Origin of the sequence: Phycicoccus sp. Root563 (assembly GCF_001427915.1) — a bacterium.
GTDB lineage: Bacteria > Actinomycetota > Actinomycetes > Actinomycetales > Dermatophilaceae > Pedococcus.
This window is the reverse complement of sequence record NZ_LMGM01000001.1, coordinates 57,679-115,349: the sequence shown is the minus strand read 5'-3', so window position 1 is coordinate 115,349 and position 57,671 is coordinate 57,679. Positions and strand designations below refer to the sequence as shown.

51 protein-coding genes, 1 tRNA gene and 1 riboswitch (1 of these 53 running past the window's edge) are annotated in these 57,671 nt (G+C 72.3%); of the genes, 10 read left to right on the top strand and 42 right to left on the bottom strand.

Annotation, left to right across the window (positions count from 1 at the left end; genetic code table 11):
* Nucleotides 1–2,778: the 5' portion of an alpha-(1->3)-arabinofuranosyltransferase family protein gene (locus ASD62_RS00530; protein WP_056914290.1), read on the bottom strand. 1,347 nt of this gene lie to the left of the window's left edge; 2,778 of the gene's 4,125 nt are visible here — the first part of the coding sequence; the start codon lies at nucleotides 2,776–2,778; its stop codon lies beyond the left edge, outside the window.
* Complete coding sequence (locus tag ASD62_RS00525) at nucleotides 2,775–3,545, bottom strand: class I SAM-dependent methyltransferase (protein WP_235530592.1); 771 nt, start codon at nucleotides 3,543–3,545, stop codon at nucleotides 2,775–2,777. The genes ASD62_RS00530 and ASD62_RS00525 overlap by 4 nt, the downstream gene beginning before the upstream one ends.
* 76 nt (nucleotides 3,546–3,621) lie before the next feature.
* Here ASD62_RS00525 and ASD62_RS00520 point away from each other — a divergent pair, with 76 nt between their 5' ends.
* Nucleotides 3,622–4,773, top strand: coding sequence for a glycosyltransferase family 4 protein (locus ASD62_RS00520; protein ID WP_056914289.1), 1,152 nt, complete (start codon nucleotides 3,622–3,624; stop codon nucleotides 4,771–4,773).
* Here the strand turns inward: ASD62_RS00520 and ASD62_RS00515 are convergent, their stop codons facing one another.
* From ASD62_RS00515 to polA, 3 genes are all read right to left on the bottom strand, one after another.
* Nucleotides 4,774–4,977: a hypothetical protein gene (locus ASD62_RS00515; protein ID WP_056914288.1), complete on the bottom strand. Its 204-nt coding sequence runs from the start codon at nucleotides 4,975–4,977 to the stop codon at nucleotides 4,774–4,776.
* A gap of 81 nt (nucleotides 4,978–5,058) precedes the next feature.
* Nucleotides 5,059–6,657, bottom strand: coding sequence for a hypothetical protein (locus tag ASD62_RS00510; protein WP_200956827.1), 1,599 nt, complete (start codon nucleotides 6,655–6,657; stop codon nucleotides 5,059–5,061).
* An 85-nt stretch (nucleotides 6,658–6,742) separates the two neighbouring features.
* On the bottom strand, nucleotides 6,743–9,415 hold the full coding sequence (polA, locus tag ASD62_RS00505; RefSeq protein ID WP_056914286.1) for a DNA polymerase I: 2,673 nt from the start codon (nucleotides 9,413–9,415) through the stop codon (nucleotides 6,743–6,745).
* Nucleotides 9,416–9,434: 19 nt separating this feature from the next.
* On the opposite strand from polA, the gene ASD62_RS00500 reads away from it, so the two are divergent.
* The 3 genes from ASD62_RS00500 to ASD62_RS00490 all read left to right on the top strand — a co-directional run bounded on the left by ASD62_RS00500 (nucleotide 9,435) and on the right by ASD62_RS00490 (nucleotide 13,200).
* Entirely contained in the window at nucleotides 9,435–9,878 is a 444-nt protein-coding gene (locus ASD62_RS00500) for a PaaI family thioesterase (protein ID WP_056914285.1), read from the top strand.
* A 156-nt stretch (nucleotides 9,879–10,034) separates the two neighbouring features.
* Nucleotides 10,035–11,837, top strand: coding sequence for a DUF1800 domain-containing protein (locus ASD62_RS00495; RefSeq protein WP_056914284.1), 1,803 nt, complete (start codon nucleotides 10,035–10,037; stop codon nucleotides 11,835–11,837).
* A gap of 7 nt (nucleotides 11,838–11,844) precedes the next feature.
* Nucleotides 11,845–13,200 (top strand): DUF1501 domain-containing protein, encoded by a 1,356-nt coding sequence (locus ASD62_RS00490; RefSeq protein WP_082553083.1) that lies wholly within the window; start codon nucleotides 11,845–11,847, stop codon nucleotides 13,198–13,200.
* 5 nt (nucleotides 13,201–13,205) lie between these two features.
* Here ASD62_RS00490 and ASD62_RS00485 read toward each other — a convergent pair whose 3' ends face one another.
* The 23 genes from ASD62_RS00485 to ASD62_RS00375 form a co-directional block, all read right to left on the bottom strand.
* Complete coding sequence (locus ASD62_RS00485) at nucleotides 13,206–13,787, bottom strand: GNAT family N-acetyltransferase (protein WP_056914283.1); 582 nt, start codon at nucleotides 13,785–13,787, stop codon at nucleotides 13,206–13,208.
* A gap of 226 nt (nucleotides 13,788–14,013) precedes the next feature.
* The gene (locus tag ASD62_RS00480) at nucleotides 14,014–14,544 is read right to left on the bottom strand and encodes a GNAT family N-acetyltransferase (protein ID WP_056914282.1); all 531 of its coding nucleotides are present in this window, start codon (nucleotides 14,542–14,544) and stop codon (nucleotides 14,014–14,016) included.
* Between the two features lie 3 nt (nucleotides 14,545–14,547).
* A complete protein-coding gene (locus ASD62_RS00475) occupies nucleotides 14,548–15,159 on the bottom strand; it encodes an ANTAR domain-containing response regulator (protein WP_056914281.1) in 612 nt (203 codons plus the stop codon).
* Nucleotides 15,160–15,262: 103 nt separating this feature from the next.
* Nucleotides 15,263–15,348 (bottom strand) — tRNA-Leu (locus tag ASD62_RS00470).
* Nucleotides 15,349–15,438: 90 nt separating this feature from the next.
* A complete protein-coding gene (gene pyk / locus ASD62_RS00465) occupies nucleotides 15,439–16,890 on the bottom strand; it encodes a pyruvate kinase (RefSeq protein WP_056914280.1) in 1,452 nt (483 codons plus the stop codon).
* Between the two features lie 145 nt (nucleotides 16,891–17,035).
* Nucleotides 17,036–18,490 carry a glutamate synthase subunit beta gene (locus ASD62_RS00460; RefSeq protein ID WP_056914279.1) on the bottom strand — a complete coding sequence of 485 codons (1,455 nt, stop codon included), beginning with the start codon at nucleotides 18,488–18,490 and terminating at the stop codon, nucleotides 17,036–17,038.
* A complete protein-coding gene (gene gltB, locus ASD62_RS00455; protein ID WP_056914278.1) occupies nucleotides 18,483–23,027 on the bottom strand; it encodes a glutamate synthase large subunit in 4,545 nt (1,514 codons plus the stop codon). Before gltB ends, ASD62_RS00460 begins: the two co-directional genes overlap by 8 nt.
* A 149-nt stretch (nucleotides 23,028–23,176) precedes the next feature.
* Nucleotides 23,177–24,070 carry a prolipoprotein diacylglyceryl transferase gene (gene lgt / locus ASD62_RS00450; RefSeq protein ID WP_082553080.1) on the bottom strand — a complete coding sequence of 298 codons (894 nt, stop codon included), beginning with the start codon at nucleotides 24,068–24,070 and terminating at the stop codon, nucleotides 23,177–23,179.
* Nucleotides 24,067–24,825, bottom strand: a complete 759-nt coding sequence (locus tag ASD62_RS00445; RefSeq protein ID WP_056914277.1) for a thioredoxin domain-containing protein — start codon at nucleotides 24,823–24,825, stop codon at nucleotides 24,067–24,069. The genes lgt and ASD62_RS00445 overlap by 4 nt, the downstream gene beginning before the upstream one ends.
* Nucleotides 24,822–25,373, bottom strand: coding sequence for a DoxX family protein (locus ASD62_RS00440; RefSeq protein ID WP_235529145.1), 552 nt, complete (start codon nucleotides 25,371–25,373; stop codon nucleotides 24,822–24,824). The genes ASD62_RS00445 and ASD62_RS00440 overlap by 4 nt, the downstream gene beginning before the upstream one ends.
* On the bottom strand, nucleotides 25,354–26,178 hold the full coding sequence (gene trpA, locus ASD62_RS00435; protein WP_056914275.1) for a tryptophan synthase subunit alpha: 825 nt from the start codon (nucleotides 26,176–26,178) through the stop codon (nucleotides 25,354–25,356). The genes ASD62_RS00440 and trpA overlap by 20 nt, the downstream gene beginning before the upstream one ends.
* Nucleotides 26,175–27,473 (bottom strand): tryptophan synthase subunit beta, encoded by a 1,299-nt coding sequence (trpB, locus tag ASD62_RS00430; protein ID WP_082553079.1) that lies wholly within the window; start codon nucleotides 27,471–27,473, stop codon nucleotides 26,175–26,177. Before trpB ends, trpA begins: the two co-directional genes overlap by 4 nt.
* Nucleotides 27,470–28,261 carry an indole-3-glycerol phosphate synthase TrpC gene (trpC, locus tag ASD62_RS00425; protein ID WP_056914274.1) on the bottom strand — a complete coding sequence of 264 codons (792 nt, stop codon included), beginning with the start codon at nucleotides 28,259–28,261 and terminating at the stop codon, nucleotides 27,470–27,472. Before trpC ends, trpB begins: the two co-directional genes overlap by 4 nt.
* 37 nt (nucleotides 28,262–28,298) lie before the next feature.
* Nucleotides 28,299–28,715, bottom strand: coding sequence for a DUF2752 domain-containing protein (locus ASD62_RS00420; RefSeq protein WP_056914273.1), 417 nt, complete (start codon nucleotides 28,713–28,715; stop codon nucleotides 28,299–28,301).
* A 3-nt stretch (nucleotides 28,716–28,718) separates the two neighbouring features.
* Entirely contained in the window at nucleotides 28,719–28,970 is a 252-nt protein-coding gene (locus ASD62_RS00415) for an HGxxPAAW family protein (protein WP_056914272.1), read from the bottom strand.
* Between the two features lie 49 nt (nucleotides 28,971–29,019).
* Nucleotides 29,020–29,619: a Trp biosynthesis-associated membrane protein gene (locus ASD62_RS00410; protein WP_056914271.1), complete on the bottom strand. Its 600-nt coding sequence runs from the start codon at nucleotides 29,617–29,619 to the stop codon at nucleotides 29,020–29,022.
* Nucleotides 29,616–31,202, bottom strand: coding sequence for an anthranilate synthase component I (locus ASD62_RS00405; RefSeq protein WP_056914270.1), 1,587 nt, complete (start codon nucleotides 31,200–31,202; stop codon nucleotides 29,616–29,618). The genes ASD62_RS00410 and ASD62_RS00405 overlap by 4 nt, the downstream gene beginning before the upstream one ends.
* Nucleotides 31,195–31,563, bottom strand: a complete 369-nt coding sequence (gene hisI / locus ASD62_RS00400; protein ID WP_056914269.1) for a phosphoribosyl-AMP cyclohydrolase — start codon at nucleotides 31,561–31,563, stop codon at nucleotides 31,195–31,197. Before hisI ends, ASD62_RS00405 begins: the two co-directional genes overlap by 8 nt.
* Nucleotides 31,564–31,605: 42 nt before the next feature.
* A complete protein-coding gene (gene egtC / locus ASD62_RS00395) occupies nucleotides 31,606–32,298 on the bottom strand; it encodes an ergothioneine biosynthesis protein EgtC (RefSeq protein ID WP_056914268.1) in 693 nt (230 codons plus the stop codon).
* Nucleotides 32,298–33,611: an ergothioneine biosynthesis protein EgtB gene (egtB, locus tag ASD62_RS00390; RefSeq protein WP_235530591.1), complete on the bottom strand. Its 1,314-nt coding sequence runs from the start codon at nucleotides 33,609–33,611 to the stop codon at nucleotides 32,298–32,300. Before egtB ends, egtC begins: the two co-directional genes overlap by 1 nt.
* Nucleotides 33,604–34,878 (bottom strand): glutamate-cysteine ligase family protein, encoded by a 1,275-nt coding sequence (locus tag ASD62_RS00385; protein WP_082580484.1) that lies wholly within the window; start codon nucleotides 34,876–34,878, stop codon nucleotides 33,604–33,606. The genes egtB and ASD62_RS00385 overlap by 8 nt, the downstream gene beginning before the upstream one ends.
* Nucleotides 34,879–35,081: 203 nt before the next feature.
* Nucleotides 35,082–36,863 (bottom strand): ABC transporter ATP-binding protein, encoded by a 1,782-nt coding sequence (locus ASD62_RS00380; protein ID WP_056914266.1) that lies wholly within the window; start codon nucleotides 36,861–36,863, stop codon nucleotides 35,082–35,084.
* Nucleotides 36,860–38,728 carry an ABC transporter ATP-binding protein gene (locus ASD62_RS00375; RefSeq protein ID WP_056914265.1) on the bottom strand — a complete coding sequence of 623 codons (1,869 nt, stop codon included), beginning with the start codon at nucleotides 38,726–38,728 and terminating at the stop codon, nucleotides 36,860–36,862. Before ASD62_RS00375 ends, ASD62_RS00380 begins: the two co-directional genes overlap by 4 nt.
* Before the next feature lie 95 nt (nucleotides 38,729–38,823).
* Here ASD62_RS00375 and ASD62_RS00370 point away from each other — a divergent pair, with 95 nt between their 5' ends.
* Both ASD62_RS00370 and ASD62_RS00365 read left to right on the top strand, forming a co-directional pair.
* Nucleotides 38,824–39,468 (top strand): TIGR03085 family metal-binding protein, encoded by a 645-nt coding sequence (locus ASD62_RS00370; protein ID WP_056914264.1) that lies wholly within the window; start codon nucleotides 38,824–38,826, stop codon nucleotides 39,466–39,468.
* Between the two features lie 36 nt (nucleotides 39,469–39,504).
* Nucleotides 39,505–39,813 carry a DUF1905 domain-containing protein gene (locus tag ASD62_RS00365; RefSeq protein WP_056914263.1) on the top strand — a complete coding sequence of 103 codons (309 nt, stop codon included), beginning with the start codon at nucleotides 39,505–39,507 and terminating at the stop codon, nucleotides 39,811–39,813.
* 93 nt (nucleotides 39,814–39,906) lie between these two features.
* Here ASD62_RS00365 and hisF read toward each other — a convergent pair whose 3' ends face one another.
* Nucleotides 39,907–40,680 (bottom strand): imidazole glycerol phosphate synthase subunit HisF, encoded by a 774-nt coding sequence (gene hisF, locus ASD62_RS00360; protein WP_056914262.1) that lies wholly within the window; start codon nucleotides 40,678–40,680, stop codon nucleotides 39,907–39,909.
* Nucleotides 40,681–40,711: 31 nt separating this feature from the next.
* On the opposite strand from hisF, the gene ASD62_RS00355 reads away from it, so the two are divergent.
* The 3 genes from ASD62_RS00355 to ASD62_RS00345 are packed head-to-tail and all read left to right on the top strand — an operon-like array spanning nucleotide 40,712 to nucleotide 43,762.
* Nucleotides 40,712–41,353 carry an AAA family ATPase gene (locus ASD62_RS00355; RefSeq protein ID WP_235530590.1) on the top strand — a complete coding sequence of 214 codons (642 nt, stop codon included), beginning with the start codon at nucleotides 40,712–40,714 and terminating at the stop codon, nucleotides 41,351–41,353.
* Between the two features lie 5 nt (nucleotides 41,354–41,358).
* Nucleotides 41,359–42,543 carry an aromatic acid exporter family protein gene (locus ASD62_RS00350; protein ID WP_235529142.1) on the top strand — a complete coding sequence of 395 codons (1,185 nt, stop codon included), beginning with the start codon at nucleotides 41,359–41,361 and terminating at the stop codon, nucleotides 42,541–42,543.
* A 25-nt stretch (nucleotides 42,544–42,568) separates the two neighbouring features.
* A complete protein-coding gene (locus tag ASD62_RS00345; protein ID WP_235529141.1) occupies nucleotides 42,569–43,762 on the top strand; it encodes an MFS transporter in 1,194 nt (397 codons plus the stop codon).
* 212 nt (nucleotides 43,763–43,974) lie between these two features.
* On the opposite strand, the gene ASD62_RS00340 is transcribed toward ASD62_RS00345, so the two are convergent.
* The 13 genes from ASD62_RS00340 to def all read right to left on the bottom strand — a co-directional run bounded on the left by ASD62_RS00340 (nucleotide 43,975) and on the right by def (nucleotide 56,494).
* Complete coding sequence (locus tag ASD62_RS00340; protein ID WP_056914260.1) at nucleotides 43,975–44,469, bottom strand: PH domain-containing protein; 495 nt, start codon at nucleotides 44,467–44,469, stop codon at nucleotides 43,975–43,977.
* Nucleotides 44,466–45,311, bottom strand: a complete 846-nt coding sequence (gene hisG / locus ASD62_RS00335) for an ATP phosphoribosyltransferase (RefSeq protein ID WP_056914259.1) — start codon at nucleotides 45,309–45,311, stop codon at nucleotides 44,466–44,468. The genes ASD62_RS00340 and hisG overlap by 4 nt, the downstream gene beginning before the upstream one ends.
* A gap of 11 nt (nucleotides 45,312–45,322) precedes the next feature.
* A complete protein-coding gene (locus ASD62_RS00330; RefSeq protein WP_056914258.1) occupies nucleotides 45,323–45,586 on the bottom strand; it encodes a phosphoribosyl-ATP diphosphatase in 264 nt (87 codons plus the stop codon).
* Between the two features lie 82 nt (nucleotides 45,587–45,668).
* Complete coding sequence (locus ASD62_RS00325) at nucleotides 45,669–48,182, bottom strand: bifunctional FO biosynthesis protein CofGH (protein ID WP_056917044.1); 2,514 nt, start codon at nucleotides 48,180–48,182, stop codon at nucleotides 45,669–45,671.
* A 118-nt stretch (nucleotides 48,183–48,300) separates the two neighbouring features.
* Entirely contained in the window at nucleotides 48,301–48,771 is a 471-nt protein-coding gene (gene ribH, locus ASD62_RS00320) for a 6,7-dimethyl-8-ribityllumazine synthase (protein WP_056914257.1), read from the bottom strand.
* A complete protein-coding gene (locus ASD62_RS00315; RefSeq protein WP_056914256.1) occupies nucleotides 48,768–49,994 on the bottom strand; it encodes a bifunctional 3,4-dihydroxy-2-butanone-4-phosphate synthase/GTP cyclohydrolase II in 1,227 nt (408 codons plus the stop codon). The genes ribH and ASD62_RS00315 overlap by 4 nt, the downstream gene beginning before the upstream one ends.
* A complete protein-coding gene (gene pnuC / locus ASD62_RS00310) occupies nucleotides 49,991–50,701 on the bottom strand; it encodes a nicotinamide riboside transporter PnuC (protein WP_056914255.1) in 711 nt (236 codons plus the stop codon). Before pnuC ends, ASD62_RS00315 begins: the two co-directional genes overlap by 4 nt.
* Nucleotides 50,698–51,339 (bottom strand): riboflavin synthase, encoded by a 642-nt coding sequence (locus ASD62_RS00305; protein ID WP_056914254.1) that lies wholly within the window; start codon nucleotides 51,337–51,339, stop codon nucleotides 50,698–50,700. Before ASD62_RS00305 ends, pnuC begins: the two co-directional genes overlap by 4 nt.
* Nucleotides 51,339–52,388, bottom strand: a complete 1,050-nt coding sequence (gene ribD, locus ASD62_RS00300) for a bifunctional diaminohydroxyphosphoribosylaminopyrimidine deaminase/5-amino-6-(5-phosphoribosylamino)uracil reductase RibD (protein WP_056914253.1) — start codon at nucleotides 52,386–52,388, stop codon at nucleotides 51,339–51,341. Before ribD ends, ASD62_RS00305 begins: the two co-directional genes overlap by 1 nt.
* Nucleotides 52,389–52,509: 121 nt before the next feature.
* A riboswitch (FMN riboswitch) is annotated at nucleotides 52,510–52,640 on the bottom strand.
* 83 nt (nucleotides 52,641–52,723) lie between these two features.
* Complete coding sequence (rpe, locus tag ASD62_RS00295) at nucleotides 52,724–53,380, bottom strand: ribulose-phosphate 3-epimerase (RefSeq protein ID WP_056914252.1); 657 nt, start codon at nucleotides 53,378–53,380, stop codon at nucleotides 52,724–52,726.
* A gap of 74 nt (nucleotides 53,381–53,454) precedes the next feature.
* Entirely contained in the window at nucleotides 53,455–54,990 is a 1,536-nt protein-coding gene (locus tag ASD62_RS00290) for an RsmB/NOP family class I SAM-dependent RNA methyltransferase (protein ID WP_056914251.1), read from the bottom strand.
* The gene (fmt, locus tag ASD62_RS00285; RefSeq protein WP_056917043.1) at nucleotides 54,987–55,946 is read right to left on the bottom strand and encodes a methionyl-tRNA formyltransferase; all 960 of its coding nucleotides are present in this window, start codon (nucleotides 55,944–55,946) and stop codon (nucleotides 54,987–54,989) included. Before fmt ends, ASD62_RS00290 begins: the two co-directional genes overlap by 4 nt.
* Before the next feature lie 2 nt (nucleotides 55,947–55,948).
* On the bottom strand, nucleotides 55,949–56,494 hold the full coding sequence (gene def, locus ASD62_RS00280) for a peptide deformylase (RefSeq protein ID WP_056914250.1): 546 nt from the start codon (nucleotides 56,492–56,494) through the stop codon (nucleotides 55,949–55,951).
* Between the two features lie 166 nt (nucleotides 56,495–56,660).
* Between def and ASD62_RS20415 the strand changes: the two genes are divergently transcribed.
* Nucleotides 56,661–57,671, top strand: a 1,011-nt coding sequence (locus ASD62_RS20415; RefSeq protein WP_200956826.1) for a DUF222 domain-containing protein, incomplete at its 3' end; no start/stop codon positions are given.

The following is a 57,671-nucleotide window of genomic DNA, read 5'->3' as shown; positions in this document are numbered from 1 at the left end:
CCGGGTCGCCGCGTCGTCCCGCGGGACGACCGTCCCCGAACCGGAGAACGTGGCTCCCGCCGGGAGCCTGAAGATCCGACGCAGGTCCGTCTCACCGTCCGCGATGACCGCCCGGTCAGGCACGCAGACCGGCGACCCCTGGACGTCGGGCACGCACGCGGGGACGCGGGACGGCGAGGCCTGCAGGAAGACGTCCGACACCGTCGACGCCGTGGGGTCGGCCAGGCGCTGCCAGGTCTCGACCCGGGGCAGGCTCCCGAGCCCGATGTCGCGGATCCGGACCGTCGGACGACCCGGGCGAACCTCGGCGATGGTGAGCGTCAGGTGCCGCGAGGTCCCGACCGGCGCCGACAGCTGCACGGGATACCGCGCGGCGTCCGTGGCGGCTACGTCGGGGCTCGAGATCGGGGTGCGGACAGTCCCGCGATCCGTGGAGATCGTGACCGCCGCGACGTCCGCGCCGCGCGCCATGTCGAACAGCGCCGACATCGTCGCGGGGACGGCGACGGGAGTGGCCCAGGTGACCGAGATCTGCTGTCCGGCGGGGCGGAATCCCGCGCTCTCCCACATCGTGTCGGCACTGGAGTCGAAGGCGCTCTCGGGCACCCTCGTGAGGTCGCGGCCCTGACCGAGGTCCGGCACAGCCAGCGAGCTCGTCGCCGCGACGTCACGGGCCCCCACCACCTCAAGCACAGTCTGGAGGGCTGCGAGCTGGCTCCCGAGCGGCAGGAACGGCATGAGCCAGTCATGCACCCGACGGTTCGCGCGGTACTCCTCACCGCGGGCCAGCAGGGGCCCGTAGTTTTGGCGGACTGAGGCGAAGCCGGCCTCGCGCCGCTGCAGGGTGTCGGTGAGGATCTGGGGGGCGTCCGCCAATCCGGCCGCCGCAAGTGAGGAACGGTCCGAGGCGAGCACCGTCGGGACGGAGGGATCCGGCAGCAGCGCCACGCCTTCGGGTCCCCCGGTCACGACCTTGGTCGTCGCAGCCGCGGTGGTCGCCGTGGGCGCGATGGACGTCGGGGCGAGGTCGTAGATCGTGATGGCGGGCGTCGTCGTCTCGCGTCCCCCGTCTACCGCGAGGGCCGTGGACGGGCTCCCGCCGACGGGCGGTCCGAACGCCTTGACCGGAGTGGCTCCCGAGGATTTGAGGGCCGCGCCGACGACCGCCGGGGAGGGCGCACCGGTGACGCGGTAGTTGAGGTCCGAACGCAGGAGGACGCGGCTCACACCGAGCCGCGACAGTTCGTTGGCGAGCTCGCGCCCGCCGTAGCCGGACGCCACCCGTGCCTCGATGTCGTTGAGGACCCGGGTGGCACCCGCCGAACCCAGCGGGACGGCGTCACGCACCATCCACGGGCTTCCCGCCAACGGCTGCAGGGGCTCGTCGCGGGGGTCGCCCCAGTAGGACGCCGGCGCGGAGGCGCCGGGCAGGACCAGGGTGCGGCCCGGACCGCGGTGGTCCCGGAGCCAGTTCGCCGACTCCTTCCAGTAGTCGGGCACAGCGATGAACTGACCCCGCTGGCTGACGCCCTGCAGGGCGGGAGCAGCGGCCTGCGCGACGATGGCGAGGACCGCCACCATCTGGACGACCTGGGGCAGTCGGCTCCCCGCCCGTCGAAGGGCTGCCGTGGCCACCGGTATGGCGTGGGCCAGTCCGATGCACAGCACGACGCGGATCACGGGTTCGAACTTGTGCGTGTTGCGGAACGGCGCCAGCGGACCGTCGAGCAGGTCGCCGAACACCGGGGCCAGCGGCCCGGTCCCGGCAGCCACCCGCCCGAGCGTCACCAAGAGGATGCCTCCGGCCAGGCCGCCCCGCACGAACAGGCTCCAGCGCCGGTCCGCGATCCACACGCCCCAGAGGCCGACGGCGGCGAGCGCCAGCCCGAGCCCGACGACCGGAGCGGCCGTGAGGATCTGCCACCCGGCCGGCCACTGCGGCCCCCTGGCGCCGTTGATCGCGGCGATCCACTGGGTGGTGCCGCGCAGGGCCTCGGTGGTCGAGGCCCCCGACGTGGTGACCGCACTGGACTCGATCCAGTCCAGGAACGGCGGGCTGTACCGTCCGAGCAGCACGAGCGGGAGGGCCCACCACAGGGACACCGCCGTGATGCCGGCCGCCCACCAAGCGAAGAGAGGCCACCGCCGCGGACTGCGACGGGTGAGCAGCCACCACAGGGGTAGCGGCAGCAATGCGAGGGTGGCGACGGCGTTGACCGCGCCGGCGAAGAGGAAGGCCACCGAAGAGCGGGCAGCCGCCCGGCGCTCGTCGCCGTCTGCCACGGCGACCAGGGGCAGCAGCACCCAGGGGGCCAGGGCCATCGGCCAGATCTCCGAGCTCACGGCACCCAGGCCCTCCAGCATCCGTGGGGCCAGGGCGAAGGCGAAGGACGCGACCAGCCGCGAGACGGGGGTGCCTACCCCCAGCCGCTCGAGGAGCAGGCGCATGCCGTGGAAAGCGGTGAGCAGGATGACGCACCACCAGAGGCGCTGCACCACCCAGTCCGGCAGCCCGACGACCTCACCAAGCCAGAAGAACGGCCCCATTGGAAAGAGGTAGCCGTAGCCCTGGTTCTGCAGCTGTCCCGCGGCCGCCTGGGGATCCCAGAGCGTGAACGCCCGGGTCAGCAACGCCCCGGGGGCCACGGTGAGGTCGAGCTTGGTGTCCGGCACGACCCAGCGCGGGGTCTGAACGACGCAGAAAGCGACGAGGACGGCGGATTGGGCGAACAGGTCCAGCCATGAGCGGTGCCGCACCGACGGGGTGGCAGCGGTCACGAGCCGCTCCTGCGGAGCACGACGACGGCGTTCCAGCACGCAACCTCACGGACGAGGGGGACACGGACGACCCACCTGGCCCACCAAGGGTGGTACCGCGGCAACACCTCGACGACCGACACCTGGCCGGCGGCCTCGACGGACCGCACCCAGCGCATCATCCGACCCACCGAGCAGGCGAACAGGGACCGTCCGAAGTCGTTCTTGGGTCGCTTGCCGTGCTTCGCGGCATACCGGTCGGCGGCCCAGCGGCCACCGAGGTAGTGCCCCGGCGACGTCTCGTGGCCACCCCAGGGAGAGAGCCAGGGCGTCCAGGACAGGACCACGACTCCGCCGGGACGCGTGATGCGCAGCATCTCGGCAGCCATCGCCTCGGGGTCGGGGACGTGCTCGAGGACATTGCTCGAGTAGGCCACCTCCACGCTCGCCGACGCGAGCGGGAGCTGCAGACCCGAACCGCGGACCGCGTTGGACCCGACCTTCCCCCGTGCGGTCAGCTCCCCCACATCCGGCTCGACCCCGGCATACCGCGCGCCCGCGGCCGCGAAGGCGTCGGCGAAGTACCCGGGACCACCGCCGATGTCGATGACCGTCGCACCCTCCAGGCTGCTCCAGCGCTGCACCTCGGCCACCGAGTCGACGGCCAGGGTGGAGTAGAAACGGTCGGGGTCGGTCTGCTCGACGAGGAAGGCCCGGAAGAGTTCGATGGTCCTGCGCAGGGATCCCCTGGGGTACGGCTGCACAGCGACATCGCCCGACTCGACCACGCCCTGAACCCTAGTGCCGCTACGGTTACCCATCAGTCAACATGCCCAACTCCCACCGTTGTGAGGATGTGCACACGTGCGTCTCGCGTTCCTCAGCTGGCGCGACTTCACGCACCCTGAGGGGGGCGGCGCCGAGCACTACCTCGAGACCGTTGCCGAGCACCTCGCCGCGCGCGGCCACGATGTGACGTTCTACTGCGCCGCCCACGGCGACGCCCGGGCCACCGAGGTGCGTCGCGGGGTCACCTTTCGGCGCCAGGGCGGCCGCCTCACGGTGTATGCCGCCGCGATGCGGGCGCTGCGCCGGGACGAAGCCGCCCGCGGGGCGTACGACGCGGTGGTGGACACCCAGAACGGCATCCCGTTCTTCTCGTCACTCTGGACCCGCACCCCCGTCGTCGTCCTCGTGCACCACGTCCACCGGGAGCAGTGGCCGGTCGTGTTCGGCCCGGTCGCGGCGCGCGTGGGGTGGTTCATCGAGTCGAGGATCGCGCCGCGGGTCTACCGGTCCCGTCAGTACGTCGCCGTGTCCGGCCGCACCCGCGACGAGCTCGTGGACCTCGGCGTCACCGGTGCGCACATCGCCGTGATCCACAACGGGACCGACGCCCCACTGGCCCTGGGGGTCGCGCGAGCCGCCGACCCGACCCTCATCGTCCTGGGCCGGCTCGTCCCCCACAAACGCGTCGAGCACGCGATCGACGTGGTCGCCCGGCTGCGGCCCACCCACCCAGGCCTGCGGCTGCGCGTCGTCGGCCACGGCTGGTGGCACGACCGTATCGCCGAGCACGCCCACGCCTCGGGGGTCGAGGACGACGTCGCCCTCCTCGGGTTCGTCGACGAGACCACCAAGCACGCCGAGCTCTCGAGCGCCTGGGTCGCGCTTGCGCCCAGCGTCAAGGAGGGCTGGGGGCTCTGCGTCGTGGAGGCCGCCAGCCACGGGGTGCCGACCGTGGCGTACTCAGATGCGGGAGGGTTGTCGGAGTCGATCATCGACGGCCGCACCGGCATGCTGGTCGACGACCTCGACGCCATGACCCGGGCCGTGTCCGCGCTCCTCGCCGACGCTGGGCTGCGCGCCGATCTGGGCGATCGCGCGCGTGACTACGCGCGCCAGTTCACCTGGGTGGGCACGGCGCAGCACTGGGAGGTCCTCTTGGACCACGTGACGCGACGAGGGGCGCCGATCACGCTAACCGACGCCCGCTCCGAGAGCGTACGGGGCTGACTAGCCGCCGTAATTGAGCAGGTCCTCCGGCGGCACAATGTCCTTCTTGCCGTCGACGATAGCCGTGCTGTCCTTCGGGCCGTTCGCACTGATCACGCCGAAGACGGCTGCTGTGGCGGCACCACCACCGATGACGACGCTGAGGAGGGTGATGGCTGCGGCAGACGACACGGCTCCGCGCTCGTCGCGTCGCAAGAACTTCATGCTCGATGGCCTCCAGGCTCGGTGGTGTTGCGCAGAGGTTACCGGCTGGTTCTGCCTTTCGCGCAATCCTTCGGGGATTTCTCACCCCCCGCGTGTCACCGCCCACACGCGGAAGTGTGGGCCGTCGAACACCGTCACCAGCCCGTCGGTCTTCCTCCAGCGAGCCCCCGGGCTGTCCAGCCACTCGACGACCGCGGTGATCCCCCGCCGTCGCAGCTGGACCGGATCGGGTCCGCCGGGCGTCGCCCCGAGGCCGAGCTCGGCACTCGTGACCACGTCGTCGTCGACGGTCCACCGCTGCTGTCCTCGCGCCACGACGAGCTGACGGGACACCACCACCGGGACGCCGAGTGCCCTTGGGGTGGGGTCGAGGAACGGCTGGTCACCCACCCACGGGGTCCGCCGGAACGTCTCGAAGGGGAGCACGAGGACTCGCCCGCGGCCTGCTGCCCCCTCCGCGGCGCGCACCATCGGCGCCCAGTCCGACGGCAGGGTGACCGGGCGGTATCCCCCGGAGACGACCGAGGGCAGGTCGGGCACGCTGAGGACCGCCGCGGAGAGGACCACCACGGCCCCGACCACTCCGGGCACGAGCGAGGCACTTCGGCGCGGCGTCGTTCCCGGGCGGGACCGCGTGCGCCACGCGAGCTCACCGACGGCCACCCCGACGAGGACTGCACTGGCGACGGCGCTGAGTCCCAGCCACCGGTGGGTGTCCCTTCCGATCGCGACGCCTGGCACCTGCTGCAAGCTCGAGAAGAGCTCGAGCGCGGATCCAGCGAGGACGACTGCCACTGCCACCGGCACCAGCCAGGCCGCACCGGCCAAGAGCCCCGCGGAGCGCCCGGACCTGCGAGTCAGCACCACCAGGCCGACGAGCGAGGCGGCCACGAGGAACACCGAGGCGGCGACCCCGACCACGGAGGTGCGCGACCCCGGCACCGTGGCCGCGGCCCAGCTGCCTCCCATGGTGAGTGCCGAGCCCACCAGCCCGAGCGCCGAGTCGGACCGCAGGGCGAAGGCACGCGCGCCGTCGGGGTCGGCCCCACCCGTGGAGCTGGCCAGGGCTGGCACGAGCCAGGGCAGGGACCACAGGACGGACAGCACGGTGACACCGCCCACCCAGATCAGCCGCCGCCTCCACGAGGTGGCCAGGCTGGCCCCGATGGTGACGAACGCGGCCACGAGTGACCCCCAGGGAGTCAGCGCCGCGGGGAGGGCGCAGCCGAGCACGAGGAGGAGCGCGCGCGATGTCGAGAGCCGCGAGCGAACGGCGGCGACCAGCCAGGGCGTCATCGAGTACGCGAGCAGGGTGGGCGGTTGGCCCAGGGCCAGCCGCTCGGCAACGAAGGGGTTCCAGGTGGCGACGGCGGCGCCGGCGACCATGGCGGCCGTCCCGCGCCGTCGGAGCAGCACAGCCACACCGGTCCCGGCGAGGAACAGGGTCGCGACGAGCATGACCTGCTGCTGCACCCCCGTCCCCAGCAGGGGTGACAGCCCGGCCATGACGGCGTCGAGTGGGACGGCGCGCGGCGGCTCGCCGTCACCGCCGAGCAACCCCCCGCCGCGCGCGAGCTCCGGGACGGTCACGAAGTCGCGGTAGAGGTACACCCCGCGCCCCAACGAACGGCCACAGACCACGAGGGCCAGGGCCAGACTCACGAGGGTGGCGGGGAGCACGCCCCACCGGCCGACCCTCCGGACACGGTCGACCGAGGAGTTCGGGTCCTGCTGGAGGTCCGGCCGCGGAGGCACCATCCTCGCCTCAGTGGGCGGCGTCGTGCCAGGAACGGCCGACGCCGACGCTCACCTCGAGCGGGACGTCCATCTCCATGGCCCCGCCCATCTCACGGCGGACCAGCGCCTCGACGTCGTCCCGCTCGCCCGGGGCGATCTCGAGGACGAGCTCGTCGTGGACCTGGAGGAGCTGGCGCGACCGGGCACCCGACTCGGTGAGGGCCTTGTCGACCCGCAGCATGGCGAGCTTGATGATGTCGGCGGCCGAGCCCTGGATCGGCGCGTTGAGTGCCATCCGCTCGGCCATCTCGCGGCGCTGGCGGTTGTCGGAGGTCAGGTCGGGCAGGTACCGGCGGCGCCCGAGCATGGTCTGCGTGTACCCCGTGCCCCGCGCCTCGGCGACGACCTCGGTCAGGTAGTCGCGCACACCACCGAACCGGGCGAAGTACTCGTCCATGAGCCCCTGCGCCTCACCGGTCGAGATGGTGAGCTGCTTGGACAGGCCGAAGGCCGACAGGCCGTAGGCCAGGCCGTACGACATCGCCTTGACCTTGGAGCGCATCGCCGACGTGACGTCCTGCGGCTCGACGTGGAAGACGCGCGAGCCGACGAACCGGTGCAGGTCCTCCCCCGTCCGGAACGCCTCGATGAGCCCCTCGTCGCCGGACAGGTGCGCCATGATCCGCATCTCGATCTGGCTGTAGTCCGCCGACATCAGCGACTCGTACCCCTCACCGACGACGAACACCTCGCGGATGCGGCGGCCCTCGTCGGTGCGGATCGGGATGTTCTGGAGGTTGGGGTCGGTCGAGCTGAGACGACCCGTGGCGGCGATCGTCTGCTGGTACGTCGTGTGGATGCGGCCGTCGTCGGCCACCGACTTCAGCAGCCCTTCGACGGTGACCCGCAGGCGGGAGGCGTCACGGTGGCGCAGCAGCGCCTCGAGGAACGGGTGCTCGGTCTTGGTGAACAGGTCGGTCAGCGCGTCGGCGTCCGTGGTGTACCCGGTCTTGGTGCGCCGCGTCTTCGGCAGCCCCAGCGTCTCGAACAGCACCACCTGCAGCTGCTTCGGCGAACCGAGGTTGATCTGGTCGCCTCCGATCGCGTCGTAGGCGTCCTCCTGGGCCTCGCGCACCTTGGCGGCGAAGTCGGCCTCGAGCCCGGTCATGGTCTCGGTGTCGGCCCCGATGCCGGTGCGCTCCATCCCGGCGAGGACGTGCTCCAGCGGCAGCTCGACGTCGCGCTGCAGGGAGGTGCCCCCGGTGGCCTCCAGCTGCTCGGCCAGCGACGCCGCGAGGTCGAGGACGGCGCGGGCCCGGACCATCGACTCCTGCGCCCCGGTGTCCTGGTCGTCGCCGAAGTCGAGCAGCCCCTGGCCGCTGTCGGCGGTCTCGGCGCGCAGCTCGCGGCCGAGGTGCCGCAGCACCAGGTCGGACAGGTCGTAGGAGCGCTGGTCGGGCCGGACCAGGTAGGCCGCGAGCGCCGTGTCGGTCTCGATGCCGTCGACCGCCCAGCCGCGGGCCGCCAGGGCGAGCAGCGGACCCTTCGCGTCGTGCAGCACCTTCGGCCGCATCGGGTCAGCCAACCAGGCCCCGACAGTCGCCTCCCCGGCCGGGTCGAGCGCCGCGAGGTCGACGTATGCGGCTGCGTCACCGTCGGTGGCCAGCGCGAGGGCGGTGGCGTCCCCGGTGCCGCGACCCCAGCTGCCGACGACGTGCACGCCGACGCGGGCCCCGGCGGCGGCATACTCCTGCAACCAGCCGGCCACCTCGTCGGGGGCGAGCACGCTCCCCTCGAGGTCGAAGCCGTGCTCGGCCTCCTCCTGCGGCGCCTCGAGGTACTCGAAGAGGCGATCGCGCAGCACCCTGAACTCGAGGCTGTCGAAGACCGTGTGGACCTGGTCGCGGTCCCAGTTCTGCCGCTCGAGCTCGTCGATGGTGACCGGCAGCTCGAGGTCGGTGAGGAGGTGGTTGAGCCGGCGGTTGCGCAGGACGCCGTTGAGGTGCTCGCGCAGCGACTCCCCCGCCTTGCCCTTGATCTCGTCGGCGTGCGCGACGACGCCCTGCAGGTCGCCGTAGAGCCCGAGCCACTTGGCCGCGGTCTTGGGTCCGACACCGGGGACCCCGGGCAGGTTGTCGCTGGTCTCCCCGACGAGGGCGGCGAGGTCGCTGTAGCGCTCCGGCGCCACGAGGTACTTCTCCTCGACCGCCTTGGGGTCCATCCGCCAGACCTCGGAGACACCGCGCACGGGGTACAGCAGGGTCACCTTGTCGGTCACGAGCTGGAAGGCGTCACGGTCGCCGGTGCAGATGACGACGTCCATCCCCTGCGCGGTCGCCTGGGTGGTCAGCGTCGCGATGACGTCGTCGGCCTCGAAGCCGTCGAGCTGCACGTGCTTGATCTTCAGCGCGTCGAGCACCTCACGGACCAGCGCCACCTGGCCCTGGAACTCGCTGGGGGTCGCGGACCTGGTCGCCTTGTACTCGGCGTACTCCTCGCTGCGGAACGTCTTGCGGCTCACGTCGAACGCGACGGCGAGGTGGGTGGGTTGCTCGTCGCGCAGCACGTTGATCAGCATCGACGTGAAGCCGTAGACCGCGTTGGTGTGCTGACCGGTGCTGGTCGAGAAGTTCTCGACCGGCAGCGCGAAGAAGGCCCGGTAGGCGAGGGAATGTCCGTCGAGGAGCAGGAGGCGACTCACGCATGGCAGCCTATTGGTTATGAGTGACACCCCCGAGACCACCGACGACTTCGGCCCCGCCCTCGCGGCGATGCAGGCGATGAACCCCGACTCGCTCCTGCACCGGATGCAGATCGAGGTGCTCGAGGGCACCCCGCACCGGGTCGTCGGCCGGATGCCGGTCGCCGGCAACACCCAGCCGTACGGCCTCCTGCACGGTGGGGCCTCGGTGGTCCTGGCCGAGACGCTCGGCTCCATCGGAGCGGCGCTGCACGCCGGTCCGGAGCGGATCGCGGTGGGCCTGGACATCAACGCGACGCACCACCGGGCGGCGCGTTCCGGGTTCGTCACCGGGACCGCGACGGCGCTCTCGCTCGGCAGCACCCTCGCGTCGTACGAGGTCGTCATCACCGACGAGCAGGAACGGCGCATCTGCACCTGCCGCATCACCTGCCTGGTGCGGGCGGCGGCACCCGGGGCCTGACCCCCGAAACCCGACATTTCGACCCGCTTCGTCAGGGCGTGGTCAGCGCAAGGTCAAGGGCCGGTCAAGTGGGCTGGGAAGCCGTCCGTTGGTCCCCCGTCGAACGGCCCGAACGGGTGACGACGCCCCCGTGACGCGCGGGAGACGATCGACGACGTGCCCCCCAGCATCATCCGCAACCGCTCGGCCGTCGCCACCGACTCCCCCCAGTCACCCCCCACCGCGACCGGCCCCCTCCCCGACGCCCGGACCGAGCCGGCCGGGGCCAAGGTCACCCGACGCGGCGCCGTGGGCGCCGTGGCGGCCGCGGCGGTCGACGCCGTCGCCCCGCACCGGTCCCCCAGCACCTACACCGCCCCGACCGTCGCCAACCCGATCACGCAGCGCCCCCTCCCCCAGCAGCTGGCCAAACCCCCTGTCACCGCGCACGACCCGGCCCCCGCCACGATCGACCGCGCCTACACCCCCCGGAAGGGCGTCGCCTACACCTCATCCACCTCGACGGCCAGGGCCACCGCTGGAGCCACCGCCGTCGCCGCACCCAGCCCCGCCCTGCACCTGGCCCGGCGTGCGTCGTGGGGCGCCACCCCCGCCCTGGTCGCCGAGATCGCGGCCAAGGGAACGACCGCCTGGATCGACGCCCAGCTCAGCCCCCTGACCGCCGTCCCCGACACCGCGATGGACTCCTTGGTGACCACCCAGTGGCCCATCCTCAACAGCCGGATCTGGGGCGTGCGGGACAAGTACTACCCCGACAGCACCGGCGACGCCGGCTACGCCGTCATCCAGGCCTACCTGGCCCGCGCGATCTGGTCCAAGCGCCAGCTGCTCGAGGTGATGGTGGACTTCTGGACCAACCACCTCGTCGTCACCGGCCCATGGGGCGACGCGTGGGACAGCCTGCACCGCTACCACCTCGACGTGATCCGCCGGAACGCCCTCGGCCGGTACTCCGACATGCTGGTCGCGGCGGCCAAGCACCCCGCGATGCTGCAGCAGCTCGACAACGCGTTCTCCACCAAGCGGTCCCCCAACGAGAACTTCGGCCGTGAGCTGCTCGAGCTGCACACCGTCGGTGTCGACGGCGGATACCGGGAGTCCGACATCCGCCGGTCCGCCCTGGTCCTCACGGGCATGGGCATCGACTTCGAGACCGGCGAGTACCTCTGGCGCGACATGCGGCACTACCGCGGCAAGGTCTCGCTGCTCACCTGGAGCAACGACAACGCCTCGCCCGCCGGGACCCCGGTCGTGGAGTCCTACCTCAACTACCTCGCCCGGCACCCGAAGACGGCCCGCCGCATCGTCACCAAGCTCGCGGTCCGCTTCGTGTCGGACACCCCGCCGACGACGCTCATCGACCGGCTGGCCCAGGTCTACCTCGCCAACGACACCCAGATCGCCCCGGTGCTGCGGGCACTGCTCACCTCCCCGGAGTTCTCCGCCTCTGCGGGCCAGAAGACCAAGCGACCGCTCGAGAACATCGTCTCGGCGGTCCGCGTCCTCGGCGCCCAGCCCGGGGCCGACCTCCCCGGCTGGCTCAACGACCTGCTGTGGATGGCCCAGACCGCGGGACAGGCCCCCATGGGGTGGCCCGCGCCGAACGGCTACCCCGACGTGGCGCCTGCCTGGGCCGGGGCCGGCACCACCCTGACCACCTGGAACTTCCACATGTACCAGACGTGGACGGCCTCCGACCCCGCCACGACCAAGGTGAAGTACCCGGCCCTCCGGACCCTGCTCCCCACCACCGCACCCGCGACGTATGGCGCGTACGTGGACGCCCTCGCGCAGCGCCTCACCCAGGCACCGCTGCCCGCCGCCAAGCGCGACGCGGTCTGCGCGTTCCTCGACAAGACCGCTGCCACGACCCTGTCCGCGAACGACGCCGCCCTCGGCTGGCGCCTGCCCTACGTCGTCGCGCTCATCCTCGACTCCCCCGAGTTCGCAACCCGCTGAGGCCCTGATGACCCACACCACCCTGCCCGGCACCGCGCCCGTCCCCGTCGAGGGTGCCGCCCCCGGCCCCCCGTCAGCTGACGCCTGCGGCTGCCCCGACTTCGTCCGCACCATCAGGGACACCGGCTTCTCGCGCCGCGGCTTCCTCGCCGCCTCCGGGCTCGGCGCCGCCGGCGCCCTCACCCTCGGCTCGACCTCGGCCGAGGCCGCGACGCAGCTGACGTTCGCCGACGCCGGCTACACCGGTGACACCCTCGTCGTGCTGTCCTTCCGCGGCGGCTTCGACGGCCTCACCGCGGTCGCACCCGTCGGCGACGCCGCGTACTACGAGGCCCGGCCCAACATCGCCGTCCCCCAGTCCCGCGGGCTCAAGCTCGACGCGCGCTTCGCCCTCCACCCGGCACTGGCCCCCCTTCTGCCCCTGTTCACGTCCGGTCGCCTGGCCATGGTGCACGCGGTGGGCCAGCCCAACCCCACGCGGTCGCACTTCACCGACATGGACGAGATGGAGCGCGCCGCCCCCGGGTCCTCCCTGCGGACGGGCTGGCTGGACCGCATGGTCGGCGCGACCACGACCCCCGGTCCCTTCGCCGCGACCTCGCTCGCGTCGACCAGCGCCCCGCGCTCCCTCATGGGCCCCACGGTCGAGCTCGCCATGCGCAGCCTGGACAGCTTCGACCTGGCCGGCGCGTGGGACGCCACCGAGATGAGCCGGTGGACCAAGGCGCTCGGCGCCCTCTACGCCGGTGCGCCCGCGCAGCTCGCCGGACCGGCGAACACCGCACTCAGCACGGTCGGCACGACCACCGCGCTGACCAGCACCCCCTACACGCCTGCCGGTGGCGCGGCATACCCGTATGGCGCGCTCGGCGACGCACTGCGCGATGCAGCCCGCCTCATCAAGGCCGGCGTGGGCCTGCGAGCGGTGACCATCGACTCCGGCAACTGGGACATGCACGTCAACCTCGGACGCTCCGACGGCGGGTGGATGTACAACCAGCTCACGGAGGTCGGCAAGGCGCTCGCCGCGTTCAACACCGACCTGGGGGCAGCGGGCGACAAGGTCACGCTCGTGACGCTCTCGGAGTTCGGCCGTCGCGTGGCGGAGAACGGCTCCGGCGGCGTGGACCACGGGTACGGCAACGTCTCGTTCGTCATGGGCGGCGGCGTCAACGGGGGCAAGGTCTACGGGACCTGGCCCGGCCTGACTCCGGACAAGCTCCTCGCCGGCGACCTCAACGCCACGACGGACTACCGCATCGTCCTCGGCGAGATCCTCGAGAAGCGCTGCGGCATCACCGCCGGCACCGTCCTGCCCGGGGTGCCGACGACCCGGCTGGGGATCGCCAGGCCCCAGAGCTGACCCAGTCAGCCGGCCAGGCGGTTGGCCGACTGGGCGGCCCGTGCCCGCAGCGACCGGCGACGGTGCAGCAGCGCCTCGAGCGAGTGCGTGCGCTGCTCGTCGGTGCCCAGTCGCCGGCGCAGGGCGGCCACCGTGGTGATCCGTCGGACCACCTGCGAGCTGAAGCCCAGGCGAGCGAAGAAGCGGTTGGCCTCGCGGTGCTGCGCGGGCACGTTGCAGCCGATCTGCTCGCACCCGCGCGAGTCGGCGTAGACCGTGACGGCACCCATGAGCTGGCGCGCGACGCCGTGCTTGCGCGACTCGGGCACGACGTACAGCTGGTCGATCGTCACGCAGGGAGCCTCGGTTAGCGCTGAGAAGGGGCTCGTGGCGGCGACGGCGAACCCGACCGCGCGCCCGTCCGCCATCGCGACGTAGGCCCTGACGTCCTCACGGCCCAGGGCGGCGGCGACGCGGCCCTCCGACGCGGCTCGGGCAGCGACCTCCGGGCTGACCCCGGCCTCGACCCGGGCCGACATCCACAGCTCGGTGAACGCTCGCTGCTCGTCCTCGCGCACACGCTTGACGCTGATCGCGGGACGGCTCACCGGTTCCTCCATCATCGACGGTCTGACTCGTGTGTGCGCGGCTCCCCCGAGGGCCGCTGGCCGTTCCAGGAACGCGCCAGGAGTAGGACTCTAGAGCCACCGCGCTCCATTAGTGAAGTCTTCAACAGAACTGCTCCGTGCAAGTGAATGGGCTTGCTTGCGACCACTGGCATTTCGTCGCGACGGCCCTCGGATCAGGAGGCCGTTTCGGCCGCCCGGGCGAGCGTCACAACGGCTGCTCGAACACGTAGTCGTCCTCGTACCGGTCCCCCACGAGGAACCGCTTGGTGCCCACCTGCGTGAACCCGCTCTTGGCGTAGAACCGCTGAGCGCGTTCGTTGAGCTGGTTGACCCCGAGCCAGGCGCCCCCGGACCCCCTGGCGCGAGCGGCGTCGAGGGCGGCCGCCATCAGGAGCCTGCTGGTGGCGCCGCCGTGCTGGTCGGGCAGCACGTAGATCTTGCTCAGCTCCGACGTCGGCCGCAGGCTCAGCGCCGCCTGTACGTCCGGGTCGGACGGTTCCCCCGTGACGAGCATGGCGTAGCCCGTCGCCGTGCCGCCGTCCTCGGCGAGGAACAGGTCACGGGCGGGGTCGGCGAGGTACTCGACGAACCGCTCCTCCGACAGCACGTTGGCGATGAAGGTCGCGATGGCCTCCGGCGTCACGTGCGGTGGACAGGCCAGGGCGAAGGTCGCCGCGGCGACGCCGGCCAGCGCCTGCGCGTCGGCCGCCGAGGCCGCGCGAACCACTGCCGGCACCGGTCAGGCCTTGTCCATGCCGGTGACGACGGCCTCGGCCACCTCGCGCATGCCCAGGCGACGGTCCATCGCCGTCTTCTGGATCCATCGGAACGCCTCCGCCTCGGAGATCTTCAGCTTCTTCATGAGGATGCCCTTGGCCCGGTCGACGGCCTTGCGCGTCTCGAGCCGCTCGCCGAGGTCGGCGATCTCGCTCTCGAGCGCCTTCACCTCGGTCCAGCGGTGCCGGGCGATGTCGATGGCCGGCGCGAGGTCGGAGGCCGTGAACGGCTTGACGATGTACGCCATCACGCCGGCGTCGCGCGCCCGCTCCACCAGCTCGGTCTGGCTGAAGGCGGTGAGCATCACCACGGGGCAGATCTTCGCCGAGCCGATCTCCTCGGCTGCGGTGATGCCGTCCATGACGGGCATCTTCACGTCCATGATCACCAGGTCGGGCGTGAGCTCCTTGGCCATCTCGACCGCCTGCTCGCCGTTGCTCGCCTGCCCGACGACCTCGTAACCGAGCTCGGCCAGCATCTCGGCGAGGTCGAGGCGGATCAGCGCCTCGTCCTCCGCCACGAGGATCCGCGTGGGGGCTTTGGTGGTGGTCGTCGTCGACTGGGTCTCGCTCACAGGACTGAGCCTATGGGACGCACGTTAACGGCATGTTGCGTGCCCGGCGTGGGGACGCCCCACTGGGCGAGACCGGTGCTCCACGGCGAGAGTGGGAGGTCTGTGGTGCCGAAGGCGGGACTCGAACCCGCACGCCCTTTCGAGCAGAGCATTTTGAGTGCTCCGTGTCTGCCATTCCACCACTTCGGCGCAGCTCGCCGGACGGGCCGGCGGAGGTGCGGGAGCAGCATACAAGCGGGTGGGGGCGGTGCCCGCCACCCGCTGGCACCCCTCGCGGCGTCAGTCCTCGAGGTCCTCGTAGGCGGGCGCGACCTTGTTGACCGCGTCACCCATCTTGTGGACGCGAAGGGCGTTGGTGGAGCCGGGGATGCCGGGGGGCGAGCCGGCGACGATGACGACGAGGTCGCCCTCCTTGACGCGGCCGTCGGCGAGCAGGGTCTTGTCGACCTGGCGCGCCATCTGGTCGGTGTGCCGGGCCATCGGCACGAGGAAGGTCTCGATGCCCCACGCGAGGGCGAGCCGCGAGCGGGTGTGCGCCTCCGGCGTGAAGGCCAGCATGGGGATGCGCGGACGGACGCGCGACATCCGCTTGGCCGTGTCACCGGACTGGGTGAACGTGATGAGGTACTTCGCGCCGAGCAGCTCGCCGATCTCGACCGCGGCGGCCGACACGGCGCCACCCATCGTGTGCGGCTTGGTGCCGAGCGGGAGGATGCGGTCGAGGCCATGCTCCTCGGTGCTCTCGATGATGCGGGCCATCGTCTCGACGGCGACGATCGGGTAGGCGCCCACGCTGGTCTCGCCGGACAGCATGAGCGCGTCCGCGCCGTCGAGGACCGCGTTCGCCGCGTCGGAGGCCTCCGCGCGGGTGGGGCGGGGGTTCTCGATCATCGACTCGAGCACCTGGGTGGCGACGATGACCGGCTTGGCGTTGCGGCGGGCAATCTCGATGGCGCGCTTCTGGACCAGCGGCACCTCCTCGAGCGGCAGCTCGACGCCGAGGTCGCCGCGCGCGACCATGACCCCGTCGAAGGCGGCGATGATCTCGGCGAGGTTGTCGACGGCCTGGGGCTTCTCGATCTTGGCGATGACGGGCAGCCGCACGCCCACCTCGTCCATCACCTCGTAGACGTCGTCGAGGTCCTTGGCCGACCGCACGAAGGACAGCGCGATCATGTCGGCGCGCAGGCGCAGCGCCCAGCGCAGGTCCTCCTTGTCCTTCTCGGACAGGGCGGGGACGGACACCGCGACACCGGGAAGGTTGATGCCCTTGTTGTTGCTGACGGTGCCCCCGACCGTGACCCGGCAGCGGACGTCGGTGGCGGTGACCTCGACGGCCTCGAGCGCGACCTTGCCGTCGTCGATGAGCAGCGCGTCACCGGGGCGGACGTCGCCGGGCAGGCCCTTGTAGGTCGTGCCGACCTCGGTCGGGGTGCCGTCGATCTCCCGCGTCGTGATGGTGAACTCGGAGCCGGTGGGCAGGCTCACCGGACCGCCCGAGAAGCGACCCGTGCGGATCTTCGGCCCCTGGAGGTCGACGAGGATCCCGACGGCGTGACCGGTCTCGTCGCTGGCCCGGCGGATGGAGCGGTAGATCTCCTCGTGGTCGGCGTACTCGCCGTGGGAGAGGTTCAGCCGGGCCACGTCCATCCCCGCATCGACGAGCGCACGGATGCGTTCGGGGCTGGAGACAGCCGGGCCGAGGGTGCAGACGATCTTGGCGCGACGCATGGTTGCGACCCTATCGCCCGCCCCGTCCGGAACGTGACGGCGGTCACCCTGCGGACACGCGAACACCCGGTGAACCACCCCTTCCGGGGAGGCCCACCGGGTGTCCGGGTATGCCGTGTTTCGAGTCGAGCAGGACGCCCGCCGCTCAGACGACGAGGGGGCGGTCGTTCGGGTTGATCGGACGCGGCAGGGCGGTCTGGCCGCTGAGGTACTTGTCGACGCCCGCTGCTGCGGAACGGCCCTCGGCGATGGCCCAGACGATGAGCGACTGGCCACGACCGGCGTCACCCGCGACGAAGACGCCGGGCACGCTGGACATGTACTCCTTGTCGCGCTTGATGTTCGAGCGCTCGTCGAGCTCCACCTCGAGCTGCTCCACGACGCCCGGCTGCTCCGGCCCGAGGAATCCCATGGCGAGCAGGACGAGCTGCGCCGGCAGCACCCGCTCGGTGCCCTCGACCTCGTCGAAGCCGTTCTCACCGCGCTGCACGTCGACGACGCGGATGCCGCTGACCTTGCCGTCCTCGCCGAGGACCTCCTTGGTCGACACGGCATACACCCGCTCGCCGCCCTCTTCGTGGGCGGAGGCGACGCGGAAGGTCATGGGGTAGGTGGGCCACGGCTGGCCGGCCACCCGCTCCTCCCCCGGCTGGGGCATGATCTCCAGGCTCGTGACCGACCTGGCGCCCTGGCGGTGCGAGGTGCCGATGCAGTCGGCGCCGGTGTCACCGCCACCGATGACGATGACGTCCTTGCCCTCCGCGGTGACCTGGCCCTGGACGCTCTCGCCGAGCGCGACCTTGTTGGCCGGCGGCAGGAACTCCATGGCCTGCATGACGCCGTCGAGCTCACGCCCGGGCACCGGCAGGTCCCGGGGGACGGTGGCACCGATGGCCAGGACGACGGCGTCGTACCGGTCACGCAGCTGGCGGCCGGTCACGTCCTCACCGACCTTGACGCCGCTGCGGAAGCGTGTGCCCTCGGCCTCCATCTGGGAGATGCGGCGGTCGAGCACCGACTTCTCCATCTTGAACTCGGGGATGCCGTACCGCAGCAGGCCTCCGGGCTTGTCGGCGCGCTCGTACACCGCCACGGTGTGCCCCGCCCGGGTCAGCTGCTGGGCGGCCGCCAACCCTGCGGGACCGGAGCCGACCACGGCCACGGTCTTGCCGGTGAGGCGTTCGGGCGCCTGCGGCTGGACGTAGCCGGCGTCGAAGGCACGGTCGATCGTCGTGACCTCGATCTGCTTGATCGTCACGGCCGGCTGGTTGATGCCGAGCACGCAGGCGGTCTCGCAGGGGGCCGGGCACAGGCGACCGGTGAACTCCGGGAAGTTGTTGGTCGCGTGCAGGCGCTCGATGGCCTCGCGCCAGTCACCCTTCCAGGCGAGGTCGTTCCACTCGGGGATCAGGTTGCCTAGCGGACAACCGCTGTGGCAGAACGGGATCCCGCAGTCCATGCAGCGACCGGCCTGGCGCTGGAGCTGCCCGAGCTCCTGCTCCTCGTAGACCTCCTTCCAGTCCCGGATGCGGACCGGAACGGGTCGGCGGGCCGGGAGCTCGCGCTCGCGCGTCTTGAGAAAGCCCTGGGGGTCAGCCACGGGAAGCCTCCATGATCCGCTCCCAGACCTCGGAGCCGTTGACGTCCAAACCTTCTTCCTCAGCGGCCGCCCGCACGTCGAGGACGCGCTGGTAGTCGCGAGGCAGCACGAGCGTGAACCGGCCGCGCGCCGTGTCCCAGTCCTCGAGCAGCCCTGAGGCCACCGGGGACTCGGTCCACTCGACGTGCTTGGCGAGCAGCTCGCGCACCACCGTCTCGTCGTCCGGTCGCAACGGCGACAGGTCGACGAGCTCGCGGTTGACCCGGTCCTCGACGATGTCGAGGACGTACGCCACGCCACCGGACATGCCGGCCGCGAAGTTGCGACCCGTCGGCCCGAGGACCAGGACGGTGCCACCGGTCATGTACTCGCAGCCGTGGTCGCCCACGCCCTCGACGACCGCGCTGGCGCCGGAGTTGCGGACGCAGAACCGCTCGCCCACCTTGCCGCGCAGGAAGAGCTCGCCGGTGGTCGCGCCGTAGCAGATGACGTTGCCGGCGATGACGTTCTGCTCGGCGGCCAGGGGCGCCGCGCGGTCGGGACGGACGACGACCCGGCCACCGGAGAGGCCCTTGCCGACGTAGTCGTTGGCGTCGCCATACAGGCGCAGCGTGATGCCCCGCGGCAGGAAGGCGCCGAGCGACTGTCCGGCCGAGCCCCGGAGCGTGAGGTCGATCGTGTTGTCGGGCAGGCCGTCGGGGTGGGCCTTGGTGACCTCGTGGCCGAGCAGCGTGCCGATGGTGCGGTTGACGTTGCGGACGGCGACCTCGGCCGACACCGGGGTGCCGTCGGTGATGGCTTCCTTGGCGATCGTGATGAGCTGGTGGTCCAGCGCCTTCTCGAGGCCGTGGTCCTGCTTGGTCGTGTTCCGACGCGGCGAGCCGTCGGGGCTCTGCACGTCGGCGAAGATCGGCGACAGGTCCAGGCCTGCGGCCTTCCAGTGGTTGACGGCCTTGGTGGCGTCGATCGACGACACCTGGCCGATGGCCTCCTCGACCGACCGGAAGCCCAGGGCGGCGAGGTGCTCGCGCACCTCCTCGGCGATGTACTCGAAGAACGTCTCGACGAACTCCGGCTTGCCGCTGAACCGCTTGCGCAACTCGGGGTTCTGGGTGGCGATGCCGACCGGACAGGTGTCGAGGTGGCAGACGCGCATCATGACGCAGCCGCTGACGACGAGCGGCGCCGTGGCGAACCCGAACTCCTCCGCACCCAGCAGGGCGGCGATGACGACGTCACGGCCCGTCTTGAGCTGCCCGTCGCACTGCACGACGATGCGGTCGCGCAGGTTGTTGAGCACCAGCGTCTGCTGGGTCTCGGCGAGGCCGATCTCCCAGGGACCACCGGCGTGCTTGAGCGAGGTCAGCGGCGAGGCGCCGGTGCCGCCGTCGTGGCCGGAGATGAGCACCACGTCGGAGTGCGCCTTGGAGACGCCTGCGGCCACCGTGCCGACCCCGATCTCGGAGACGAGCTTGACGTGGATCCGGGCCTCGGGGTTGGCGTTCTTGAGGTCGTGGATCAGCTGGGCGAGGTCCTCGATCGAGTAGATGTCGTGGTGCGGCGGAGGGCTGATGAGGCCGACGCCGGGCGTGGAGTGACGGGTCTTGGCCACCCACGGGTACACCTTGTGCCCGGGCAGCTGGCCACCCTCGCCGGGCTTGGCGCCCTGGGCCATCTTGATCTGGATGTCACCGGACTTGGTGAGGTAGAGCGAGGTCACGCCGAAGCGGCCCGAGGCCACCTGCTTGATGACCGAGCGGCGCTCGTCGTCCATGAGGCGCTCGACGTCCTCGCCGCCCTCGCCGGTGTTGGAGCGCGCGCCGAGCCGGTTCATCGCGATGGCGAGGGTCTCGTGGGCCTCGAGGCTGATCGAGCCGTACGACATCGCGCCGGTGTTGAACCGCTTGACGATCTCGCTGACCGGCTCGACCTCGTCGATCGAGACGGCCTCGCGCGGGTTCGCCCCACCGAGCTCGAACAGGCCGCGCAGCGTCATCAGCCGCTCCGACTGCTCGTCGACGCGCTGGGTGTACTGCTTGAAGATGTCGTACCGGCGCTGGCGCGTCGAGTGCTGCAGGCGGAACACCGTGTCCGGGTCGAACAGGTGCGGCTCGCCCTCCCGGCGCCACTGGTACTCACCGCCCACGTTGAGCTTGCGGTGCGGGAGGCGCACGCCGTCCGGGGGGTAGGCCGCGGCGTGGCGGGCCGCGGTCTCCGCGGCGACGACGTCGAGCCCGATCCCGCCGAGCTGGCTGACCGTGCCGGTGAAGTACCGGTCGACGAGCTCCTGGGACAGGCCGATCGCCTCGAACACCTGGGCGCCGCGGTAGGACGCGACGGTGGAGATGCCCATCTTCGACATCACCTTGAGGACGCCCTTGCCGAGCGCCTTGATGAGGTTCTTGACCGCCTGCTCGGAGGTCACGCCCTCGATCGCGCCGGAGCGGACGAGGTCCTCGACCGACTCCATGGCGAGGTAGGGGTTCACGGCGGCGGCGCCGTACCCGATGAGCAGGGCGACGTGGTGCACCTCGCGCACGTCACCCGCCTCGACCACGAGGCCGACCAGGGTGCGGGTCTTCTCGCGGATCAGGTGGTGGTGCACCGCGGAGGTGAGCAGCAGCGACGGGATCGGGGCGTGGTCGCGACCGGAGTCACGGTCGGACAGGACGACGAAGCGGGCGCCGTCGGCGATGGCCTGCGAGACCTCGGCGAAGATCTCCTCGAGCCGGGCCTGCATGGCGGCGGCCCCACCGGTGACGTCGTAGAGCCCACGGACGACGTGGGTGGCGTAGCCGGGCAGGTCGCCGTCGGCGTTGACGTGGACGATCTTCGCGAGCTGGTCGTTGTCGATGACGGGGAACGGCAGCACGACCTGGCGGGCGTGCGCCGGGCTCGCGGCCAGGGCGTTGCCCTCGGGACCGATCACGGTGCCGAGGGAGGTGACCAGCTCCTCGCGGATGGCATCCAACGGGGGGTTCGTCACCTGGGCGAACAGCTGGGTGAAGTAGTCGAAGACCAGGCGGGGACGGTCGGACAGCACCGCGATCGGGGTGTCGGTGCCCATCGAGCCGAGCGCCTCTCCCCCGGTGCGCGCCATCGGCGCGAGGAGGATCTTGAGCTCCTCCTGGGTGTAGCCGAAGGTCTGCTGGCGACGCGCCACCGAGGCGGCGGTGTGCACGATGTGCTCGCGCTCGGGGAGGTCGTCGAGGTGGATGAGACCCGCGTGCAGCCACTCGTCGTACGGGTGCTGGGTGGCGAGGGAGGACTTGATCTCGTCGTCCGACACGATGCGGCCGTGCTCGGTGTCCACCAGGAACATCCGGCCCGGCTGGAGGCGGCCCTTGCGCACGACCCGGGTCGGGTCGAGGTCGAGGACACCGGCCTCGGACGCGAGGACGACCAGGCCGTCGTCGGTGACCGAGTAGCGACCGGGGCGCAGGCCGTTGCGGTCGAGGACCGCACCGATGAGCGAGCCGTCGGTGAACGTGACGCAGGCGGGTCCGTCCCAGGGCTCCATGAAGGTGGAGTGGAACTCGTAGAACGCCCGTCGGGCGGGGTCCATCTCGGTGTGGTTCTCCCACGCCTCGGGGATCATCATCAGGACGGCGTGGGGCAGCGAACGTCCGCCGAGGTGCAGCAGCTCGAGCGCCTCGTCGAAGGACGCCGAGTCGGAGGCCTCGGGGGTGCAGATCGGGAACAGCCGCTCGAGGTCACCGGGGATGACGTCGGAGACGAGCTGGCTCTCGCGGGCGCGCATCCAGTTCCGGTTGCCCTTGACCGTGTTGATCTCGCCGTTGTGGGCGATGAGCCGGTAGGGGTGGGCCAGCGGCCAGCTCGGGAAGGTGTTCGTGGAGAACCGCGAGTGCACCAGCGCGAGCTGGGTCTCGAACCGGCGGTCGGACAGGTCGGGGAAGAACGGCTCGAGCTGACCGGTGGTGAGCATGCCCTTGTAGACGAGGGTGCGGCACGACAGCGAGGGGAAGTAGACCTCGGTCTCGCGCTCGGCCCGCTTGCGCAGGCAGAAGGCCAGTCGGTCCAGGCCGATCCCGACCATCCGGCCGGACGAGGAGCTGACGAACAGCTGGCGGAAGAACGGCATGCAGTCGCGCGCGGCCTGGCCCACGAGCTCGGCGCTCACCGGGACGTCGCGCCAGCCCAGCACGGTGAGGTTCTCCTCCGCGGCGATGGCCTCGATCCGCTCGACGACCCGGGCACGCTCGGTCTCGTCGGCGGGCAGGAAGGCGGTGCCCACGGCATACGCGCCGGCGACGGGGAGGTCGAAACCCACGACCGCGCGGAAGAAGGCGTCCGGGACCTGCGTGAGGATGCCCGCGCCGTCGCCCACGAGCGGGTCTGCGCCGGTGGCGCCGCGGTGCTCGAGGTTGCGCAGCGCGGTGAGGGCGTGGTCGACGATGTCGTGACCTGCGCTGCCCCGCATCGTGGCCACGAGGGCCACGCCGCAGGCGTCGTGCTCGAACTCGCGGCGGTAGAGCCCGGTGTCGGCGGGCTGGGCGGAGAAGCGCGCAGAAGTCACGTTCGGGTCACCGTCCTAGAGGGGTCGTGGTGCGTCGGAGCGGCCCTCCTGGACTGTCCGGGGCACACCTGTACACGCGCGTGGACGGCCTTGGCCACGGCTCGGACGAGAATACCGACAACCCTTCTCGTCCTAGCATGTGAGCCGCCCTATTCCGTATGGTGAGATGCTGAGCGTGCCGGGACCGCCACCTCGCGGCGACGCCCGGCCCGGAAGAGGAACAACCCCAGCAGGAACACGAGGATGCTCGTCCACACGTTCACGCGCACCCCGAGGATGTGGTTGGCCTCGTCGCTGCGCATCAGCTCGAAGACGATGCGACCGAGCGGGTACCCCACGACGTAGAGGGCGAACAGCTGTCCCTTGCGCAGCGCCCGGCGGCGGTCCAGCACGACGAGTACCAGCGCGAGGAGCAGGCACCACAGCGACTCGTAGAGGAACGTCGGCTGGAAGGTGCCGAGCACCACCGCCTTGCCCGACGAGTCACGGACCGCGTGTCCCGCGGCGCTGTCCCACTGGTGGATGGTCAGGCCCCACGGGACGTCGGTCGGCCGGCCGTAGAGCTCGTTGTTGAACCAGTTGCCCCAGCGGCCCAGCGCCTGGGCGACCGCGACCCCGGGAGCGGCCGAGTCGACGAAGTCGTGGAACGAGACGCCGTGACGACGCGCCCCGATCCAGGCCCCCACGGCGCCGAGGGCGATGGCCCCCCAGATGCCGAGGCCCCCCTCCCAGATGGCGAAGGCGCGCCACGGGTGACCGCCCTCGCCGAAGTAGGCCTGCGGGGAGGTGATGAGGTGGTAGAGGCGACCTCCGACGATGCCGAACGGGACCGCCCAGGCGGAGATGTCGATCGCCTTCTCGGAGGGGTGGCCCCGGTCCGCCAGCCGCCGGCCCGTGATCCACACCGCCGCGACGATCCCGGCCAGGATGCACAGGGCGTAGCCCCTGAGCGGGAACGGCCCGAGGTGCCAGACACCGGACGTGGGGCTGGGGATGGCGGCCGGGAGGGCCGAGGGGAGGGTCAGGACCGCCGCTGCACTCACTTGGTGGCGGCCTTGACGGCGGCGTCGAGGGACTCGTTGGTGAAGCCGTTGAGGGAGACGTCCTTGCCGTTGAGCTTGAGCGTCGGGGTGCCGTGGACGCCGTCCTTCTCCGACTGGGTCTGGACGGACTCGACGTACTGGTTGTGCGCCCGGCCGTCGTAGCACTGCTGCCAGGTGGTCAGGCCGGCTCCGGTGATCCCGACCTTCTCGGCGAACGACTTCAGCGCCGCGTCGGTGAAGCCGGCGCCCTCCTTCAGCGGCTGCCCCCCGAACGTCGCCGTGTGGTACTGGAGGAACTTGCCCTGGTCGGCGGCGCAGGCCGCCGCGTTGGCCGCGCGGTTGGACGAGTCGTTGCGGAGGTTGTCGTCCAGGAAGCTCAGCGTGTGGAACACGAGCTTGACCTGGTTCTTCTCCGCCAGGGCGGTGATGCCCTCACCGAAGCGGTGCTCGAACTCGGCGCAGATGGGGCACTGGAAGTCCTCGTAGAGGTCCAGCGTCGGCACGTTGGCCGGGGCACCGGGGTTGACCACGATCCCGGTCCCCATCGCGGAGGCACCCTTGGGGAGCGACGACCCACCGGCGGTGGTCGCCGCCTCCTTGTCGCGGCTGCCGAGGATCACGGCGGTCACGACCGCCGCGACGATGACGACCACGACCACGGTGGCCACGACCACCGGGTTGGCGCCCTTGCGCTGCTGCGACTTCGGCGTGGCCGCCTGGATCTTCGCCTTGCGGCTGGCGCTGCTGCTGGTCATGCCGGGGGCCTTTCGTGGTGCGGGTCGGGGTCGATCCGGGCCTGGTCGTGACGGTCCGGGAACAGGAAGCGCTCGAGGCTCAGCGCGGTGCGCGGCCGGAGCACGAGCCAGGCGGCGCAGAGCAGCAGCCCGACGTCCCTGGCGATCTCCTGTGGATACTGCGTCTGGGCCGCCGCAATGGTTCCCCCCTTGCCGAAGCACCCGCAGTCGATGCTCAGGCCGCGGGCCCACGCGGACGAGATCCCGACGATGAACACCACCATGAGGACGCCGCCCACGAGGGCGCTCCCCCGGGTGAACAGGCCCAGCACGAGCAGGACGCCCACGGCGACCTCGAGGATCGGCAGGGCGTACCCCACGTACCCCGCCACGTCGTACGGGAGGAGCTGGTAGGCCCGCACCGCCCGGGCGGACGTCTCGAGGTGGCCCACCTTGAGCAGTCCCGCGACGAGGATGACGGCACCGAGCACGAGCCTGGCCAGCAGACCGATGACGTCCCGGGTCCGCGGCCGGGCGAGCACGCCCACGTCAGCGACCGCTCCGGACACCCTCGGCCAGCTCGGCGACGAGGGCCCGCAGGACGGTGATGCCGGACTCGAGGTCGGCGGCCTCCGTGAGGCACCGCACGAGGGCGGACCCGACGATGACCCCGTCGGCGTAGGCGGCCACCTCGGCCGCCTGCGCGCCGGTCGAGACCCCGAGGCCGACGCAGACGGGCAGGTCGGTCGCGGCCTTGGTGCGGCTGACGATGACCGAGGCCGCGTCGCCCATCGAGGTGCGCGCACCGGTGACCCCCATGTGGGAGACGGCGTAGACGAACCCGCGGCAGCGCTCGGTGACCGAGGCGATCCGCTCGTCCGTCGAGCTGGGGGCGACCAGGAAGACCCGGTCCAGCCCGCTGGCGTCGCTCGCGGCGATCCACTCGCCGGCCTCGTCGGGGATGAGGTCCGGCGTGATGATGCCGGCTCCCCCGGCTGCCGCGAGGTCGGTTGCGAAGGCGGTCGGTCCGTGGCGCAGGATGAGGTTCCAGTACGACATCACCAGTGGCGGGGCGCCGGCGTCACGCACGGCGCGGGTGGCCGTGAAGACGTCACCGACCCGGACGCCGTGCTTGAGGGCCTGGTCCGCGGCATACGCGATGACCGGTCCGTCCATGAGCGGGTCGCTGTAGGGGATGCCCACCTCGACGATGTCCACGCCTGCCTCGACCATGGCCACCATCGCCGCGATCGAGCCCTCGACGGTCGGGAAGCCCACGGGCAGGTAGCCCACGAGGGCCGCGCGGTTCTCCTCGCGGCAGCGGGCCAGGACGTCGCCGACCCCGATGCCGGTCGTGCCGGTGGCGGTGCTCACAGCTGGGTCCTCCCGTCGCCCTCGGCGCCCGGTTCGTCGGCCGTGCCGGGCGGGACCGCGTCGCCGTCGATGAGGCCGAAGTACTCCGCGGCCGTGTGCATGTCCTTGTCGCCGCGCCCTGACAGGTTGACCAGGAGCAGCGCGTCCGGACCGAGCTCACGACCCACCTCGATGGCACCGGCGAGCGCGTGTGCCGACTCGATGGCGGGGATGATGCCCTCGGTGCGGCAGAGCAGCTCGAAGGCCTTCATGGCCTGCTCGTCGGTGGCGTAGCGGTACTCCGCCCGGCCGGTGTCCCGGAGGTGCGCGTGCTCGGGCCCGACGCTCGGGTAGTCGAGCCCTGCCGAGATCGAGTGCGACTCCAGCGTCTGGCCGTCGTCGTCCTGCATGAGGTAGCTGAACGTCCCGTGCAGCACGCCGGGCGAGCTCGCCGCGAAACGGGCCGCGTGGCGTCCGCCCTCGACACCCTCTCCCCCGGCCTCGACGCCGATGAGGCGGACGTCGGTGTCGTCGAGGAACCGGTGGAAGATGCCCATGGCGTTGGAACCGCCGCCGACGCAGGCGATGACGGCGTCGGGCAGCCGTCCCGCGGTGTCGAGCACCTGGGCCCGCGCCTCGACCCCGATGATGCGGTGGAAGTCGCGGACCATCTCGGGGAACGGGTGCGGGCCGGTCACCGTGCCGAGGATGTAGTGGGTGTCTTCGACGTTGGTCACCCAGTCGCGCAGGGCGTCGTTGATGGCGTCCTTGAGCGTGGCGCTGCCCGTGGGGACCGGCCTGACCTCGGCACCGAGCATCCGCATGCGGGCGACGTTGAGCGCCTGGCGCTCGGTGTCGACCTTGCCCATGTAGATGACGCACTCCAGCCCCATGAGTGCCGCCGCCGTGGCAGTGGCGACGCCGTGCTGGCCGGCGCCGGTCTCGGCGATGACCCGGGACTTGCCCATCCGCTTGGTCAGCAGGGCCTGCGCCAGCACGTTGTTGATCTTGTGCGAGCCCGTGTGGTTGAGGTCCTCGCGCTTGAGGATGATCCGGGCGCCTCCGGCGTGCTCGGCGAACCGGGGCACCTCCGTGATGATGCTGGGACGACCCGTGTAGGTGCGGTGCAGCCGCTCGAGCTCGCCGAGGAACTCGGGGTCGACCATCGCCTTGCGCCGTGCCTCGTCGAGCTCCTCGAGCGCGGGGATCAGCGCCTCGGGGACGTAGCGGCCGCCGAAGTCGCCGAAGCGGCCCGGTCGGGCCACGGGCTCGGGCACGAGCCCGTGCGCAGGGGTGGCAGGCGTCTGGTCGGTCATGAGTGGGCTCCCGCCGCGATGAGGTCGTGGGCTGCCTGTCGTGGCGCACTGCCCCGGACGAGCGCCTCCCCGACGAGCACGGCGTCCGCGCCCTCACCGGCGAAGCGGGCGGCGTCGGCGGGTCCGGAGACCCCGGACTCGGCCACCTTGACGCAGGTGTCGGGGATGAGGGGCGCGAGGCGCCCGAAGGTGTCGGGGTCGACAGCCAGGGTCTTGAGGTTGCGGGCGTTCACGCCGATGACCGACGCACCGGCGTCGACGGCACGGGCCGTCTCGTCCTCGTCGTGGACCTCCACGAGGGCGGTCATCCCGAGGTCGCGGGCCAGCTGCTGCATGCGGACCAGGTCGTCCTGCGCGAGGGCGGCGACGATGAGCAGGATGAGGTCGGCGCCGTGGGCCCGGGCCTCGAACAGCTGGTAGTCCTCCACCATGAAGTCCTTGCGCAGCACCGGGATCCGCACGGCCCGCCGCACCGCATCCAGGTCGTCGAGGGAGCCACCGAACCGGCGGCGCTCGGTCAGGACGCTCACCGCGGTCGCACCACCGGCCTCGTAGTCGGCGGCCAGGGCGGCGGGGTCGGCGATGTCGGCCAGGGCCCCCTTGCTCGGGCTGGCCCGCTTCACCTCGGCGATGAGGGACAACCCGGGCCGGCGCAGGGCGGCTTCGGCGTCGAGCGCGGCAGCCGCGTCGCGGGCGAGCTGCTCGATCCTGGCGGGAGGGGTCGCGGACACCGCGTCCGCGAGGTCCTCGCGGACACCAGCGACGATCTCGTCGAGCACGGTGGCCATGGTTGACAGGCTATAGATCGGGTCCGGCGGCGCCGCGTCAGGGTCGCAGTACGGACAAGGCGGGCAGCAGCCGCAGCAGCCCGAACGCCAGCAGCCCGACGGCCCAGAGCCCACCCACCCACGACGAACGCCGCAGCCAGGTCAGGGGCCGCCCCCGTGCGGCGGCAGCCAGCCACGCGACATACGCACCGGCGGCGAGCAGGACCGTGAGCACGGCATACGCGTTGCTCGACAGGGCGGCCACGACGTGACCCGTGAGGAGGTCGTGGGTGGCGCGCAGGCCACCGCAGGCCGGGCACGGCACGCCGGTGAGGGCAAGGATCGGGCAGACCGGCCACGAGCCCGCGGTGTGCGGGTCACGGGCCAGGAGCGCGGCGGCGGCGAGCAACCCACCGGCGCCGACGAGCAGCGGGGCGCGGAGCGGCTCCGGGAGGCGGCTGGCCGCGACCGTCACGGGTCAGCTGACGCCGGAGGTCTTCTGGGAGTCGCTCGTCACCGGCGGAACGTCCTTGGCGCCGAAGCCGGCCATCCCGAGGACCTTGCCCAGGACCACGCCGACGACGCAGACCCCGACGCCGACGAAGAACAGCGGGACGTTCGCGATGGCGACCGCGAGAGCCATGACGGCGGTGCCCACGAGGAGGACCCCGACGGCCGTCCACGCGGCGACGCTGTGGCCGTGGTCTTCGTGGATCTCGTGCTCTGCCATGGTGCGGGACTCCTGGGGAAGTGAGGGGAGGTCGTTCGGAGCCATTCTGTCAGGTGCCTGGCGCGTCGTCGCGCGTGGTGGGGTCGTCGCCGGCGTCGAGCCGGTCCCAGTCGCTGGCCACCCGCTGGCCACGCGCACCCGCCGTCGCGCCCGGGGCCTCGTACCGCGCCCCCAGGCCGCGCCACGACCCCGCGCCGAACCAGCCGCCGACGGCGGCGACGAGCAGGAGCACGCTGGCGACCACGGCGATCCACGGCCAGGACGTCGGGGTGGCATGGGTCTCGATCGACCCGGTCCGTCCGAGCGACCGCGCGGCGACGGCACCGAGGGACTGCGCCGGGTCGAGCGCGATCCGGGCGGCCACGACACCCTCCCCGAGCGCGGCCAGGGCGAGCACGACGAGGGTGATCCGGCGCACGACCGGCCCGCTCGTGGCACTGGCGAGGGCCGCGGCCGCAGCGACGAGCGCCAGGGCCACGACCCCGCTCGCGAGCTCGCTGCCCGTCCCGAGGATGCGGCTCGCACCGACGACCGGGTCGTCGACGGTGCCGGTCACCCAGGTACGGCCGCCGCTGGCGAGCAGGACGCCGGCACCGATCAGGGCGAGCAGGATGACGGTGAGCTTGGACGTCGGTCTGAGGTGCTTCACCGGACGGTCCGCAGGGCGCCGGCGGTGGCGACGGCCCGGAGGGCGGCGGCGGCCTTGTTGACCGTCTCCTCGAACTCCGCCGAGGGCAGCGAGTCGGCGACGATGCCGGCCCCTGCCTGGACGTGGGCGGTGCCGTCCTTGATGACGGCGGTGCGGATGGCGATGGCCATGTCGAGGTCTCCGTGGAAGTCGAGGTACCCCACGACGCCGCCGTAGATGCCGCGGCGGCTGGGTTCGTAGTGCTCGATGAGGCTGAGCGCGCGCGGCTTCGGCGCGCCGGACAGGGTGCCTGCCGGGAACGTCGCCGCGAGGACGTCGTATGCCGTGTGGCCGGGTGCGAGGTCGCCGACCACCGTGGACTCGAGGTGGGTCACGTGGGAGTAGCGGCGGACGTTCATGAACTCGACGACGTCGACGGTGCCGGCCCGGCAGACGCGCTGGAGGTCGTTGCGCCCGAGGTCGACGAGCATGACGTGCTCGGCCCGCTCCTTGGGGTCGGCCAGCAGGTCCTCCGCCAGCCGCAGGTCGTCCTCCGGCGTCTTGCCGCGGGGGCGCGACCCCGCGATGGGGTGGGTGATGGCGCGCCGCCCGGTCACCTTGACCAGCGCCTCCGGCGACGACCCCACGACGTCGTACGCCGTCCCGTCGGCCAGGGGCAGACGGAGCAGGTACATGTAGGGACTGGGGTTGGAGGTGCGCAGCGCCCGGTAGACGTCGAGGGCGTCAGCGGGGCACGGCGTCGAGAACCGTTGCGAGAGAACGACCTGGAAGACCTCGCCCGCGCGGATGTCCTCCTTGGCCTGCTCGACCATCTCCTCGAAGTCCGGCTGCGAGTAGTTGCTGCGCACGTCACCCCGGGCCCGGCCGAAGGCCTGGCCGTCGACCGTCGACACGGTGCTGGGGGCCGCCGCCGCGAGGTCGCTCGTCATGGCGTCGAGCCGCCCGACCGCGTCCGCCCAGGCATCCTCGACGCGTTCGTCGGTCCCGTCGAAGTTCACGGCGTTGGCGACGAGGAGCACCGAGCCGTCCGCGTGGTCGAGGACCGCGAGGTCGGTGGCGAGCATCATCGTGATCTCGGGGATGCCCAGCTCGTCGGGCACCTCCGACGGGACCTTCTCCCAGTGCCGCACCGCGTCGTACGAGATGGCACCGACCATGCCGCCGGTCAGCGGGGGCAGGCCCTCGATCGGGGCGGTGGCGAGCACGGCCACGGTGTCGCGCAGGGCGTCCAGCGGGCTGCCCGTGGTGGGTACCCCGACCGGAGCCTCCCCGACCCAGTGGGCCTGGCCGTCACGCTCGGTGAGGACGGCACCGCTGGCGGCGCCGACGATGGAGTACCGCGACCACACCCCACCGTGCTCGGCCGACTCGAGCAGGAACGTGCCCGGGGCGTCCTTGGCCAGCTTGCGGTAGACCCCGACAGGCGTCTCGGCGTCGGCCATGAGGCGCCGGACGACCGGGATCACGCGACGGTCACGGGCCAGCAGCTGGAAGGTCTCCAGGGAGGGCCAGGTCGTGCCGAACGACAGGTCGGGGGCGACGTCACCCGCGGGCCGGTCGGCGCCGAGGGGTGCCTCAGCCATCGGTGGCCACCACCGCGCCGAGGTCGCCGGCGTCGAAGCAGGTGTGGTCGCCGGTGTGGCACGCGGCGCCGACCTGGTCGACCCGCACGAGCAGCGCGTCGCCATCGCAGTCGAGCGCCACCGAGCGCACGTGCTGCACGTGACCGCTGGTGTCGCCCTTGCGCCAGTACTCCTCGCGGCTGCGCGACCAGAAGGTCACGCGCCCCTCCGTCAGGGTGCGGCGCAGCGCCTCGTCGTCCATCCAGCCGAGCATGAGGACCTCGCCACTGTCGTGCTGCTGCACCACCGCGGCGACGAGGCCCTGGGCGTCACGCTTGAGCCGGGCGGCGATCCGGGGGTCGAGGGCTGCGGGTGAGGTCACCGGGCCATTGTGCCGAAGCGACGGGTCGGGCGGGTCCGCGGGTCAGCCGCTGGTGAGCGGCGCGACCCGCACGCCCGCAGCGGTGACCGTGACGAGGTGCCGGTCGGGCACCTCCTCCCAGCCGGTGGACCCGTCCGGCTCGCTCGCCACGAGGACGCCGTCGTCGTCATGCCGCACGAACAGCGTGTCGCCCCAGCGCGTGGCGAACAGCTGGTCCCGTGACAGCAGCAGCAGGTTGAGACGCGCGGCGGGGTCGGCGTCGGCGATGTCGTGCAGGGTGGCCCCCACTCGCCCGGGACCCGCGGCGACGACGCGCGCGGCGAGCAGCGCCGCGTCGCAGGCTGACTCGGCGTCGAGGCTGGGTCCGACGGCGGCCCGGTCGACCCTGCCGTTGTGAGAGACGAGCCACCCGTCGTGCAGGAACGGCGCTGCCGCCGTCGCGTCCGCTGGCATCCCCTCGGTGGCCGACCTGACCGCGGCGATCACCCGGCCGGCGACGAGGTGCGGCGCCATGGAGGCCAGGTTGGTGTCGGACCAGATCGGCTTGTCGGAGCGCCAACGTGCCGCCGCTCCCCCGCCCTCCGGGTGCAGCCCGATGCCCCAGCCGTCGGCGTTGACCGTGCCGTGGGCCTGCCGGCGCGGAGCCCACGACTGCGTGAGCAGCCCGTGGTCGGCGTCGAGGACGAGCGACGCCACCGAGCGCGGCGCGCCGAACCACGCGAGGTGCCGGCACATCAGGCGTCCCAGGCGAGGCGGACGCCGGTGAAGATCTGCCGGCGGAACGGGTGGTCCCAGTTGCGGAACGACGGCCGCACCGTCGACGCCGCCGTCGCCCACGAACCACCGCGCAGGACGCGGTAGTCCCCGCCGAAGAACGGGGCGCTGTACTGCGCGTAGAGCATCGGGCTGAACCCGGGCCAGGGCTCGAACGCCGAGGACGTCCACTCCCAGACGTCCCCGACGAGCTGCTCCACCCCGTATGCCGACGCGCCGGCCGGGAGCGAGCCCACCGGTGCGGGGCGCAGGGCTCCGCCACCGAGGTTGGCGAGCTCGGGGCCGGGCGCCGCGGATCCCCAGGGCCAACGACGACGTCGCCCTGCCTGCGGGTCCCAGGCACAGGCCTTCTCCCACTCGACCTCGGTGGGCAGCCGCGCTCCCGACCAGCGGGCGAAGGCCTCGGCCTCGAAGTGGCTGACGTGCTGCACCGGCTCGTCGGCCGGGATGTCCTCGACGACCCCGAAGCGCACCCGGGTGCCGTCGCCGCGCCACGCCATGGGTCGCTCGAGCCCGGCCTCGTGCCGGTGCGCCCAGCCGCGAGCCGACCACAGCTCCTCGCGGTCGTACCCACCGGCCTCGACGAAGCCCTGCCACTCGGCGTTCGTCACGGGGACGCGGCCGATGCGGAACGCGGGGACGTCGACGACGTGTCCGGGGCGCTCGTTGTCGAGCGAGCTCGGCTCCTCGAGGGCGCTGACCCCCAGGACGAACTCGCCCGCCGGGACGAGCACCGAGCCGGGCGCGACGGGTCGTCCCGGCGGCAGCTGCCGCGTCGGGGTCAGCACCGGGGCTCCCGAGCGCAGCTGCAACGTGGCCAGCATGGTCTCGTCGTGCTGCTCCTCGTGCTGCACCACCATGGCGTAGGGGAAGACGTCGTCCGCCCGCTCCAGCGCGTCGAGCACCCGACCGCGGACCTCGCGCCCGTAGCGGCGGGCCTCGACCGGGGGCAGCAGCGGCAGGCTGGGCCGGATCGCACGGGGCTGGGTGAACGCGTCGTAGAGCGCGTCGACCGCGGCGGGCAGCATCCCGGGACAGGCCGGGTCGCCACCGCGGATCAGCCACAGCTCCTCCTGCTGCGAGATGTGCGCGAGGTCCCAGACGAGCGGGCTCATGATCGGGCTGTGCTGGGCGAACAGCTCGACCTCGTCGAGCTCGGTGAGCCAGGTCGTGCGCTCACGCGCGAGCTCGAGGTCGCGGGCGACCTCGGTCGCGGTGGGCAGCACCGGGATGGACGGGGTCGACGCGGTGGTCGGTGCGGACGGGTCAGGCACGGGACATCTCCTCCAGGACGACCGCAGGCCCCCGCCTGCGGAGGTCGTCGACGATGAGGGTGCCGGGACTGCGTCCCGCCACCGCGAGGTCGGTGAGCTCCTCGACCGCGGGCCGGACGCCCTCGGGCACCACGGACAGTGCGGCCTCGAGACAGGTGGCGGCGGCCCGACCCAGGGCCGGATCGCCGAGGCCGTCGCTCGCGGCCTCGTGCCACCGGTCGGCCGTGGCGGCGACGGCCCGGTCGACGACGGGGTGGATCTCCTCGACGTCCATCCACGACGTCGTCAGCGCGGCCACGGCGGGCCACCACCGATCGGGCAGGGAGTCGAGGCAGCGCAGCTCCAGCCACCCGCGCAACCGCACGGGCGGGAACAACGTCGTCAGCTGGCGGCGGACGTCGGCGGCCGTCGCCGCCGGCCAGTCGCCGGGGTCGGTGATCCACGCGCGCAACGACGGGGCGGGGCGGTCGTCCGGCACCCCGGTCGCCCGGGGCGGGGCGAGCACCACGGGCGCCTCGAGGGCACGCTCGACCCAGGCGCGCGCCGGGTCGCGGTCGTCGATGGGCCCGGCCCGGAGCTCCCCCAGCCCGGTCCAGGCTCGTTGCCGGGCCGAGTGCCAGCCGGTGTCCTGCCCTGCGAGGTAGGCCGAGCTGCCGCTGATCGCGGTGAGCAGCGGCCCGAGCCGTTGAGCCCGTCGGACGCGGTCGGACCACTGGTCGGGGTGCCCGGGCTGGAGGTTCACCTGGAGGGCGGCGGTGGAGCACATCATGGTGGCGCCGTGGTCACGGGTGCGGCCGCTGGCCGAGAAGAAGCGCTCCATCGCGGCATACCGCTGGGCGGGGTTGAGCCGTTGCGGCGGTCGCAGGGGGTCGCTGCCGAGCAGGGCCCACCCGAGTCCCTCGGCGGCCAGGGCTGCGCGCAGGTGGGCGGTGTCCTGGGCCATGGCGACCAGCGCGGTGCCGATGTCGGGGTGTGGTGCGGAGGAGACCTCGACCTGGCCACCGGGTTCGAGGCTGGTTCGCCCACCCGCCGGGAGCTGCGCCCACCGGGAGGCCACCGCGGACAGGACCTCGAACGAGGGCCGGGCCGTGGGGTCGTCCCAGACGACGGCGTGGCCCTCGACCTCGAGGCCCACGGTGCCCACCGGCAGGTCGGCGAGGGCGAGACCCTCGATGAGGGCGCGGGCGTCCTCCAGGCCGATCGGGGTGGAGTCGTCCTCCCCGCTCGGATGGCGTGATGCGGAGTGTTGTGCGGCTGTCGTGCTCACTGGTGCTGCCCCTCGCGGTCCGGGCCGGATCCACTCAGGATCCGCGGGTCATCGGGGCGACCGGGCTGTCGACCAGGCCGTCCACCACCCATCATGCAACAGCCCACCGACAGCCACGAGTGCGGACCGTCCCACCCGGGTGTGGACAGCCGTGACCGGCAGCGAACGACCGGCAGCGAGCGGCCGGCAGCGAGCAGGCCCTGTCAGCCGCGTTGCTGGGCCGACCAGGAGGCGTGCAGCGCGGCATACACGCCGCCGGCCCGCACGAGGTCACGGTGCGGCCCGCGCTCGACGATGCGGCCCTGGTCGACGACGACGACCTCGTCGGCGGCCTCCGCCGTGGAGAGGCGGTGCGCGATCGCGACCGAGGTGCGCCCGCGGGTGAGCCCTTCGAGGGCCCGCTGCAGCCGGACCTCGGTGGAGGGGTCGACGGCCGAGGTGGCCTCGTCGAGCACGAGCAGGTCGGGGTCCGCGAGGTAGGCCCGGGCCAGCGCCACCAGCTGACGCTCCCCCGCCGACAACGACTCGCCGCGTTGCCCGACCTCGGTGGCCAGGCCCTGCGGCAGGCCGGCGAGCCAGGCGTCGAGCCCGAGCTCGGTGATGGCCAGCGTCACGTCGGCGTCGGTCGCGTCGGGCCGGCCGAAGCGCACGTTCTCCCGCAGGGTCGCGTCGAAGAGGAAGCCCTCCTGCGGCACGAGCACCACGCGTTCGCGCAGGGACGAGAACCGCACGTCCCGCAGGTCGACGCCGTCGATGCGGACCGTCCCGTCGGTCGGGTCCATCAGGCGGGTGAGCAGCTTGGCCAGGGTCGACTTGCCCGAACCGGTCTCGCCGACGATCGCCACCCGTGACCGAGGAGCGATGGACAGGCTGACGTCGTGCAGGACGGTGTCCCCGCCGGGGTAGGCGAACGAGACGTCGTCGAAGTCGACGGTGATCGGACCGCGCGGCAGCACCTGCCCGGCGTCGCCGGGGTCGGCGACGTCGGCGTGGGTGTCGACCACGCCGATGACGCGGCGCCAGCCGGCGACGGCGTTCTGCAGCTCGTTGAGGATCTCGGTGGCCTGCTGCACCGGCTGGGTGAAGAGGTTGACGAGGAACAGGAACGCCAGCAGCTGCCCGAGGCTCAGGTCGTCGTGCACCGCCTGGATGGTCCCCACGACGAGGACGACGGCCAGCGTCAGGCCGGCGACGAGCTGCCCGGAGGAGAAGGCCACGACCGAGCGCACCTGGGCACCGATCGCCGCGGCCCGGTGGTCCTCGATGGCGGTGTCGATCCGGTGCGCCGTGCGCTCCTCCACGCCGTACGCACGGATGGTCGCGGCACCGACGACGGACTCGGAGACGGCTGCGAGCAGGTCGCCCACCCGCTCGCGGACCTTGGTGTAGGCGCGGCCCACGATCGCCTGGAACCGGCGGATGACGAACAGCAACGGCACGAAGCAGAGCCAGACGACGGCCGTCAGCAGCGGGCTGTAGAAGAGCATCAGGGCCGTGGCCACGGCGATCTGGCCGAGGCTGAGGATGAGGATGATCCCGCCGAACTGCACGAACTGGGAGATCGTGTCGACGTCGCTGGTGACGCGGCTGACCATCGACCCCCGGCGCTCGGTGTTCTGGGTGAGCATCGAGAGGTCGTGGATGTGGCGGAACGCCCGCAGCCGCAGCGTCGCCAGCCCGGCCTCGGAGGCGCGGAACAGGCGCACGTTCACGGCATACGCGGTGACCGCGGTCGCGGCCACGGCGATGAGGGCCAGCAGGACGTACTGCGTCACGAGGCCGGGGTCCGGGCCGTTCTTGCCGAGCAGCCCGTTGTCGGTGGTCTTCTGGACCACGAACGGGACGACCACGCGACCGACCGTCGTGACGGCGGCGAGGGCGAGGGTGACCCCCAGGCCGCGGCGCAGCTCGGGCGAGAGGTCGAGCCCACGGCGCAGGGTCGCGAGCGTGCCGAGGCCCGAGGTGGCGTCGATGGAGGTGCTCATGGTGCGTCCACCCCTTCCTCGGCGCTGTCCACGTCGGCGGCGAGGGCGGCCTCCTCGTCGGCGATGACCGCGGCGCGCTCGGCGGCCTCCCGCGCGTAGGCGGTGACGAGGCGTTCGTAGCCGGCGCAGCGCGCCTGGAGCTCGCGGTGCGTGCCGTGGTCGACGACCCGGCCCAGCTCGATGTAGACGATCTCGTCGGCGAGGGTGATGGTCGACATGCGGTAGGCGACCACGAGGACGGTGGTGCCGGCGCTGGACCGGCGCAGGCCGGCCAGGATCGCCTGCTCCACGGCGGGGTCGACGGCACTCGTCGCGTCGTCGAGGACGAGCAGCTGGGGGCGACGGATGATGGCCCGGGCCAACGCGATCCGCTGACGCTGACCACCGGAGAGGGAAGCGCCACGCTCGCCCACCCGGGTGTCGAGTCCGGAGCCGAGGGCCTGGACGAACCCGGTCGCCTGGGCGACCTCGATCGCGGCCCAGACCTCGTCGTCGGTGAAGTCGAGGCCGAGCGTGATGTTGCCCCGCACGGTGTCGTCGAACATGAACGTCTGCTGGGGCACGAGCGCCGCGACCGACGACACCCCGCCGCGGGCGACGCGACGCAGGTCGGTGCCGTCGAGGGTGACCTCGCCACGGTCGGGGTCGACCAGTCGCAGGGTGAGGTTGGTCAGCGTCGACTTGCCCGACCCCGTCGGGCCGACGAGGGCCACCGTGGATCCGGCGGCCACGTCGATGCTGACGTCGTGGATGGCCTGGAACTTCGACTCCACGCCGTGCTCGTCGACGATGTCGTAGGAGTAGTCGACGTGGTCCAGCCGGGAGCGCGCCGCGCCGGTGCGGGCCAACGACTCGTCGCCGAACTCCAGCTCACCACGGGCCTTGAGGACGGCGTCGACACGGTCCCAGCCGACGACGGTGCGCGGCAGCTCCCCGAGCACCCAGCCCAGCGCCCGCACGGGGAACGCGAGCACCGAGATGAGGTATGCCACCTGGACGACCGCGGCAGGTTCGAGCACGCCGTTCGCGACCTGGTGCGCGCCGACGACGAGCACCGCGAGCGTGCCGAGCGTGGGGATCGACTCGATGACCGGGTCGAACGTGCCGCGGGTGCGGCCGACCTCGACGTTCGCGGCCTGCAGGCGGCGGGTGACCTCCTCGAAGCGTCGCGCCTCCTGCTCCTCGCGACCCATCGACTTGACGATGAGGGCGGCCTCGAAGCTCTCGTGGGCGACCTCGCTGACCTCGGCCCGCAGCTGCTGGGCGCGCGACACCCGGGGGGACATCGAGCGCTGGAAGACCATGTTGGCGAGGAACAGCGCGGGGAACACGGTCAGGCCGATGATCGCCATGACCGGGTCGACGAGCACCATCTGCACGATGCCCGCGACGAGCATGATGATGACGCCGAGCGCCATGGGCAGCGGGGCGAACACGTTCCAGGTCGCCTCGACGTCGGCGTTCGCGTTCGACAGCAGCTGCCCCGACGGGTGGCGGTGGTGCCACGAGAGCGGAAGGCGCAGGTACTGGCGGGTGACCTCGCGGCGGTACCCGGCCGCCACGTTGTACATCGTGTAGCCGGCGGCGACCCGGCGGATGACGACGCCGACGACGTTGACGACGACCACGCCGGCCACCCAGCCGAAGATCGTCCACAGCTGGGCACCGGTGACGCCTCCGGCGGCGACCGCGGGCTGGATCTGCTCCCGCGTCACCTTGCCGATGGCCCAGGCGGTCAGCACGGTCATCACGCCGTAGAGGGCGCTTCCGGCCACGGCCAGCCCGAACCAGCGGGGCTCGCGGCGGATCCCGACTCCCACGATGCCGAGGCTGCGGCGCAGCGACGGCGCGGCGTCGACGGACACAGGGAACCTCCGGGTGGTGCACGAGTGGGAACACCGAAGCCTCTCACGCGGCACCGACTGCGCCGTCGCCGACCGCCAGGACGCATGATGGGCACATGACCCACCTCGCCCGCCTCGAGCGCGACGCCCTCTGCGACACCTTCCTCGCGACGGGGCCGGACGCACCGACGTTGTGCTCCCCGTGGACGACGGCCGACCTCGCGGCGCACCTCGTCATCCGGGACCGGCGCCCCGACCTGTCCCCCGGGGTGTGGGTGCCCGCGCTCGCCTCCCGGCTCGAGGAGGGACAGGCCGCGTATGCCGCGAAGCCGTGGCCCGAGCTCGTCGACCTCGTCCGCTCGGGTCCACCAGCCTGGTCACCGGTGCGGCTCCCCCGGCTCGACGACGCCGTGAACCTCGTGGAGTTCGTGATCCACCACGAGGACGTGCTGCGCGGCGACGAGGCCCGCGGCCCGAGGCGCACGATGTCGTTGCGGGAGGAACGGGCCGTGTGGGGCTCGCTCAACCGCCTGGGCCGGCTGCTCTTCCGCCGCAGCCCCGTGGGCGTCGTCCTGCGCGATCCCGACGGCAGGTCCCTGCACGCGCGTTCCACCACCGAGCTCGGCACCGTCGTCCTCGAGGGCTCGCCCGTGGAGCTGCTGCTCGCGGCCTACGGCCGTCGCCGGGTGGCCGAGGTCGAGGTCACCGGCAGCGACGAGGCGGTCGAGGCCCTCTGGGGCGCGCAGCTCGGGCTCGGCTGACCGGCCCCCGAGGGGGGTGCGGCCTACCCTTGGCCCATGGGCGAGCAGGTCGGGTTCACGGGGCCGCTGTGGGAGTGGGGTGCCCGCGACAGCTGGTACTTCGTCACGCTGGACGACGAGGCCGCCGAGGTCGTGCGCGAGCGGCCCCGACCACCGCGCGGGTTCGGGTCGGTCCGGGTGCGGGCCACGGTGGGAAGCACGACCTGGACCACCTCGATCTTCCCGAGTGCGGGGGCCGGTGACGAGGACGGCTCGTACGTGCTGCCCGTCAAGAGGGCCGTCCGTGCGGCCGAGGGCATCGAGGAGGGCGACCCCGTCACGGTGCGCCTCGAGCTGCTCGACTGAGGCGATCCGGCGCAAGCTGCTCGACTGAGGCGATCCGGCGCATCTTGCGCCGCCGCCCACCCTGCGGGGGCACGTGGTCGACGGCCGGCCGCTTCAGCGGACGGCGAGACCGTCCGCGCGCAGGGCGTCCTTGACGTCACCGATCGTCAGCTCCCCGAAGTGGAAGACGCTGGCGGCCAGCACGGCGTCCGCGCCGGCCCGCACCGCCGGGGCGAAGTGACCGACCTGCCCGGCTCCGCCGCTGGCGATGAGGGGGATGGAGATCTCCGGTCGGACCAGCCCGATGAGCTCGAGGTCGAACCCGTCCTTGGTGCCGTCGGCGTCCATCGAGTTGAGCAGGATCTCGCCGGCACCGAGGTCGGCCGTGCGGGCGCACCACTCCACCGCGTCGATGCCGGTGCCCTGCCGGCCGCCGTGCGTGGTCACCTCGAACCCCCCGGTCAACGCGCCCGCCTCGTCCCGGCGGCGCCGGACGTCGGCCGACAGGACGAGCACCTGCGACCCGAAGCGGTCGGCGATCTCGGCGATCAGCTCCGGTCGCGCGATGGCCGCGGTGTTGACCCCCACCTTGTCCGCGCCGGCGCGCAGCAGCCGGTCGACGTCGGCGATCGTCCGCACTCCCCCGCCGACCGTCAGCGGGATGAACACCTGCTCCGCGGTGCGGCTCACCATCTCGTACGTCGTCTCGCGGTTGCCGCTGCTGGCCGTCACGTCGAGGAAGGTCAGCTCGTCGGCGCCCTGCTCGCCGTAGAGCTTGGCCAGCTCCACGGGGTCGCCCGCGTCGCGCAGGTTCGCGAAGTTGACGCCCTTGACCACGCGGCCGGCGTCGACGTCGAGGCACGGGATGACCCGGGTGGCGACACTCACCCGGGAAGGCTACCGATCTAGGGTGGGGCGCATGTCAGGCGGCCGCGAGATGGACGGAGTCGACCCGGTCGACCGTATCGTCCGGCTGGTCGCCGCGAGCCGACCCCGTTGCGGGGGAACGCGGCTCGTCGCCGTGGACGGTCCGAGCGGTGCCGGGAAGACGACGCTGGCGGCCGAGGTCGCGGACGCGCTCGGCGCCCCCACGATCCACATGGACGACCTCTACCCCGGGTGGGACGGGCTCGCCGCCTCCACCGAGCGCGTGCGCGAGTGGGTCGTCGACCCCCTGCTGGCAGGACGGCCCGCCCGCTACCGGCGGTGGGACTGGTCCGCCGGCGCGTACGCCGAGTGGCACGAGGCCTCCGGCGACGTGGTCGTCCTCGAAGGGTGCGGGTCGGGCGCCCTGCCCGACGGCGAGCTCCTCTCGGTGCTCGTGTGGGTCGACGCCGACCCGGCCCAGCGCCGGGAGCGCGGACTCGCCCGCGACCCCGGCTACGCCGAGTTCTGGGACCGCTGGGCCGCCCAGGAGCAGGCGCTGTATGCAGCGGACGGCACCCGGGCACGCGCCGACCTCCTCGTGGACACCACGGTGGGACTCGACGCGCCCTCGGACCCGGCGCAGCGCCATACTCGGCCCATGTCCTCCCCCGCCGTCGACCGCACGAACGGCTGACGCGGGTGAGCCCCGACGGCATCACCCGGGCCCGCGCGCGGTTCCGGCGCGGCGCCGCGCGCACGCGCACCCCCACCTCCCAGGACCTGGCCCGCGCCGCCGCCCGCTCGCGCCAGGAGGCGAAGGCACGCACGGCCCGGATGGTCAGCCGGCTCTTCTTCATCGTCCAGTGCGGCCTGGGCGCCGCGGCTGCGTGGTGGGTCGCCTACGACCTCCTGGGCCACGCGCGGCCGTTCTTCGCCCCGGTGACGGCGATCATCTCCCTCGGGCTGTCGTACGGCCAACGGCTGCGGCGGGTCGGCGAGGTGATGCTCGGCGTGGCGGTCGGGGTGTTCGTCGGCGACGCGTTCGTGCACTTCTTCGGCTCGGGCACCTGGCAGATCGTCGTCGTCGTGGTCCTCTCGATGAGCGTCGCCGGGCTGCTCGGCGCGGGCATGCTGCTCACGACCCAGGCGGGCGTGCAGTCGGTCATCGTCACCACCCTCGTCGCCGACCCCGGGTACGCGTTCACCCGCTGGCTCGACGCCGTGGTCGGCGGGGTGATCGCCCTGCTCTTCACCCTCGTGGCCCCTGCGGCACCCCTGCGCCGCCCGCGGCAGCAGGCCGCGCTCGTGGTCGCCGAGATCAGCGAGATCCTCACCGACACGGTGCGGTCCCTGCGCGAGGGCGACTCCGACCTCGCCTCGGCCACCCTGTCCCGGGCCCGCGACTCCGAGTCGATGCTCGACGAGGCCCGGGCGCTCTCCGCCGAGGGGGTCGCGGTGGTCCGGCTGTCGCTGTTCCGACGGCGGCACCTGCCCGGGGTGCTGGCCATCGCCGACCTGCTCGAACCCCTCGACCGGGCCATCCGCAACCTGCGCGTCCTGGTCCGCCGCGCCGCCATCGCGACGTGGCGCGAGGAACCCGTGCCCACCGCCTACCTGCGCCTGCTCGAGGCACTCGCGGAGACGACCACCGACATCTCCCGCGAGCTCGCGGAGCGCCGGCTGCCCACCCACGCCCGGGTCGGTCTGCACCGGATCGGTGAGGCCAGCGCGGTCCTCGACCCGTCGTCCGGCCTGTCGGGCGAGGTCATGCGTGCCCAGATCCGCTCCATGGTGGTGGACCTCCTGATGCTCACCGGGCTGCCCCTGGAGGAGGCCCGCGACATGGTGCCGGAGTCCATGACCCACACCGCGGACGAGAGCTGACCGCCGCCCTGACAGACTGGCGCCGATGACTGCGCGACGACACCACCTCCCGCCCCTGTGGCTCATGGCTCTCGGACTCGTCGCCGTGGCGGTCAACCTCCGCACCGCGATGGCCAGCGTCCCCCCGGTCGTCGCGTCGATCGGTACGGACCTCGGGCTGTCCAACGCGGCCCTCGGCGCCCTCACCACGCTGCCCGTGCTGTGCATGGGGGCGTTCGCGCCCATGGCCCAGCGCGTGGCCGCACGCATCGGTGCCGCGGGCGCGATCGAGCTGTCCGTCGTGTGCGTCGCGGTCGGCCTCGCCCTGCGCTTCGGCGGGGGCCACGTGTGGCTCCTGTATGCCGCGACCTTCGTCGCCGGGGTCGGCATCGCCATCGGTGGCACGCTCCTCCCGGGGCTGGTCAAGGAGCTGTTCCCGCCCGAGCGCGCCGGACTGGTCACCGGCCTCTACATGCTCGCCATGATGGGTGGCGCCGGCGCCTCGTCGGCCCTCTCGGTGCCGCTGCAGGGCTGGCTGGGTTCGTGGCAGGCCTCGCTGGGCTCCTGGTCGCTGCTGGGACTCGTCGGCGCGCTCGCCTGGATCCCGGTGTGGCGCGGACACACCCGTCACCGTGCTGCCAACCCCGTCGTGGTGACCCCCGCCCGGCTCCCGTGGAAGCACCCCACCGCCTGGCTGGTCGCGGCCTACCTGGCCGTGCAGTCGATCGAGTTCTACTCGTCCCTCGCCTGGATCGCCCCGACGTACGCGAGCCGTGGCTGGGACCCGACCCACGCCGGGTACCTCCTCAGCGCGTTCACCGCGGCCCAGCTCGTCTCCGGGCTGCTCGCCCCGGCCCTGACCGACAAGGTCCACGACCGCAGGGTCCTGCTCGTCTCGTTCTCCGTGCTCGGGCTGCTCGGCCAGGCGGGGCTGTGGCTCGCGCCCGGTGCGTTGCCGTGGGTCTGGGCGGTCGTCCTCGGGCTGGGGCAGGGTGCGGCCTTCGCCCTCGGCCTCGTGCTCATGGTCGACTACGCGGCCACGCCCGCGGCCAGTGCACGACTGGCCGGGATGGCGTTCCTGTTCAGCTACGGCCTGGCCTCGCTCGGCCCCGCGACCATGGGTGCCATCCGCGATGCGACGGGTGGGTTCGACGGAGTGTGGATGTCGTTGACCCTGTTGATGTTCGCGCAGGTGGCCCTTGCGTTCGCACTGCGGCCGGGACTGCGCAGGGTCGACTGATCGCGGTCGTCATCGACGGGTCACCGCGTCGTCCTGGAGCTGCTCGGCCTGGGTGCGCACGGCGACAGTCTCACCGCGGACGGCTGGTCAGGCCACTGATTTACGCGTCCACGTCGACGCACCCCACGACCGGGGGCCGGGTGGCGCCGGGTGGCGCCGGGTGGCGCCGGGTGGCGCCGGGTGGTGCCGGGTGGTGCCGGCACCGACGGCGCTCAGTCGACGGTGACGTCCGGGCTCTTCGGTGACGGCCCGAGCGCCTGGACCAGGGCGGCGAGCCGACTCGCCTCGGAACGCCCGAGCTCCGCATCGGCCTTCTGGATCGCCATGATCGCCAGCGTGTCGGTGTCGTCGAGCTCCACCGTGACCCACGGATCGCCGCCACCGAAGCGGACGTCGACGATGCTGCGCCACGGCACGACACGGGTCGTGACGAGGTTGCGGACGGTGATGCCGTCACGGGTCGGCACTGCGCGGATCGAGGCGAACCGCCAGAGCAGCAGGGCGATCGCCACCCCGACCCCGGCGAAGAAGACCTTGTCACCGGTGCGCCAGGTGCCGCCCTGGGCCGGGCCGGGCAGGAAGACGGCGATGAGCCCGAACAGCAGCAGGGTCGCGGCGGCGAAGCCGAGCGCGACGGCCCGTCCGCGACGCGGCTGGAACACCGCGAAGGCGGTGGCCTCGTCGCGGTCGTCCCGGCGCTCGCTCACAACCGGCACGCGGCGATGTCGGTCACGAGGATCGCCCGCGCGCCGAGGTCCCACAGCTCGTCCATGATCGCGTTGGTCCGTGACCGCGGCACCATGGCCCTCACGGCGGCCCAGTCCTTGTTCTGCAGCTGCGACACGGTCGGCGACTCGAGGCCCGGCGTGATCGCGCAGGCGTCCTCGACGAGGTCGACGGGCACGTCGTAGTCGAGCATGACGTAGTGGCGGGCGGTGATGACCCCCGTGAGCCGGCGCCGGAGCACCTCGACCGCCGCGGTCTCACCGCTGCCCTCGCGGCGGATCAGGACGGCCTCGCTGCGCAGGATCTCCTCGCCGAACACCTCGAGTCCCTGCTGGCGCAGGGTGGTGCCGGTCTCGACGACGTCCGCGATGACGTCGGCCACGCCGAGGGTGATCGCGGTCTCGACGGCCCCGTCCAGACGGACGACCTCGGCACTGATGCCCTGACCGGCGAGGTGCTTCTCGACCAGGCCGGAGTAGCTCGTCGCGACGCGGCGGCCCGCGATCTCCTCGACGGAGGCGCAGGTGCCGGGCTTGGCGGCGTACCGGAAGGTGGACCCCCCGAAGCCAAGGGTCATCACCTCGATGGCCGCGCTCCCGGAGTCGAGCAGCAGGTCCCGCCCGGTGATGCCGCAGTCGACGGTGCCGGAGCCGACGTAGACCGCGATGTCACGGGGGCGCAGGTAGAAGAACTCGACGTCGTTGTCGGCGTCCGTGAGGACGAGCTCCTTGCTGTCACGACGGACGCGGTAGCCCGCCTCGCGCAGCATCTCGACGGAGGCCTCGGAGAGGGAGCCCTTGTTGGGTACGGCAATTCGCAGCATGGCGGTTGTTCCTAGAGGTGGGTGTAGACGTCGTCGAGGCTGATGTCGGAGGCGATCATGAGCACCTGCAGGTGGTAGAGCAGCTGGCTGATCTCCTCGGCCGTGCGCTCCTTGCCCTCGTGCTCGGCAGCCATCCAGACCTCGGCCGCCTCCTCGACGATCTTCTTCCCGATGGCATGCACGCCGGCGTCCAGCTCACGGACGGTGCCCGAGCCCTCGGGCCGGGTCACCGCCTTCTCGGCCAGCTCGGCGTACAGGTCGTCGAAGGTCTTCACGCGTCAAGGGTACGGGTGGCCGTCGCACCGACCGAACCCGGACCGGGTGCCGGAACCGGCACCCCCCGCCACCCGCCCGGGCTCAGGCAGGGACGGTGCGGGAGGGGGCGCCATACGTCGTCGTGCGCTCCCGCACCGGACGCCCGATGCCGCCGGCGATCTCGGTGAGCTCGGCAACGGTCTTGGCGGACCCGTGCTCGGAGCCGGCCATCCGGCTGATGGTCTCCTCCATGAGCGTCCCACCCAGGTCGTCGGCACCGCCGGTGAGCATCGCCCGGGTGCCCTCGACGCCGAGCTTCACCCACGACGTCTGCACGTGGTCGATGCGGCCGTGCAGCATGAGGCGCGCGACGGCGTGGACGGCGCGGTTGTCGCGCAACGTGGGCCCGGGTCGGGCGAGGCCGGCGAGGTAGACCGGGGCGTTGGTGTGCACGAAGGGCAGCGGCACGAACTCGGTCAGCCCTCCCGTGCGGTCCTGCAGCTCCTGCAGACGGCGCAGGTGGCCGACCCAGTGGCGCGGGTGGTCGACGTGGCCGTACATCATCGTGGAGCTGCTGGGGATGCCGAGCTCGTGCGCGGTGGCCACGATCTCGAGCCACTGGTCGGCGGGCAGCTTGCCCTTGGTCAGGACCCAGCGCACCTCGTCGTCGAGGATCTCGGCGGCCGTGCCTGGTATGGAGTCGAGGCCGGCCTCCTTGACCTCCTCCAGCCAGGCACGGGCCGAGACCCCCTGCTTGGCCGACGCGGTGGCGATCTCCATGGGAGAGAAGGCGTGGACGTGGATGCCCGGCGCCGCGGACTTCACGGCCCGGACGATGTCGGCGTACGCCCCCGCCTTGAGGTCGGGCGAGATCCCACCCTGCAGGCAGACCTCCGTCGCGCCGAGCGCCTGCGCCTCCGCGGCGCGGGTGCCGACCTCCTCGAGCGAGAGCGTGTAGGCGTCGGCATCGGTCTTGCGCTGTGCGAACGCGCAGAACCGGCAGCCGACGTAGCAGACGTTGGTGAAGTTGATGTTCCGGTTCACGACGTAGGTGACGTCGTCACCGACGACCTCGCGTCGCAGGTGGTCGGCCAGCGAGGTGAGGGCCTCGAGGTCCGCGCCGTCGGCGGTGAACAGCGTCAGGTAGTCGGCGTCCGAGAGACCGGCCGGGTCCGACTCGGCGCGCGCCAGGGCGGCGCGGGCGTCACTGGGCAACAACGTCGCGGACCCGTCGATGCGCGTCGCGACCTCGCTCCAGTCGCCGTAGACCTGATCGAAGTCGCTGCGCCGGTCGGCGGTCCGACCGGTCGTGTCGATGCTGGCGTGCAGGTCGGTGCGCCCCGTGCCGGCGCCGAGGTCGGCGACACCACCGTCCGGTTCCTGCCACGGCAGCCCGGTCGCGACGGCGCCCTCACGGGCGAGACCGGTCACCGGGTCGGCAAGGGCCTCGACATGGGGGCGGACGCGGGGGTCGAACCACGGCTCGTCACCGGACAGGCCTCCGCGAACGAACCGCGGGTGCGCCGTGAGGCGCTCGGCCAGCCGCAGCCCGGAGTCCGCCGTCCACTGCTCCAGCCGCTCGATCTCGGGCCAGGGGCGCTCGGGGTTCACGTGGTCCGGCGTGACCGGCGAGACACCGCCCCAGTCGTCGACACCGGCGGCGAGCAGGCGCGCGATCTCGGCGGGTTCGGACAGGTTGGGCGGGGCCTGGACCGTGACGGTCGGGCCGAGGAGCAGTCGGGTCACCGCGATGGTGGCGAGGTACTCCTCCGCCCCGAGGTCGGGGGTCGACCGCATCGCCGTGTCGTCCTTGGCCCGGAAGTTCTGGACGATGCACTCCTGGACGGTGCCGTACTCCCGTGCCACGTGGCGGATCGCCAGGATGCTGTCGACGCGGTCCTGGGCGTCCTCCCCGATGCCGACGAGGATGCCCGTGGTGAACGGCACCCCCACCCGGCCGGCGTCCTCGAGCACCCGCAGGCGCACCGCCGGGTCCTTGTCCGGCGACCCGAAGTGGGCTCCCCCGGGCTCCTCGAACACTGCTCGCGACGTCGTCTCCAGCATCATGCCCATCGACGGGGCGACCGGCTTGAGCCGCTGCAGGTCCGACCACGACATGACGCCGGGGTTGAGGTGCGGCAGCAGTCCGGTCTCCTCCAGCACACGGATCGACATCGCGCGGACGTAGGACAGCGTGTCGTCGTACCCGTGGGCGTCCAGCCACTCCCGCGCCGCCGGCCAGCGGTCCTCGGGCCGGTCCCCGAGGGTGAACAGCGCCTCCTTGCAGCCCTGCGCCGCCCCCGCCCGCGCGATGTCGAGCACCTCGTCCGGTGAGAGGTATGGCGCGGGGAGACGACCCGGGACGGTGGCGAACGTGCAGTAGTGGCAACGGTCGCGGCACAACCGCGTGAGGGGGATGAAGACCTTGCGCGAGTAGGTGACGACCCCGGGTCGACCCGCGGCGACCATGGCCGCGTCACGGACCCGGCTCGCCGAGGTGAACAGCTGCTCGAGGTCCTCACCGCGAGCCCCCAGCAGCACCAGGGCCTCCGCACCGTCGAGGGCCTTGCCGTCCCTGGCCCGCGCCAGGGCCCGTCGCATCGCGTTGTCGGTCACCACGTGAGCGTAGTCAGGGCCGCCGCCCTCCCCGCGAAGCGGGTGTCGTTCCGGGAGACCTGCAGAAATATGTCCCGTTTCGCCACGCAACCCCCGCTTTTCGGGTGATGCGGCGCCGTCAGACGTGGAGGTCGCGCAGGGTCACGGCAGTCGCCACGGCGGCGGTCGCGGCCTCGTGGCCCTTGTCCTCGCTCGACCCCTCGAGGCCGGCCCGGTCGAGGGCCTGCTGCTCGTCGTCGCAGGTCAGCACCCCGAACCCGATCGGCACCCCTGTCGTGATGCTGACCTGCGTCAGGCCGGTCGTCACGCCGGAGCAGACGTACTCGAAGTGCGGGGTGCCGCCACGGATGACCACACCGAGGGCCACGAGGGCGTCGTGGCTCGGCGCGAGCCGGGCGCAGGCGACGCTCAGCTCGACCGTCCCGGGGACGCGCACCACGGCGGCGTCCTGAATGCCGGCGTCGGCGAGGCCACGGACCGCGCCGGCCACCAGCCCGTCCATCACCACGTCGTGCCACGAGGCGGCCACGACCGCCACCCGCAGCCCTGTTCCGTCGACCGCGATCGCCGGTGCCCCGTGTCCACTCATGCCGATGCTCCCTGGTCCGTGCCCTCGATGACGAGGCGGTGCCCCATCCGGTCCCGCTTGGTGCGCAGGTAGGCCTCGTTGGTGGGCAGGGGCGCGATGCTGATCGGCTCCACCGCCGGCACCTCGATGCCATGGCCCCGCAGCGCCTCGACCTTGAGCGGGTTGTTCGTCAGGAGCCGCACCGCCGCGATGCCGAGGTCGACGAGCACCGCTGCCCCGGCGGCATACTCCCTCGCGTCGATCGGGAGGCCGAGCTCGACCTGCGCATCGACGGTGTCGAGCCCCTGGTCCTGCAGGCCGTACGCCTGGAGCTTGGACACGAGGCCGACACCACGGCCCTCGTGACCGCGGAGGTAGACGACCGCTCCCCCCTCGGCTGCGACACGCTCGAGGGAGCGTTCGAGCTGGGGTCCGCAGTCGCAGCGCTGGGAGCCGAACACGTCGCCGGTGAGGCACTCGGAGTGCAGTCGCACCAACGGCGCCCGTCCGACCAGTCCCCGCGGGCTGACGAGGGCGAGGTGCTCCGCGCCGGTCACGACGTCGCGGTAGCCGACGGCGCGGAAGGTCCCGTGCGCGGTGGGCAGCACGGTGTCGGCGAGACGGCGGACGCGGTCATGGCGCTGACGCCAGGCGATGAGCTGGGCGATCGTCACGACGGGCAGCCCGTGGCGGGCGCCGGTGTCCAGCACCTCGGGGAGGCGCATCATCGTGCCGTCGTCGTTGACCAGCTCACCGATCGCGCCGACCGGTGCCAGCCCGGCGAGGCGACAGAGGTCGACCGCGGCCTCGGTGTGCCCGGGCCGCTCCAGCACGCCACCGTCCTTGGCGCGCAACGGGATCACGTGCCCGGGCCGCACGAACGACCCCGGCGTGGATGCCGGGTCCGCCAGCAGCCGTATGGTGCGGGCCCGGTCCGCCGCGCTGATCCCCGTGGTCACGCCTTCCGCCGCGTCGACCGTGACGGTGTAGGCGGTGCGCAGGGGGTCGCGGTTGTCCGCGACCATGAGCGGCAGCCCCAGCCGGTCCGCGGTCTCGCTGGTCACGGGGGCGCAGAGGTAGCCACTCGTGTGCCGGATCGTCCAGGCGAGCCACTCGTCCGTCAACGTCTGGGCGGCCAGCACGACGTCGCCCTCGTTCTCGCGGTCCTCGCTGTCGGTGACCAGGACGGGGCGACCCTCGCGCAGCGCCTCCAGGGCCTGCTCGATGGTCGCGAGCCGAGTCATGCCCGAGCTCCCGCGAGCTCGCGCTCGGGACTGATCTCCTCGCGAGAGGCCTTGAGCCACACGAAGAAGCCGTAGAGCACGAGGCCGCCGTACACGGCATACAGGACCGCGGACGGGTAGAACCCGGAGTGCACCAGCAGGGGCACGCCGACGAGGTCCACCGCGATCCAGGCGAGCCAGAAGTCGTTCCACCCGCGCGCCATGGCGTAGGTCGCGACGATCGAGCCGACGAAGATCCAGGCGTCGCACCAGAAGTACCAGCGGGGCGCGGGGAACCCGGCGCCGATGGCCGCGAACCCCCACTGCAGGACGACCACGCCGGCCACCCAGAAGCCGAGGTAGGCGAGGCGTTCCCGGGGCGTGGCCCAGCGCGGGGTGATGGCCGGTCGGTCGGTGCCGTCCGCGCGGTTGGCCCGGCGCACCCGCCGCCAGAGCAGCCAGCCGTAGATGCTCGTGATGATGAAGAAGACCTGGCGGCCGGCCTGGCCGTAGAGCGTCGTGTGCTGCGGGTTGGAGAAGGCCACGCCGAAGAAGACCGTGAACAGCAGGGCGTTCCCGACGATGCCCACCGGCCAGGCCCAGACGCGCCGCCGCATGCCGCCGATGGCCGACGCGAAGCCGAAGGCGTTGCCGACGACCTCACGCCAGAGGATCTGCTGCGAGCCGATCGTCAGCTGGGCCTCGAAGAGGCGTTCGAGCACGTTCATGAGTGGTCCTCCTGTGCGACGACGAGCGGGTAGGCGGCAGCGTCACGACCCTGCTGGGACATGAGCCGTTCGACGTACTTGGCGATGACGTCGACCTCGAGGTTGACGGGGTCCCCGACGCCCTTGTGGCCGAGGGTGGTCAGGTCGAGTGTCGTGGGGATGAGCGAGACGGTGAACGACGTGTCGTCGACCGAGGCGACGGTCAGGCTGACCCCGTCGACGGTGATCGAGCCCTTCTCGACGACGTAGCGCGAGAGCGCCGGCGGGAGCGTGAAGCCCACGACCTCCCAGCGGTCCCCCGGTGTGCGGTGGGTGATGGTGGCCGTCCCGTCCACGTGGCCCTGGACCACGTGACCGCCGAACCGTCCGTTCGCCGGCATCGCCCGCTCGAGGTTCACCCGTGCACCGGGGACGAGCGCGCCGAGGCTGGAGCGCCGCAGGGTCTCGGCCATCACGTCGACGGTGAACTCCTCGTCGCCGTGCTCGACCACGGTGAGGCAGACCCCGTTGACCGAGATGGAGGCGCCGTGCACGGCATCGGTCGTCACGACCGCCCCGTGCACCGTCAGCCGTGCCGAGTCCTCGCCCGCATCGAGCCCGACCACGTGGCCGAGCTCTTCGACGATTCCGGTGAACATCAGTGGATCTCCTTCAGTGCTGCGGTGACTCGTACATCCGTGCCGAGCACGGTGATGTCGGTGGGCTCGAGGCGCAGGGCGTCGGCCATGGTGGTGATGCCGAGGTCCCCGACGGAGGGACGCCCGCGCCCGAGGAACACGGGGGCGACGTAGGCGATGACCTCGTCGACGACCCCGGCGGCCAGGAACGCGGCCGCCATCGTCGGCCCGCCCTCGAGCCACACGTGGTGGATCTCGGCCTCCGCGAGCCGGGCGAGGACCTCCTTCGGGTCACGGGTGCGCAGGTGCCAGGTCGGTGCGCTGTCGTCCAGCACCCGGGCGTCCGGGCGCAGGTCACGCTCCCCCACGACGACCCGCAGCGGCTGGTGCTCGTGCAGGGAACCGTCGGCACGACGTGCCGTCAGCCGGGGGTCGTCGGTGAGGGCTGTACCGGTGCCGATGATGACCGCACCGCACCGGGAGCGCTGGGTGTGCACGTCGTCGCGGGCGACCGGGCCGGTGATCCACTGGCTCGTGCCGTCGGCCGCGGCGCTGCGCCCGTCGAGCGTGGAGGCGAGCTTCCAGGTCACCCACGGCCGGCCGGTCGTGACCAGGTGGGTCCAGGTCCGGTTCAGGGCGGTCGCCTCGTCGTCCAGCACCCCGCTGGTCACCTCGACGCCGTGACCGCGCAGCACCTCGGCCCCGCCCGCGGCGCGCGGGTTCGGGTCGGACTGGGCGTGCACGACGCGGGCCACCCCGGCCTCCAGGAGCGCCTGGGCACACGGCTGCGTGCGTCCGGTGTGGTTGCACGGCTCGAGGGTGACGTAGGCCGTCGCACCCCTCGCCGCGTCGCCCGCGTGGCTCAACGCGTCGGTCTCGGCGTGCAGGGTCCCGGCGCCGCGGTGCCAGCCCTCGGCCACGAGGTCGCCCTCAGGCGAGACGAGGACGCAGCCGACGCGCGGGTTGGCGTCGGGGCGACGACCACGTGCCGCGAGCTCGAGCGCACGACGCATCCACGCGACGTCACGGTCCGGTGGGACCTGGTCGCGCTCGTCCTGGTGCTGCTGCATGTCCTGCCCTCGTGCTCGAGACCGATCGGTCGAGCTCCGGGGGACGTGCGGGCAGGGTCGACGGGTGCCCGGCGCGCGACGACAGGAGTCGTCACCACCGGACAGGACCGAGGGTCCTGCCTTGCGTGCTGCCTACCATCCGGACTTTCACCGTCGGTCCTGGAGTTCCACCAGGTCAACCGGCCGCTGGCTGCGGCCGGGTCGCGGACTGTCACCGCCGGTTCGGAATTGCACCGACCCCGGAGCACGTGCTCCCAGTATGCCAGCGTGGTCGCGTCAGCGCGTAGCCCAGGTCCGCGTGACGGTCCTCACCGCGGCAGGGTGCGGGATTCGGGTCAGTGCTGGTGGCGCGTGGCTAGGGCCCGCAACTCGTCCACCGCCGCCGCAGCGTCCTCGGCGCCGTACACGGCGGAGCCGGCGACGAACACGTCGGCACCGGCCTCGGCGCACTGCTCGATGGTTGCCGCGGAGACTCCCCCATCGACCTGCACCCAGACCTCGCCGCCGAGGCGTCGCACGGCCTCACGGACCTGGGTGACCTTGGGCATCTGGTCGGCCATGAACGACTGGCCGCCGAAGCCCGGCTCGACCGTCATGACCAGCACCATGTCCAGGTCCGGGAGCAGGTCCTCGTAGGGGGCGAACGACGTCCCGGGCTTGACCGCCATACCGGACCGTGCCCCGGCGGCACGGATGGAGCGCGCGACCGCGCGGGGGTCGGCGGCCGCCTCGACGTGGAAGGTGACCGACGAACCGCCCGCCTCCGCGTACTGCGGCGCCCAGCGGTCGGGGTCCTCGATCATGAGGTGGCAGTCCAGCGGGATGGGGCTCACCCGGGCCAGGGCCTCGACGATCGGCAGGCCGAGGGTCAGGTTCGGCACGAAGTGGCCGTCCATGACGTCCACGTGTGCCCAGTCCGCGTTGGCGATGCGCGCCAGCTCGGACTCGAGGTTGGCGAAGTCGGCCGACAGGATGCTGGGCGAGATCTGCACGGCGCTCACCCTAACGGGCGACCAGAGGCCGGATCGACCCACCCGGAGCGTCCCGAGAGGCTCTGCCGAGCTGGCTACTTCTTGCGCAGCAGGGCGAGGAACATCCCGTCGGTGCCGTGGATGTGCGGCCACAGCTGGACGGTCGGTCCGTCGCCGGGCACGTCGACCGGCTCGCCGGAGGCATCGCGGAGGTAGTCGCGGGCGTCCAGCAGCTCGATGTCGTCGCGCTTGCGGGTGACGTCGCGCACGACGAACTGGGTCTCCGCCAGGTGCGGGCTGCACGTCGCGTACGCGACCACTCCGCCGGGCGCCGTGGCGTCGATGGCCGAGGCGAGCAGCTCGCGCTGCAGCTTGCCGAGGTCCGCGAGATCGGCGGGAGTCCGGCGCCAGCGCGCCTCGGGGCGACGGCGCAGTGCGCCCAGCCCGGTGCACGGGGCGTCCACGAGGACCCGCTGGTAGCGCTCGGGCTCGTCCTCGCCGTAAGCCCGTCCGTCACCCGTCCGCACCTCGATCGTGCGGCCGTGGGCGCCGGCTTGGAGCAGCGCGGGGCGCAGGGTCTGGCGGACGAGCTCGGTGCGGTGCTCGCTGACCTCGTTGGCGGTGAGGTCGGCCCCCGCCCCGAACGCCAGCGCGGCGAGCAGCCCCGCCTTGCCACCGGGGCCCGCGCACAGGTCCAGCCACTGCTCGGTGCCGTCACCGTCGACGGGCACCGCTGCGAGGGCCAGCGCCAGGAGCTGCGAACCCTCGTCCTGGACCGCGGCCCGTCCCTCCCGCACCGCGCGTATGGCGCCCGGGTCACCTCCCGGCAGAACCGCCCCCACCGGGGAGAGCCAGGACGCCTCGGCCCCGTCGTCGACGAGCTCGTCGACGCTGCTCAGGCCGGGCCTGGCGACGAGCGAGACCTTGGCGGGTTCGTTGTCCGAGGTCACCAGGGCGCTCAGCTCGTCGTCGATGGTCTCCGCCGTCGCGGCGCCGTGGCCGAGCAGTGCCGCGCGCAACGCCTTGACCACCCACTCGGGGTGCGAGTGCTCGACCGACAGCTGTGCCGTGAGGTCACCGTCGGCGGGGACGACCTCGGCCAGCCACTCGTCGAGGTCGCGCTCGCTGATCCGCCGCATGACCGCGTTCACGAAGCCGGCGGCCCCGGCACCGTTGACCTTGCGGGCCAGGGCGACGGTCTCGTCGACGGCCGCATGCGTCGGGACGCGCATGCCGAGAAGCTGGTGAGCCCCGAGGCGCAGCGTGTCGACGACGTTCTCGTCGATCTTGGTGATCGGCCTTGCCGCGGCAACGCTGATGATCGGGTCGTACAAGCCGTGCATGCGCACCGCGCCATACACGAGCTCGGTCGTGAACGCGGCGTCACGGCCACGAATGTCCTTCTCCCGCAACACTCTCGGGAGCTCGAGGTTGGCGTAGGCACCGTCTGCGACGGCCCGCATCACCGTGTAGGCGGCGAGCCGTTGCGGGTCGCTCGTGCGGCCACGCTCACTGGGCTTCTGTGCCGAACGCTCACGTCCGCCGTGCGCGCGTTCGGGTCGCTGGCGACCCTGTGCGTTGCGCCGCGGCCCGCCTTGACCTCTGCCGCGGTCGCCGCCCGACTCGCTCATGACTGGGCCTGGACCATGGTGAAGCACTCTCCTCGTGCGATGCGGGTGCCACGGGCCCAGTCGGGCGCAGCCATGTCCTTCTTGCCGTGCGGGCGGACCTCGCCGAGGAGGACCGGGGTCGTCGCCGTCCCCACCCAGACGGCGCGCTTGCCCGCCGAGATCTCACCGGGTCCCAAGCCGTCGGGCGCGTCGACCGCACCGGTCGGTGTCAGGGTGACGGGAGACAGCTTGAGGCGCTCGCCCCGGAACGTGGTCCAGGCCCCGGGCGCCGGCGTGCAGCCCCGCACCAGCCGGTCGACGGCGATCGCCGGTCGGTCCCAACGGACCTCGGCGTCCGCGACGTCGAGCTTCGGCGCGAGCGAGACGCCTTCCGCACCTTGGGGCACCGGCTGCAGCGAACCGTCCTCGATCCCGTCCATCGTGGCCACGAGCAACCCCGAACCCCCGTCGGCGAGTCGCCCGAGGAGGTCTCCCGACGTGTCGGTGGGACGGACGCGTTCGGTCATCACGCCATACACGGGGCCGGTGTCCAGGCCCTCCTCGATGAGGAAGGTCGAGGCACCGGTCATCTCGTCGCCGGCCATCAGGGCGTGCTGCACGGGGGCGGCGCCCCGCCACGCGGGCAGCAGCGAGAAGTGCAGGTTGACCCAGCCGTGGCGCGGGATGTCGAGAGCCGCGCGAGGGATCAGGGCGCCGTAGGCGACCACCGGGCAGACGTCGGGTTCGAGCTCACGCAACCGCTGGAGGAAGTCCTCCTCGCTCGGGCGACGCGGTGTGAGGACCTCGATCCCACGTTCCTGCGCCCACTGCCGCACCGGTGACTGGGCGAGACCCCGACCTCGGCCGGCACGGGCGTCAGGACGGGTCACCACCGCCACGACCTCGTGCGCCGACGCGTGGAGCGCCTCGAGGGCCGGGACCGCCACGTCGGGGGTGCCTGCGAAGACCAGGCGCAGGCTCACAGGCTCCTGCCGAACGTCGCGTGCGGGCTGACCTTGACGGTGGGCGCGGCCTCACCGGACCACTGCGCCTCCCGGATGGCGCGCATGGCGAGCTTGCGCTGCTCGCGGTCCATCCGGTCGATGAACAGGATGCCGTCGAGGTGGTCGGTCTCGTGCTGGATGCAGCGCGCCATCAGCTCGGAGCCCTCGATGAGGACGGGCTCGCCGAACTGGTTGAAGCCCTTGGCCACCACCCGCAGCGAGCGGGGCGTCTCGAACTTCATGCCGGGGAAGGACAGGCAGCCCTCCTCGCCGTCCTGCATCTCGTCGGAGAGCGCGAGGTCGGGGTTGACGAGGTGCCCGAGCTCGCCGTCGATCCAGTAGGTGAAGACGCGCAGGCCCACACCGATCTGCGGTGCCGCGAGGCCGGCGCCCGGCGCGTCCATCATCGTGTCGGTGAGGTCCTTGACCAGCTGGCGCAGCTCGCGGTCGAAGTCGACGACGGGTTCGGCGGCCGTGCGCAGCACGGGGTCACCGAAGAGGCGGATGTTCTGGATCGACACGGCGACCAGTCTAGGTGCGACGCGTATGGCGCGGTGCGCGCCACCGTGGGCCGCGCCCGTCCCGCGTGGCTCGTGGGACGAATGTGGTTCTGCTGTCAGCGAATTCGAGCGATTCGGGGTGTGGACAAGTCTTTCTGCATCATTCGAACAGGTGTACGATTGAGGTATGTCGGTCAGCCCGCTCACCGCCGTCCCGGACACTGTTCCGGGCGGTGGCTGGGGCGTGCGGAACCAAGCGTTGTGGGAGCGGACTGCGGCTGTTGCGGGTCGGTTGAACCGGGCGCAGGCCGAGCTGGTCGACATCATCGACGAGGTCATGACCGACCGGCACTGGGGCGAGGGCGGGTTCAAGTCAACCCGAGCACTACCTCGTCGTCCGCGCCGCCTGTCCCATGCCCACGCCGCCGACATCGTCGCCGTCGCCAGGCGACGCACCGAGCTCACCGACGCAGCTGTGGCGTTGGAGGCCGGAGAGCTGTCCCTGGACCAGGTCGCCGTCCTGGCCCGCCACATCCCCGTCACCCACCAGGCCTCGGTCACCCAGTTCGCCCGCAACGCCACCGTCACCCAGCTGCGCCGAGCCGTCGCCCGCCACGCCTTCGCCGCCCCGGAACCGATGGATGAGGCAGGGGAGGCCGCGGACGAGGCAGAGTCGGCCGCCGAGCAGCGTGCCTGCGCCAAGCCCGACCTGGCCATGTCGTACGACGCCGACGGCCGGTTCCAGCTGCGGTACTCCGCCCCCGCCACCATCGGCGCCCTGTTCGAACAAGCCGTCAAGGAAGCCAAGGACGCACTGTTCCTGCGCCGCCGCGACACCGACAGCAGTGAAGCCAGCGACCCCACCCGGACTGGCCGGGCTGCCGACGTCGACGACCGCTACGCGGGGTCGCCGACCTACGCCGACGCCCTCGAGGAGATGGCCACCCGCTCCCTCGCCTCGGTCAACTCGACATCGCGGTCGGCGCACTACCGGGTCTACCTGCACCTCGACACCGACGGCGCCTGGGTCAACGGCGGCCACGCCATCCCCCTGCGCCTGCTCGGACGGTTCATCAGCGACGGCACCGTCCAACCCGTCTGGGAAACCGAAGGGCGACCGGTGTCCGTCGGACGGGCCATGCGGATCCTGCCCCACCGCACCCGCCGCCTCATCACCGACCGCGACCGCGGCTGCCGC

Bases quoted from the DNA above. Each gene is read 5' to 3' on its own strand.
- egtC (WP_056914268.1), bottom strand. From the start codon at position 32,298: ATGTGCCGGCACCTCGCGTGGTTCGGCGCGCCGCGCTCGGTGGCGTCG.
- ASD62_RS00490 (WP_082553083.1), top strand. From the start codon at position 11,845: ATGACCCACACCACCCTGCCCGGCACCGCGCCCGTCCCCGTCGAGGGT.
- ASD62_RS00500 (WP_056914285.1), top strand. From the start codon at position 9,435: ATGAGTGACACCCCCGAGACCACCGACGACTTCGGCCCCGCCCTCGCG.
- ASD62_RS00445 (WP_056914277.1), bottom strand. From the start codon at position 24,825: ATGACCAGCAGCAGCGCCAGCCGCAAGGCGAAGATCCAGGCGGCCACG.
- ASD62_RS00345 (WP_235529141.1), top strand. From the start codon at position 42,569: ATGACTGCGCGACGACACCACCTCCCGCCCCTGTGGCTCATGGCTCTC.
- hisG (WP_056914259.1), bottom strand. From the start codon at position 45,311: ATGCTGCGAATTGCCGTACCCAACAAGGGCTCCCTCTCCGAGGCCTCC.
- ASD62_RS00305 (WP_056914254.1), bottom strand. From the start codon at position 51,339: ATGTTCACCGGAATCGTCGAAGAGCTCGGCCACGTGGTCGGGCTCGAT.
- trpB (WP_082553079.1), bottom strand. From the start codon at position 27,473: ATGACCGACCAGACGCCTGCCACCCCTGCGCACGGGCTCGTGCCCGAG.
- ribD (WP_056914253.1), bottom strand. From the start codon at position 52,388: ATGCAGCAGCACCAGGACGAGCGCGACCAGGTCCCACCGGACCGTGAC.
- ASD62_RS00370 (WP_056914264.1), top strand. From the start codon at position 38,824: ATGACCCACCTCGCCCGCCTCGAGCGCGACGCCCTCTGCGACACCTTC.
- pyk (WP_056914280.1), bottom strand. From the start codon at position 16,890: ATGCGTCGCGCCAAGATCGTCTGCACCCTCGGCCCGGCTGTCTCCAGC.
- ASD62_RS00380 (WP_056914266.1), bottom strand. From the start codon at position 36,863: ATGAGCACCTCCATCGACGCCACCTCGGGCCTCGGCACGCTCGCGACC.
- ASD62_RS00355 (WP_235530590.1), top strand. From the start codon at position 40,712: ATGTCAGGCGGCCGCGAGATGGACGGAGTCGACCCGGTCGACCGTATC.
- trpC (WP_056914274.1), bottom strand. From the start codon at position 28,261: ATGGCCACCGTGCTCGACGAGATCGTCGCTGGTGTCCGCGAGGACCTC.
- ASD62_RS00290 (WP_056914251.1), bottom strand. From the start codon at position 54,990: ATGAGCGAGTCGGGCGGCGACCGCGGCAGAGGTCAAGGCGGGCCGCGG.
- ribH (WP_056914257.1), bottom strand. From the start codon at position 48,771: ATGAGTGGACACGGGGCACCGGCGATCGCGGTCGACGGAACAGGGCTG.
- ASD62_RS00515 (WP_056914288.1), bottom strand. From the start codon at position 4,977: ATGAAGTTCTTGCGACGCGACGAGCGCGGAGCCGTGTCGTCTGCCGCA.
- ASD62_RS00405 (WP_056914270.1), bottom strand. From the start codon at position 31,202: ATGGCTGAGGCACCCCTCGGCGCCGACCGGCCCGCGGGTGACGTCGCC.
- pnuC (WP_056914255.1), bottom strand. From the start codon at position 50,701: ATGAACGTGCTCGAACGCCTCTTCGAGGCCCAGCTGACGATCGGCTCG.
- ASD62_RS00315 (WP_056914256.1), bottom strand. From the start codon at position 49,994: ATGACTCGGCTCGCGACCATCGAGCAGGCCCTGGAGGCGCTGCGCGAG.
- ASD62_RS00415 (WP_056914272.1), bottom strand. From the start codon at position 28,970: ATGGCAGAGCACGAGATCCACGAAGACCACGGCCACAGCGTCGCCGCG.
- ASD62_RS00365 (WP_056914263.1), top strand. From the start codon at position 39,505: ATGGGCGAGCAGGTCGGGTTCACGGGGCCGCTGTGGGAGTGGGGTGCC.